At 69.4% G+C, this 55,198-nt stretch carries 59 protein-coding genes and 1 tRNA gene (2 of these 60 only partly in view); 28 read left to right on the top strand and 32 right to left on the bottom strand.

All coding sequences use genetic code 11. The features are described 5' to 3' along the window. Both FH608_RS06565 and FH608_RS06575 read left to right on the top strand, forming a co-directional pair. Positions 1 to 146, top strand: partial view of a ParA family protein gene (locus FH608_RS06565; protein ID WP_317135550.1) — the 3' end only. It extends 772 nt beyond the left edge of the window; the window shows 146 of its 918 coding nt (coding positions 773–918); the start codon falls outside the window, past its left edge; it ends in the stop codon at positions 144 to 146. A gap of 1,581 nt (positions 147 to 1,727) precedes the next feature. Next, positions 1,728 to 2,690 carry a ParB/RepB/Spo0J family partition protein gene (locus FH608_RS06575; protein ID WP_139629428.1) on the top strand — a complete coding sequence of 321 codons (963 nt, stop codon included), beginning with the start codon at positions 1,728 to 1,730 and terminating at the stop codon, positions 2,688 to 2,690. Positions 2,691 to 2,898: 208 nt separating this feature from the next. Here FH608_RS06575 and FH608_RS06580 read toward each other — a convergent pair whose 3' ends face one another. From FH608_RS06580 to FH608_RS06590, 3 genes are all read right to left on the bottom strand, one after another. Then, the gene (locus FH608_RS06580; protein WP_139629431.1) at positions 2,899 to 3,945 is read right to left on the bottom strand and encodes a threonine aldolase family protein; all 1,047 of its coding nucleotides are present in this window, start codon (positions 3,943 to 3,945) and stop codon (positions 2,899 to 2,901) included. 466 nt (positions 3,946 to 4,411) lie between these two features. Further along, entirely contained in the window at positions 4,412 to 5,368 is a 957-nt protein-coding gene (locus tag FH608_RS06585) for a D-alanine--D-alanine ligase family protein (protein WP_139629432.1), read from the bottom strand. 205 nt (positions 5,369 to 5,573) lie between these two features. Further along, on the bottom strand, positions 5,574 to 6,899 hold the full coding sequence (locus FH608_RS06590) for an aminotransferase-like domain-containing protein (RefSeq protein ID WP_394367653.1): 1,326 nt from the start codon (positions 6,897 to 6,899) through the stop codon (positions 5,574 to 5,576). 176 nt (positions 6,900 to 7,075) lie between these two features. Between FH608_RS06590 and FH608_RS06595 the strand changes: the two genes are divergently transcribed. Then, the gene (locus FH608_RS06595; protein WP_139629436.1) at positions 7,076 to 7,693 is read left to right on the top strand and encodes a GNAT family N-acetyltransferase; all 618 of its coding nucleotides are present in this window, start codon (positions 7,076 to 7,078) and stop codon (positions 7,691 to 7,693) included. A gap of 96 nt (positions 7,694 to 7,789) precedes the next feature. On the opposite strand, the gene trxA is transcribed toward FH608_RS06595, so the two are convergent. The 8 genes from trxA to FH608_RS06635 all read right to left on the bottom strand — a co-directional run bounded on the left by trxA (position 7,790) and on the right by FH608_RS06635 (position 16,755). Then, a complete protein-coding gene (gene trxA, locus FH608_RS06600; protein ID WP_139629439.1) occupies positions 7,790 to 8,104 on the bottom strand; it encodes a thioredoxin in 315 nt (104 codons plus the stop codon). Between the two features lie 13 nt (positions 8,105 to 8,117). Next, entirely contained in the window at positions 8,118 to 9,050 is a 933-nt protein-coding gene (gene trxB / locus FH608_RS06605) for a thioredoxin-disulfide reductase (RefSeq protein ID WP_139629441.1), read from the bottom strand. Between the two features lie 200 nt (positions 9,051 to 9,250). Then, positions 9,251 to 10,159, bottom strand: coding sequence for an anti-sigma factor family protein (locus tag FH608_RS06610; protein ID WP_139629444.1), 909 nt, complete (start codon positions 10,157 to 10,159; stop codon positions 9,251 to 9,253). After that, entirely contained in the window at positions 10,149 to 10,784 is a 636-nt protein-coding gene (gene sigM / locus FH608_RS06615) for an RNA polymerase sigma factor SigM (protein WP_139629446.1), read from the bottom strand. Before sigM ends, FH608_RS06610 begins: the two co-directional genes overlap by 11 nt. A gap of 15 nt (positions 10,785 to 10,799) precedes the next feature. Beyond that, positions 10,800 to 12,311: a protein kinase family protein gene (locus tag FH608_RS06620; protein WP_139629449.1), complete on the bottom strand. Its 1,512-nt coding sequence runs from the start codon at positions 12,309 to 12,311 to the stop codon at positions 10,800 to 10,802. A 165-nt stretch (positions 12,312 to 12,476) separates the two neighbouring features. Then, complete coding sequence (murJ, locus tag FH608_RS06625; protein ID WP_226899068.1) at positions 12,477 to 14,081, bottom strand: murein biosynthesis integral membrane protein MurJ; 1,605 nt, start codon at positions 14,079 to 14,081, stop codon at positions 12,477 to 12,479. After that, on the bottom strand, positions 14,078 to 16,192 hold the full coding sequence (locus FH608_RS06630; RefSeq protein WP_139629451.1) for a DUF6049 family protein: 2,115 nt from the start codon (positions 16,190 to 16,192) through the stop codon (positions 14,078 to 14,080). The genes murJ and FH608_RS06630 overlap by 4 nt, the downstream gene beginning before the upstream one ends. 44 nt (positions 16,193 to 16,236) lie before the next feature. Further along, on the bottom strand, positions 16,237 to 16,755 hold the full coding sequence (locus tag FH608_RS06635; RefSeq protein ID WP_139629453.1) for an aminoacyl-tRNA deacylase: 519 nt from the start codon (positions 16,753 to 16,755) through the stop codon (positions 16,237 to 16,239). A gap of 151 nt (positions 16,756 to 16,906) precedes the next feature. Between FH608_RS06635 and FH608_RS06640 the strand changes: the two genes are divergently transcribed. Next, positions 16,907 to 18,307: a CCA tRNA nucleotidyltransferase gene (locus tag FH608_RS06640; protein WP_226899185.1), complete on the top strand. Its 1,401-nt coding sequence runs from the start codon at positions 16,907 to 16,909 to the stop codon at positions 18,305 to 18,307. Here the strand turns inward: FH608_RS06640 and FH608_RS06645 are convergent. Next, complete coding sequence (locus FH608_RS06645; RefSeq protein WP_139629458.1) at positions 18,258 to 19,562, bottom strand: MFS transporter; 1,305 nt, start codon at positions 19,560 to 19,562, stop codon at positions 18,258 to 18,260. The two genes, FH608_RS06640 and FH608_RS06645, sit on opposite strands and share 50 nt — an antisense overlap. Before the next feature lie 97 nt (positions 19,563 to 19,659). On the opposite strand from FH608_RS06645, the gene idi reads away from it, so the two are divergent. Continuing rightward, entirely contained in the window at positions 19,660 to 20,244 is a 585-nt protein-coding gene (gene idi, locus FH608_RS06650) for an isopentenyl-diphosphate Delta-isomerase (RefSeq protein WP_139629460.1), read from the top strand. Between the two features lie 33 nt (positions 20,245 to 20,277). On the opposite strand, the gene FH608_RS06655 is transcribed toward idi, so the two are convergent. Beyond that, positions 20,278 to 21,357 (bottom strand): inositol-3-phosphate synthase, encoded by a 1,080-nt coding sequence (locus FH608_RS06655; RefSeq protein ID WP_139629463.1) that lies wholly within the window; start codon positions 21,355 to 21,357, stop codon positions 20,278 to 20,280. A gap of 13 nt (positions 21,358 to 21,370) precedes the next feature. After that, on the bottom strand, positions 21,371 to 21,961 hold the full coding sequence (locus tag FH608_RS06660; protein ID WP_139629466.1) for a PadR family transcriptional regulator: 591 nt from the start codon (positions 21,959 to 21,961) through the stop codon (positions 21,371 to 21,373). 133 nt (positions 21,962 to 22,094) lie between these two features. Here FH608_RS06660 and FH608_RS06665 point away from each other — a divergent pair, with 133 nt between their 5' ends. From FH608_RS06665 to FH608_RS06680, 4 genes are all read left to right on the top strand, one after another. Next, the gene (locus FH608_RS06665) at positions 22,095 to 22,481 is read left to right on the top strand and encodes a DUF5318 family protein (RefSeq protein ID WP_139629468.1); all 387 of its coding nucleotides are present in this window, start codon (positions 22,095 to 22,097) and stop codon (positions 22,479 to 22,481) included. Positions 22,482 to 22,616: 135 nt separating this feature from the next. Beyond that, a complete protein-coding gene (locus FH608_RS06670) occupies positions 22,617 to 25,178 on the top strand; it encodes a transglycosylase domain-containing protein (RefSeq protein ID WP_139629471.1) in 2,562 nt (853 codons plus the stop codon). A 26-nt stretch (positions 25,179 to 25,204) separates the two neighbouring features. Continuing rightward, positions 25,205 to 26,497 carry a glycosyltransferase family 87 protein gene (locus FH608_RS06675; RefSeq protein ID WP_226899186.1) on the top strand — a complete coding sequence of 431 codons (1,293 nt, stop codon included), beginning with the start codon at positions 25,205 to 25,207 and terminating at the stop codon, positions 26,495 to 26,497. Then, positions 26,494 to 27,558, top strand: a complete 1,065-nt coding sequence (locus FH608_RS06680; RefSeq protein ID WP_139629474.1) for a mannosyltransferase family protein — start codon at positions 26,494 to 26,496, stop codon at positions 27,556 to 27,558. Before FH608_RS06675 ends, FH608_RS06680 begins: the two co-directional genes overlap by 4 nt. 60 nt (positions 27,559 to 27,618) lie before the next feature. On the opposite strand, the gene FH608_RS06685 is transcribed toward FH608_RS06680, so the two are convergent. Continuing rightward, complete coding sequence (locus tag FH608_RS06685) at positions 27,619 to 28,365, bottom strand: deoxyribonuclease IV (protein WP_193318266.1); 747 nt, start codon at positions 28,363 to 28,365, stop codon at positions 27,619 to 27,621. Positions 28,366 to 28,462: 97 nt separating this feature from the next. Between FH608_RS06685 and FH608_RS06690 the strand changes: the two genes are divergently transcribed. Then, entirely contained in the window at positions 28,463 to 28,642 is a 180-nt protein-coding gene (locus FH608_RS06690) for a hypothetical protein (protein WP_139629476.1), read from the top strand. A gap of 61 nt (positions 28,643 to 28,703) precedes the next feature. On the opposite strand, the gene FH608_RS06695 is transcribed toward FH608_RS06690, so the two are convergent. Beyond that, positions 28,704 to 29,021 (bottom strand): hypothetical protein, encoded by a 318-nt coding sequence (locus FH608_RS06695; protein WP_226899069.1) that lies wholly within the window; start codon positions 29,019 to 29,021, stop codon positions 28,704 to 28,706. Between the two features lie 191 nt (positions 29,022 to 29,212). On the opposite strand from FH608_RS06695, the gene rpsF reads away from it, so the two are divergent. The 7 genes from rpsF to FH608_RS06730 all read left to right on the top strand — a co-directional run bounded on the left by rpsF (position 29,213) and on the right by FH608_RS06730 (position 33,801). Further along, complete coding sequence (gene rpsF, locus FH608_RS06700) at positions 29,213 to 29,503, top strand: 30S ribosomal protein S6 (protein ID WP_026214314.1); 291 nt, start codon at positions 29,213 to 29,215, stop codon at positions 29,501 to 29,503. Positions 29,504 to 29,581: 78 nt separating this feature from the next. Next, positions 29,582 to 30,139 carry a single-stranded DNA-binding protein gene (locus FH608_RS06705; protein ID WP_139629478.1) on the top strand — a complete coding sequence of 186 codons (558 nt, stop codon included), beginning with the start codon at positions 29,582 to 29,584 and terminating at the stop codon, positions 30,137 to 30,139. A gap of 63 nt (positions 30,140 to 30,202) precedes the next feature. Further along, positions 30,203 to 30,439, top strand: coding sequence for a 30S ribosomal protein S18 (gene rpsR, locus FH608_RS06710; protein WP_020543048.1), 237 nt, complete (start codon positions 30,203 to 30,205; stop codon positions 30,437 to 30,439). 14 nt (positions 30,440 to 30,453) lie between these two features. Further along, positions 30,454 to 30,900, top strand: a complete 447-nt coding sequence (gene rplI, locus FH608_RS06715; protein WP_139629480.1) for a 50S ribosomal protein L9 — start codon at positions 30,454 to 30,456, stop codon at positions 30,898 to 30,900. Positions 30,901 to 31,325: 425 nt separating this feature from the next. Continuing rightward, complete coding sequence (locus FH608_RS06720) at positions 31,326 to 32,177, top strand: ABC transporter substrate-binding protein (protein ID WP_139629481.1); 852 nt, start codon at positions 31,326 to 31,328, stop codon at positions 32,175 to 32,177. After that, positions 32,174 to 33,040: an amino acid ABC transporter permease gene (locus FH608_RS06725; protein ID WP_139629483.1), complete on the top strand. Its 867-nt coding sequence runs from the start codon at positions 32,174 to 32,176 to the stop codon at positions 33,038 to 33,040. Before FH608_RS06720 ends, FH608_RS06725 begins: the two co-directional genes overlap by 4 nt. After that, positions 33,037 to 33,801: an amino acid ABC transporter ATP-binding protein gene (locus FH608_RS06730; RefSeq protein WP_139629485.1), complete on the top strand. Its 765-nt coding sequence runs from the start codon at positions 33,037 to 33,039 to the stop codon at positions 33,799 to 33,801. The genes FH608_RS06725 and FH608_RS06730 overlap by 4 nt, the downstream gene beginning before the upstream one ends. A 26-nt stretch (positions 33,802 to 33,827) precedes the next feature. Here the strand turns inward: FH608_RS06730 and FH608_RS06735 are convergent, their stop codons facing one another. Further along, positions 33,828 to 35,129 carry an MATE family efflux transporter gene (locus tag FH608_RS06735; RefSeq protein ID WP_139629487.1) on the bottom strand — a complete coding sequence of 434 codons (1,302 nt, stop codon included), beginning with the start codon at positions 35,127 to 35,129 and terminating at the stop codon, positions 33,828 to 33,830. 373 nt (positions 35,130 to 35,502) lie between these two features. On the opposite strand from FH608_RS06735, the gene dnaB reads away from it, so the two are divergent. Continuing rightward, positions 35,503 to 37,980 carry a replicative DNA helicase gene (dnaB, locus tag FH608_RS06740; protein WP_394367661.1) on the top strand — a complete coding sequence of 826 codons (2,478 nt, stop codon included), beginning with the start codon at positions 35,503 to 35,505 and terminating at the stop codon, positions 37,978 to 37,980. 79 nt (positions 37,981 to 38,059) lie between these two features. Next, positions 38,060 to 38,560, top strand: coding sequence for a GNAT family N-acetyltransferase (locus FH608_RS06745; protein WP_139629491.1), 501 nt, complete (start codon positions 38,060 to 38,062; stop codon positions 38,558 to 38,560). Between the two features lie 19 nt (positions 38,561 to 38,579). Here FH608_RS06745 and FH608_RS06750 read toward each other — a convergent pair whose 3' ends face one another. Further along, positions 38,580 to 39,416, bottom strand: a complete 837-nt coding sequence (locus FH608_RS06750; RefSeq protein ID WP_226899073.1) for an SDR family oxidoreductase — start codon at positions 39,414 to 39,416, stop codon at positions 38,580 to 38,582. A 58-nt stretch (positions 39,417 to 39,474) separates the two neighbouring features. Between FH608_RS06750 and FH608_RS06755 the strand changes: the two genes are divergently transcribed. Next, positions 39,475 to 39,960, top strand: coding sequence for a MarR family winged helix-turn-helix transcriptional regulator (locus tag FH608_RS06755; RefSeq protein ID WP_226899075.1), 486 nt, complete (start codon positions 39,475 to 39,477; stop codon positions 39,958 to 39,960). On the opposite strand, the gene dnaN is transcribed toward FH608_RS06755, so the two are convergent. The 3 genes from dnaN to FH608_RS06770 form a co-directional block, all read right to left on the bottom strand. Next, positions 39,938 to 41,035: a DNA polymerase III subunit beta gene (dnaN, locus tag FH608_RS06760; protein ID WP_139629493.1), complete on the bottom strand. Its 1,098-nt coding sequence runs from the start codon at positions 41,033 to 41,035 to the stop codon at positions 39,938 to 39,940. The genes FH608_RS06755 and dnaN overlap by 23 nt on opposite strands. A 126-nt stretch (positions 41,036 to 41,161) precedes the next feature. Continuing rightward, on the bottom strand, positions 41,162 to 41,815 hold the full coding sequence (locus FH608_RS06765) for a response regulator transcription factor (protein WP_193318268.1): 654 nt from the start codon (positions 41,813 to 41,815) through the stop codon (positions 41,162 to 41,164). Then, the gene (locus tag FH608_RS06770) at positions 41,815 to 43,242 is read right to left on the bottom strand and encodes a sensor histidine kinase (protein ID WP_139629495.1); all 1,428 of its coding nucleotides are present in this window, start codon (positions 43,240 to 43,242) and stop codon (positions 41,815 to 41,817) included. The genes FH608_RS06765 and FH608_RS06770 overlap by 1 nt, the downstream gene beginning before the upstream one ends. A gap of 110 nt (positions 43,243 to 43,352) precedes the next feature. Between FH608_RS06770 and FH608_RS06775 the strand changes: the two genes are divergently transcribed. Continuing rightward, complete coding sequence (locus tag FH608_RS06775; RefSeq protein WP_139629497.1) at positions 43,353 to 44,258, top strand: ABC transporter ATP-binding protein; 906 nt, start codon at positions 43,353 to 43,355, stop codon at positions 44,256 to 44,258. Next, a complete protein-coding gene (locus FH608_RS06780) occupies positions 44,255 to 44,983 on the top strand; it encodes an ABC transporter permease (protein WP_139629499.1) in 729 nt (242 codons plus the stop codon). Before FH608_RS06775 ends, FH608_RS06780 begins: the two co-directional genes overlap by 4 nt. A 2-nt stretch (positions 44,984 to 44,985) precedes the next feature. Here the strand turns inward: FH608_RS06780 and FH608_RS06785 are convergent, their stop codons facing one another. Next, entirely contained in the window at positions 44,986 to 45,900 is a 915-nt protein-coding gene (locus FH608_RS06785) for an SMP-30/gluconolactonase/LRE family protein (protein WP_139629501.1), read from the bottom strand. A 56-nt stretch (positions 45,901 to 45,956) separates the two neighbouring features. Between FH608_RS06785 and FH608_RS06790 the strand changes: the two genes are divergently transcribed. Both FH608_RS06790 and soxR read left to right on the top strand, forming a co-directional pair. Then, complete coding sequence (locus FH608_RS06790; RefSeq protein ID WP_226899077.1) at positions 45,957 to 46,388, top strand: Lrp/AsnC family transcriptional regulator; 432 nt, start codon at positions 45,957 to 45,959, stop codon at positions 46,386 to 46,388. A 9-nt stretch (positions 46,389 to 46,397) separates the two neighbouring features. Next, on the top strand, positions 46,398 to 46,946 hold the full coding sequence (soxR, locus tag FH608_RS06795) for a redox-sensitive transcriptional activator SoxR (RefSeq protein ID WP_139629503.1): 549 nt from the start codon (positions 46,398 to 46,400) through the stop codon (positions 46,944 to 46,946). Positions 46,947 to 47,045: 99 nt separating this feature from the next. On the opposite strand, the gene FH608_RS06800 is transcribed toward soxR, so the two are convergent. The 6 genes from FH608_RS06800 to upp form a co-directional block, all read right to left on the bottom strand. Further along, a complete protein-coding gene (locus FH608_RS06800) occupies positions 47,046 to 47,498 on the bottom strand; it encodes a universal stress protein (RefSeq protein ID WP_139629505.1) in 453 nt (150 codons plus the stop codon). A 106-nt stretch (positions 47,499 to 47,604) separates the two neighbouring features. Next, a complete protein-coding gene (locus FH608_RS06805) occupies positions 47,605 to 48,279 on the bottom strand; it encodes a FadR/GntR family transcriptional regulator (protein WP_139629507.1) in 675 nt (224 codons plus the stop codon). Positions 48,280 to 48,379: 100 nt separating this feature from the next. Next, positions 48,380 to 49,714: a helix-turn-helix domain-containing protein gene (locus tag FH608_RS06810; protein WP_139629509.1), complete on the bottom strand. Its 1,335-nt coding sequence runs from the start codon at positions 49,712 to 49,714 to the stop codon at positions 48,380 to 48,382. Positions 49,715 to 49,810: 96 nt separating this feature from the next. Beyond that, positions 49,811 to 50,344: a PH domain-containing protein gene (locus tag FH608_RS06815; RefSeq protein ID WP_139629511.1), complete on the bottom strand. Its 534-nt coding sequence runs from the start codon at positions 50,342 to 50,344 to the stop codon at positions 49,811 to 49,813. A 250-nt stretch (positions 50,345 to 50,594) separates the two neighbouring features. Then, complete coding sequence (locus tag FH608_RS06820) at positions 50,595 to 50,870, bottom strand: hypothetical protein (RefSeq protein WP_394367654.1); 276 nt, start codon at positions 50,868 to 50,870, stop codon at positions 50,595 to 50,597. A gap of 113 nt (positions 50,871 to 50,983) precedes the next feature. Next, positions 50,984 to 51,622, bottom strand: coding sequence for a uracil phosphoribosyltransferase (upp, locus tag FH608_RS06825; RefSeq protein WP_139629513.1), 639 nt, complete (start codon positions 51,620 to 51,622; stop codon positions 50,984 to 50,986). 163 nt (positions 51,623 to 51,785) lie between these two features. Between upp and FH608_RS06830 the strand changes: the two genes are divergently transcribed. From FH608_RS06830 to FH608_RS06845, 4 genes are all read left to right on the top strand, one after another. After that, positions 51,786 to 52,301 carry a tRNA adenosine deaminase-associated protein gene (locus FH608_RS06830; RefSeq protein ID WP_394367655.1) on the top strand — a complete coding sequence of 172 codons (516 nt, stop codon included), beginning with the start codon at positions 51,786 to 51,788 and terminating at the stop codon, positions 52,299 to 52,301. 18 nt (positions 52,302 to 52,319) lie between these two features. Continuing rightward, positions 52,320 to 52,796 carry a tRNA adenosine deaminase-associated protein gene (locus FH608_RS06835; protein WP_139629517.1) on the top strand — a complete coding sequence of 159 codons (477 nt, stop codon included), beginning with the start codon at positions 52,320 to 52,322 and terminating at the stop codon, positions 52,794 to 52,796. A 13-nt stretch (positions 52,797 to 52,809) separates the two neighbouring features. Further along, positions 52,810 to 53,265, top strand: coding sequence for a tRNA adenosine(34) deaminase TadA (gene tadA / locus FH608_RS06840; RefSeq protein WP_226899079.1), 456 nt, complete (start codon positions 52,810 to 52,812; stop codon positions 53,263 to 53,265). 10 nt (positions 53,266 to 53,275) lie between these two features. Further along, positions 53,276 to 53,362 (top strand) — tRNA-Ser (locus tag FH608_RS06845). A 36-nt stretch (positions 53,363 to 53,398) separates the two neighbouring features. Here the strand turns inward: FH608_RS06845 and FH608_RS06850 are convergent. From FH608_RS06850 to ypfJ, 4 genes are all read right to left on the bottom strand, one after another. Further along, a complete protein-coding gene (locus FH608_RS06850; protein ID WP_226899187.1) occupies positions 53,399 to 53,938 on the bottom strand; it encodes a helix-turn-helix domain-containing protein in 540 nt (179 codons plus the stop codon). Positions 53,939 to 54,134: 196 nt separating this feature from the next. Continuing rightward, positions 54,135 to 54,434: an SbtR family transcriptional regulator gene (locus tag FH608_RS06855; RefSeq protein ID WP_139629519.1), complete on the bottom strand. Its 300-nt coding sequence runs from the start codon at positions 54,432 to 54,434 to the stop codon at positions 54,135 to 54,137. Between the two features lie 68 nt (positions 54,435 to 54,502). Then, positions 54,503 to 54,799, bottom strand: coding sequence for a type II toxin-antitoxin system VapB family antitoxin (locus tag FH608_RS06860; RefSeq protein WP_139629520.1), 297 nt, complete (start codon positions 54,797 to 54,799; stop codon positions 54,503 to 54,505). Positions 54,800 to 54,847: 48 nt separating this feature from the next. Next, a protein-coding gene (gene ypfJ / locus FH608_RS06865; RefSeq protein ID WP_139629521.1) for a KPN_02809 family neutral zinc metallopeptidase crosses the window boundary here: on the bottom strand, positions 54,848 to 55,198 show its 3' end. 483 nt of this gene lie beyond the right edge of the window; the window shows 351 of its 834 coding nt (coding positions 484–834); the start codon falls outside the window, past its right edge — the gene reads right to left on this strand; the stop codon is at positions 54,848 to 54,850.

Raw genomic sequence — 55,198 nt, forward strand, 5'->3', positions numbered from 1 at the left:
TCAACACGGTGATCCCGCGCAGCGTCCGCCTCTCCGAGGCGCCCAGCTATGGGCAGTCGGTGATGACGTACGATCCGGGGTCGAGCGGGGCTATGGCGTACATGGACGCGGCTCGCGAGATCGCCCACCGCGCCACGGTGTCCTGACCCCATGAGCCCGGGGTGGGAGAACCGCACGCCCGCACTCGGCTGACGCCCCAGCCTCGTTCCGGTGGGCGGATGCGGCGACCTTTCGCACGCGTGCAGGGCCGGCCAGATCGGCACCGGCCTCCGCCGCGGCACCGAGCACGCCCGGCACGTGCCGAGCCCGCCGCATGCCCGTCCCTGCCATGCGCCGGGTGCCCACCCGCCGCCCCGGTGTAGTCGCGAGCCAGGCAGACGGCGCAGCCGCCGCACGCGCCGTGCCACCCGCATGCGTTGGCGCCAATACGACCGGTGTTATATGCCGTGCGCGTGGCATAGCGGCGTTCGGCGCAGGCTGTTCCTGGCGCACACCGCACGCGCCGCACACCGTGCCGCTTGCAAGCCGTGGCTGCCCATACAGCGGCTGCCATACGCCGCGCGTGCGGAACGGCGCCGGCGCGGGCCGCGCCCGGCGCACACCTCAGACGCCGCACATTGCACGCTGTCCCCCCGCATGCCGTGGCTGCCCATACGGCACGTGCCATATGCCGCGCGCATGGTGGAACGGCGCTCGGCGGCCGCCGTATCCGCCTTACACTGCGCCCGACGCCCGACGCCCGACGCCCGACGCCCGACGCCCGACGCCCGACGCCCGACGCCCGACGCCCGACGCCCGACGCCCGACGCCCGACGCCCGACGCCCGACGCCCGACGAGTGGCGGAACGGCGCCCGACGCAGGCCGTGCCCGGCGCACACCTCAGGGGCCGCGCACCGCAGGCGCCGCACGTTGTGTCGCCCAAATGCCGTGGCTGGCCATACGGCGCGCGCCATATGCCGCGGGCGTGGCATTGCGGCGCCACGGCGCACGCCGCGCCCACCAGTGCCCGCCACGCACTGTGCCAGACGCAGCCGCATGCCGCATGGCGCATGGTGCACGCCGCATGGTGCACGCCGCGCATGCTGCACGCCGCGCATGCTGCACGCCGCGCATGCTGCACGCCGCGCATGCTGCACGCCGCGCATGCTGCACGCCGCGCATGCTGCACGCCGCGCATGCTGCACGCCGCGCATGCTGCACGCCGCACCGCGCATGCTGCACGCCGCACCGCGCATGCTGCGTGGCGCACCGTGCACGGCGCACGGGGAACGGGGAACGCCGCACGCCGCGTGGATGTTGCATGCGGCGCGCCGCAAGGCGCACCGCTTTCCGCGTGCAGCGTCGCCACAGATGGCGGATGTCGTGCCAGTCGTCTCACCGTAGCCGCCACACGCTCTCGCCGCAGCGCGGTGGGCGCCACCGCGCTCGTCATGCGCCGCGCCTGGCGTAGTCGTGTGGGCGGCAATCGGCGGGCCCGCACACCTCGGTGCTCGGCGGGCCCGCCCCCCGACCGCTCGGCGCGGTTGCGTGCGGCGCGGGAGTCGCCAGCAGAGGCGGTGGGCGATCTGCGAGCGGGATGAGGGGGCGGGGCGACGGTTGGGGTGGTTTGTGGCCGTGTTGGCGTAAATACCGCGGGTCGGTGTGTGGCGAGGGGGCACCGGGCGGGGCATGCGACGGTAACCTCTCCTGGAGTGACCGGAATCGACCGGGTGGATGAGGAGACGCAGTGAGTCAGCAGCGGCGGGGATTGGGCAAGGGGCTCGGGGCGCTCATCCCGACCGGTCCCATCGTTGACGGTTCGGGGACGGTGGCCGCCCCGGTGAACGGGTCAACGGAGGAGACGGGCCCGAGGCCGATCGCCGGGGCGTACTTCAAGGAGGTTGCCCTCAAGGCGATCGTCCCCAACCCGCGGCAGCCGCGTGAGGTCTTCGACGAGGAGCGTCTTGAGGAGTTGGCCGCGTCCATCCGGGAGGTCGGCCTGCTGCAGCCGATCGTGGTCCGATCGGTGGGAGGTGGCCGGTACGAGCTCATCATGGGGGAGCGGCGCTGGCGGGCGTGCCAGCAGGTCGGTTTGGACCCGGTGCCGGCGATCGTCCGCAACACGCAGGACACCGATCTGCTCCGTGATGCGCTCATCGAGAACCTTCAGCGTGAGCAGCTGAACGCTCTCGAAGAGGCGGCGGCCTACCAGCAGCTCCTCGACGACTTCCAGGCCACGCACGAGCAGCTGGCGCAGAAGGTCGGTCGTTCCCGCTCCCACATCACCAACACCCTCCGCCTGCTGAACCTGCCGCCCGAAGTCCAGCGGAAGGTGGCCGCCGGCGTCATCAGCGCGGGCCACGCCCGGGCGCTCCTCGGTCTCGACAGCCCCGAGGAGCAGATTCAACTGGCCAAGCGGATCGCGGCGGAGCTGCTGTCGGTCCGGGCGGTGGAGGAGATCGTCGCCATGGGGAGCGCCAAGGCGGCCACGAAGCCCGCCCGCGATCGTACGGCGCCCAAGCCCACGGCACCCGGGCTGACCCACCTCGCCGACCGGCTCTCGGACCACTTCGAGACCAAGGTGAAGGTGGACTTGGGGCGGCGCAAGGGGCGCATCGTCGTCGAGTTCGCCACGATCGACGATCTTGAGCGCATCATCGGCACCATGGCGCCGGACGCGGTCCGCGCGATGCGGGAGGCCGAAGCCTGAGGCGGTGTTTCACGTGAAACGATGTCGAGGAGTCAGCCCCGATTGATGTTTCACGTGAAACGAGGGTTGGTCGTGGGTCGCGGGAGTACGAACGTTGCGCCTTCCGGTGCGCCTCTCCTGGGAGGAGCAGGGCCGCTGTTTCACGTGAAACATGCGGCCTAGTTCTCTTCGGGCGGTGTTTCACGTGAAACGGTGACCCGGGTACGCCCTACGCGATGGCGGCCTTGCGGATGTCGTCGAGGAAGTCGTCCACATGCTCGGGCGTCGTGTCGAACGCCGTCATCCATCGGACGACGCCCGCCGGCTCGTCCCAGTAGTGGAAGAGGTAGCGGCTCTTGAGAGTCTCCGCGACGGCATGCGGGAGCGCGACGAAGACGGCGTTGGACTGGACGGGGTAGGCGAGGGAAGCGCCGGGCACATCGGCGATGCCGGCCGCCAGTCGGGCGGCCATCCGGTTGGCGTGTGAGGCGCTCTTGCGCCACAGGTCATCTGTCAGCAGCGCCGAGAGCTGAGCCGAGACGAACCGCATCTTCGAGGCGAGCTGGAGTGACTGGCGGCGGAGATACTGGAGGCTGGTGGCGAGCGACGCGTCGAGGATGACCACCGCCTCCGCCGCCAGGGCGCCGTTCTTGGTGCCACCGAAGCTGAACACGTCCACCCCGGCGTCCGTCGTGATGGCCTTCAGATCGCAGTCGAGGTAGGCGGCGGCGTTGGCGAGCCTGGCGCCGTCCATGTGGAGCCATAGTTTCGCCTCGTGCGCGGCCTCAGCGAGGCCGGCGATCTCCTCATGGGTGTAGCAGGTGCCGACCTCGGTGACTTGGGAGATGGAGACGACGGTGGGCTGAGGCGCATGCGGATTGCCGACCACGCTGAGGCTGGATCTGATGTCGTCGGGTCGGAGCTTGCCGTCCTCGGTGGGGATCGTCACCAGCTTGACGCCCAGCAGGCGCTCGGACGCGCCGGTCTCGCCGGTGGCGATGTGGGCGCCGTCGGCGCACAGGATGGAGTTGTGGCGGCCGACGGTCGGGGCAAGACCGACCAGGTTGGCGCCCGCCCCGTTCAGCACCGCGAATCCCTGGGCCGCCGGGCCGAAGACTTCCTTGATCTTGTCCTCGAACGCCGCCGTCCAGCTGTCGTCGCCGTAGGCGGGCGCGTCTCCGTGGTTGGCGGCGGCGATGGCTTCCAGGATGACCGGGTGCACACCTGCGTGGTTGTCACTGGCGAAGCTCTTGGGGTACATCGAATCGATCAGCACAGGGTAAGGCTACTTACTTGCATCTGGCGGCCCATCACGCCGTCCCATGGAGGAGGGGGAGGGGGATGAGGCACTGCCGCTGCCCAGACTCTGAAGTCGCCGCTGTCCGGTCAGCCGCGAGTCTCTGCTCCTCGTGCTGCATGTGCGGCCGTGCGCGCTGTCTCGGTGCGCGTCCCTGAGGGACGTTGGCCTGCCGGGGCGGCGAACGTTGGTGCACCCGGGTGATGCGACGAGGCGCCTGAGGCGGGCCGGTCCGTACGGGGGAGCGGTGAACGAGGAAGGTGGGGCAGCGAAAGGGAGTGAGGGGTGAGGTTCGGTGTGTACGGCGGCGTTTGGAGGATCGCAGGGGCGTCCTCGGCCGTCGGCGGTGGGGGAGAGGGCAAGGCCGGTGGTGGCGTTCCGGAGGGGAGCGGGTGCTCGCTACCCATGCAACCGGGGGAGGGCCGGTGCTCTCGGCTGCGGAAGGTCAGGCGTGGGAGCGGCTGGCGGCGTTCCGGAGGAGGGCGTGGCAGAGGTCGCCCAGGTCCTGGCCGGCGGCCTCGGCGGCCATCGGCAGGAGCGAGGTCTCCGTCATCCCCGGCGCCACGTTGACCTCCAGGAAGTACGGCGTGCCCGTCGCGTCGACGATCAGGTCGGTACGGGAGATGTCGCGGAGCCCGAGCGCCGTGTGCGCCGTCACCGCGGTCTCCGCACAGGCCGCGGCCGCCTGGGCGGAGAGGCGTGCGGGGGCGAAGAACTCCGTGTGCCCGGCCGTGTAGCGCGCCGCGTAGTCGTAGACGCCCTCGTCGGGCACGATCTCGACAGCAGGCAGGGCCACCGGGCCGTTGCCCACGTCGACGACGGAGACCGCCACCTCGACCCCGTCCACGTACCGCTCGATCAGCGCCGTGTCGCCGTACGCGAAGCAGCCGACCATCGCGGCGGGGAGTTCCTCGGCCGTGCGGACGATGGAGGCGCCCAGCGCGGACCCGCCACGGGCAGGCTTGACGAAGAGTGGCAGGCCGAGGTGCTCCACGATGCGGCCCAGGACCACCGTGGCGCCGAGGTCGTGGAACGTCTCCTTCGGCAGCGTGACCGACTCGGGGGTGCGCAGGCCGACCGAGCGCACGACGGCCTTGGCGGTGGGCTTGTCGAAGGCGACCCGGCACGCGTCCGGGTCGGCGCCGACGTACGGGACGTTGAGGAGCTCCAGGACGGACCGGATGGCGCCGTCCTCGCCCGCGCCGCCGTGCAGGGTGACGAACACGGCGTCCGGCGGGTCGGCGAGGATGGACGGGACGAGGGACGCGTCGGTGTCGCGGGCCTCCACGTCGATGCCCGTGGCACGCAGCACCTCGCTGACCCGGCGACCGGAGCGGAGGGACACCTCCCGCTCGTAGGAGAGACCTCCGGCCAGCACGAGCACGTGGCCCAGATCGCTCATCACATCTCCTCCGCTGATCGCACGCGCGCTGTCCAACCGTACCGCCATGCCGTCGTCGTCCGGCACGGGCGCTACGGCCCCGGCGCGCCTGCCGGCACATGGCGCGGAATCTGACAATTCGGCGTGTCCGTCGACGGCAGGCAGGGCTGCGGAGGGGCGGGGCCGCCGTGTCGGGCGGCCCCGCCGGGGACCCCGGCAGGAAGCGCTAGGCCAGGTCTGGGCCGGGAGTGTCGACGCCCTGATGGTCGCGGACCGAGCCGGTGCCGAACGTGTCTCGCAGCTGCATCTCCTGCTCGATCACCCCCGCCAGCCGACGCACGCCTTCCCTGATGCGGTCAGGCTCGGGATAGCAGTACGACAGGCGCATGTGCCGCGCCCCGCTGCCGTCCGAGTAGAAGCCGGTGCCGGGCACGAACGCGACCCGCTCGGCCACCGCCCGCGGCAGGATGGCCTTGGAGTCAAGCCCGTCCGGCAGGGTCGCCCAGACGAAGAAGCCGCCGCCCGGGCGGGTCCAGGTGACCTCGGGCGGCATGAGCGAGTCGAGCGCGTCCAGGAGCGCGTCGCGGCGCTCGCGATAGAGCTCCCTGAACGTCTTGATCTGCTCCCGCCACGGCTGCGTGGCGAGGTACTGGCCGACGGCGAGCTGCGTGAAGGAGGAGTGCGACAGCACGGCCGACTCCATGGCGAGCACGAGCTTGTCGCGGACGGCGTGCGGGGCGAGGGCCCAGCCGACGCGGAAGCCGGGTGCGAGCGTCTTGGAGAACGACCCGAGGTAGACCACGCCGTCCGGATTGTCGGCGCGCAGGGCGCGCATGGGCTCCCCGTCGAACCCGAGCAGTCCGTACGGGTTGTCCTCGATGATCAGGACTCCGGCCCGCTGGCAGATGTCGAGCACCTGCTGGCGGCGGGCGATGTTCAGGGTGACGCCGCCGGGGTTGTGGAAGGTCGGGATCGTGTAGAGGAACTTGATGGGGGCGCCGGCGGTCTCCAGCGCGTAGATGGTCTGGGCCAGGGACTCGGGCACGATGCCCTGATCATCCATGGCGATATGGACCACTTTGGCCTGGTAGGCGGCGAAAGTGCCCAGCGCGCCCACGTACGAGGGACCCTCGGCGAGCACCACGTCGCCCGGGTCGATGAAGATGCGGGTGATCAGGTCGAGTGCCTGCTGCGAACCGACGGTGACGACCACGTCGTTCGCCCCGGCGTTGATCCCCTCCAGCCGCATGACGTCGCAGATCTGCTCGCGCAGGTGCGGGTCGCCCTGGCCGGAGCCGTACTGCAGCGCGACGGGGCCGCGCCTGGTGACGAGCTCGGAGACCAGCTCGCCGACCATGTCGAGGGGAAGAGCCGTGACGTACGGCATGCCGCCGGCGAGCGAGACCACCTCGGGCCTCGACGCGACGGCGAAAAGAGCTCGGATCTCGGAGGCGACCATCCCGGTAGCTCGCGCGGCGTACCGATCGACGTAGGCGTCGATGCGCGACCCTTGGGTCGCGGGTGTCTGACCGTGATCCAGCTCTTCTGTCACGGCCCACCTCCTAGGTGTCATATCGGACTGAAATACCAGATTACGCTAACCGGACATGTCGCCCGTGACGGGCTCGGCCGTCGTGGTGTCCGCTGGCTGCATCTCTACTGGGCTACGATGCCACCTGTGGACGCGGTTTTCGCGGGCTTTTCCGGGTCAACGACAGGGGGCTGTAGTTGTCGCGCCGGCTGGTCAACATAACCCTGGACAATCTCGATGATCTGCCACGCCGTTGCCGGCGGTGCGTGTTCTGGGAGCTCGATCCGGTCAGCGGGGAGCGGGCGCTGGACTCCGGCGACCCGGGGCTGGAGAAGGAGGCGTGGATCTCCGGCACTCTCCTCGAATGGGGCAGCTGCGGGAAAATCGTGTACGTCGACGGGGTGCCGGCCGGGTTCGTGCTCTACAGCCCGCCGCTCTACAGCCCGCGGTCGGTGGCCTTCCCCACCTCGCCGGTCAGCGCCGACGCGGTGCTGCTCATGACGGCGCACATCATTCCGGAGTTCTCGGGCGGTGGGCTGGGCCGAATGCTCATCCAGGGCGTGGCCAAAGATCTGACACGGCGTGGGGTGAAAGCCATTGAAGCTTTTGGCGACCTCAAGTGGGAAGAACCTAGTTGCGTAGTTCCAGCGGAATACTTGCTTTCTGTTGGTTTTAAGACTGTTCGTCCGCATTTGCGATTCCCGCGGCTGCGGCTGGAACTCAAGACCGCCGTCTCGTGGCGTGAGGACGTCGAGGTGGCGCTGGAACGCCTCCTGGGCTCCATGAGTCCGGAACGCGCACTACGTCCCGTCTGACGGCTTCTCAGCAGCCCACAAGCACCTTCGACCCATGGACATGAGACGGCCCTCGCCGGTACGACCGGCGAGGGCCCTGGCAACCGCCCCGCAGGGCTAGATGATGCCGTCGAGCTCGCGCAGCAGCATGGCCTTCGGCTTGGCGCCGATGATCTGCTTCACGACCTCTCCGTTCTTGTAGACGTTCATCGTCGGGATCTGGAGCACACCGTACTGGCGCGGAACCTCCGGATTCTCGTCGATGTTGAGCTTGACGACCTCGAGCTTGTCGCCGTGCTCGCTGGCGATCTCCTGGAGGATGGGCGAGACCTGACGGCACGGGCCGCACCACTCGGCCCAGAAATCGACCAGCACAGGCTTGTCGCTCTTGAGGACGTCGGCTTCGAACGAGGCGTCGGTGACAGCCTTCACGGTGCGCTCCTTCTTACTTCTCGTTGTTGGCCAGCCAGCGCTCTGAGTCGAGCGAGGCGGCGCAGCCGGTGCCGGCCGCGGTGATGGCCTGGCGGTAGGTGTGGTCGACCACGTCTCCCGCCGCGAAGACGCCGTCGATGTTGGTCGCCGTGGATGGCGAGGCCACCTTGACGTAGCCGTTCTCGTCAAGGTCGATCTGCCCCCTGACCAGATCGGTACGCGGGTCGTGCCCGATGGCCAGGAACAACGCGTCGGTGGCCAGCTCGCATTCCTCGCCCGTCTTGACGTTGCGCAGCTTCACCGCCTCGACGCGGTTCTCGCCGAGCACGTCGACCACCTCGGAGTCCCAGACGAAGCGGATCTTGTCGTTGCCGAGCGCCCGCTCCTGCATGATCTTGCTGGCCCGCAGCGTGTCGCGGCGGTGCACCACCGTCACCATGCGGCCGAACCTGGTCAGGAACGTGGCCTCCTCCATCGCCGTGTCGCCGCCGCCGACGACCACGATGTCCTTGTTGCGGAAGAAGAAGCCGTCACAGGTCGCGCACCAGGACACGCCGTGCCCCGACAGGCGCTTCTCGTTGTCCAGGCCGAGCTCGCGGTAGCCGGAGCCCATGGCCAGGATGACCGACTTGGCGTAGTAGGTCTCGGTGTGGGTCTTGACGACCTTGGGGTTGGCCTTGAGGTCGACCTCGACCACGTCGTCGGCCACCAGCTCGGCGCCGAACCGCTCGGCCTGCTTGCGCAGGTTGTCCATGAGGTCGGGGCCCATGATGCCGTCGGGGAACCCGGGGAAGTTCTCCACGTCTGTGGTGTTCATGAGCGCGCCACCCGCGGTGACGGAGCCCTCGAAGACCAACGGCTTGAGCTCGGCGCGCGCGGAGTAGACGGCCGCGGTGTAGCCAGCTGGGCCGGATCCAATGATGATCACGTTACGAACGTCGCTCAACGCTGCACGCCTTCCTCGTCTGCTGTTGCACCGGCGTCAACAGATCCTAGGCCGACCTGATTCCCCGCCCTAAACGGGACGCGCTGACCGCCCCGACTTGCCGGCTGACGAAGGGGTCCGCAAGCGAAGGCGCGCCGACGAACGGTCCGGCCGCAAACGAAAGAGCCCGCCGGTGGGCGGGCTCTGACGCGCGTCTGCTCCTACCAGTGGCCCAAGGCGGGCTTACGCAGGTTCTTGCAGTTGAACGGGTCGACGACGTCGATGCGCAACCTCTTGGCGGCCTTGTTCTTCCAGGACGCCACGATGAGGGCCTCCTGTCCGTTGTACTGCCCCTGGTCCACCGCGTACGTCGCCAGCTTCGAGCGGCTCGCCACCCGGCTCACGCACTTGTCGACCTTGCCGGCGTCGGCGGAGTTGTCGATCGCCTGCCGGAAGCCGAACAGGCCCTCGATCGGCCGGCGCAGGTCCTGCTCGCTGTAGTTGTGACCGCTGTCGGTCAGCGAGTAGGACTTGGCCCGCTTGTGGTCCTTCGGCGGGGACGTCGCGGGGGACGCGGGAGGTGAGGAGGCGGACTTCGCCACGACGTCACCACCGCCGCTCGTCCCGCTCGTGCCGCCGCCGCTCGCCAGCAGGCTGGTCGAGGCCAAGGCCGTGCCGACCACGACGGCCGCCGCCGCGGCCGCCACGGCGGGCATCGCCCATCGGCGCCGCCGCGCGACCGTACGCCTGGCCGGGACGATCGTGCCGTCGTCGGAGACCACCCCGAGCCGCACCGGCTCAGGAGCCGACTCGGTGGAGACCGGCTGCTCCCACGGGGCGTCCCGCATGAGCTCGTCCCAGTCGGGTGTCTCCGCCAGCCCGACACCTCCCCGCCGGGACTCCGCCTCGGCGGCCAGTGCCTTGTCGATGCGCAGTGCGACGCCCATCGGCATGGCCGGTGTGGGGGTCGCCGCGAGCACCTCGCGAACCGCCGCCAGGTCGGCCAGTAGCTCCCCGCAGGGGTCGCAGACCGCGAGATGCTCGCGGACCCGGCGCGCCGTGTCGACGTCCAGGAGACCCTCGGCCAGCTCGGCCAGGATTTCCAGATCGTAGTGCGTATCACCCGTCACGAAGTTCTGCTCCCTTCGCGGATGAGACGCGATCGAGGTCCGTTCGGTTCCGCAGATGCGAAAGAATTGGGGCAAGTTTCGCGCGTCCCCGAGCGCACCGGCTCTTCACCGTGCCACTGGGCACTTGGAGCACCTGAGCTGCGTCTTCTACCGAATAACCCATCATGTCAACCAGCACCAGGGCCGCCCGCTGATCGCTGGGCAGCAGCTTCAGCGCGGCCGAGACCTCCATCGAGACCTCGCGCTCGACGGTCTGGTCAGGGAGCGGCGTCTCGCGCTCGGCGGCCTCGATCAGCTCGTCGTCGGCGACGGGCCTGACCGATTTACGGCGCATCCGGTCGAGGCAGGCGTTGACCACGATCCGGTGCAGCCAGGTCGTGACGGCCGCCTCGCCGCGGAACGTGGCGGCCTTGCGGTAGGCGGAGACGAAGGCGTCCTGCACGGCGTCGGCGGCCTCGTCGGGGTCACCGAGCGTGCGCAGGGCGACCGCCCACATGCGATCGCGGTGCCTCTTGACGATTTCGCTGAAGGCGTGTGGATCCCCGTTGATGTGCGCGGCCAGCAGCTCGGCGTCTGTGACAGCCGGCCGCTCCGCTGGTGAGGGTGGCTCGGGTGGGGAGTTCACAAGAGCGATTCCTGATTATGCCGATCCGGGAGAGTGCACCACTACTTCATAGATGGTGCCATGAAAGTTCCCCGCATCCGCCGGAACACGAGTAAACCAGATCAAAACGTACTGACCGGTTGCCGCTTGATCAGGGGTCAGCGTGGTCTTGCCGGCCGCGTTCTTCTGGGTCGCCACCGTCTTCAGGGCGGACAGCTCCGGGGAGTCGCCCACCTTGAGCTCCACCGTCGCGCCAGGGACATCCGACAGCGTAGCCACCACGTCGCTGATCTGCACGGACTTGCCCATGTCGAGGAGCAGGCCGACGCCCTTCTTGAGGTTGCCGAGGTCGGCGCTGGTGTAGCGCTCGGTCTTCCACAGGGTGCCGGGCTTGCCGTCGATGGCCAGGTCGGCGATCTCGGACTTCTCGTCGCGGTCGCCGAGCGGGTCGAAGCCCTGGGCCTTCTTCGGCTTGACGACCTGCGTGGGGACCGAGGCGGCCGTGGTCGTGCCGGGGCTGGTGCCCTTGGTCTCGGGCGTGGTCGGGCTGCCCAGGCTGCGGCCGATCGTCCAGGCGCCGACGCCGACGGCGGCGATGACGAGCAGCACGACCAGCGTCATCAGCACCCGGTTGAGCGTGCTGCCGCCGCCGCTCGGCGGCCGGCGCGGTGTGGGGGGCAGCGGCTGGACCGGGAGCTGCTGGCGGTGCGCGACGTCCAGCCCCTCGGTGTGGGAGGCGGAGGCGATCGCGGGGGTCGAGGGGTAGGCGATCGGGATGGGCATGGGCCTGGCCACGTCGGCCAGCGCCTCGGCGACCTCGGCCGGACTGGCCAGCGCGCCCTGGCCCTTGCGGGACTCCGGCAGGCACGCCCGCACGGTGACGGTGTCGAGGTAGCTCGGCACGCCGGCGGTGACCTGGCGGGGCGTGCAGAAGTGGTCGTCGGTCATCGGGGCGGCGGGCAGCCCGCCCTCTTCCTCGTCGCCCGGCCAGTGACCGGTCAGCCCGGCGTACAGCAGCCGCCCGAGGCCCTCGGCGTCGTCGAGCGCCGGCTGGTCGGTGGTCAGCCCGGACAGCGCCGCGTCGACGGCCACGCCGAGCACCTTGACCGTGTTTCCCGTCGTCCACACCAGGTGGGCGGGGCGCAGGCACAGGTGGTAGAGCTGCGCCTCGTGGGCGTGCGCCAGCGCCTCGGCGGCCTCGGCCACCAGACCGGCCGCGCGCTCGGGCTCCAGCGGGCCGGAGGCGAGCAGGTCGGTCAGCGACTCGCCGGTGACCCACTCGCTGACGACATAGGCGGCCTTGTCGTCCTCGGCCGCGTCGAACACCTGCGTCAGCCGCGGGTCGGTCAGCCTGCTGGCCGCGCGGGCGGCCGTGACGACCTCGTGGACGCGGGGAAAGTCCGGCCCGAAGGTGTGGACGGCAACGGGCCGCGCGAGGATCTCGTCGATGGCCTTCCACAGGGTGGCGCCGTCGGACTCGCTGACGCGGTCCTCCAGCCGGAAGCGCTCGGCAAGACGGGTGCCGGGTTCGACGGCCGACGTGCTCACAAACTCACTCCGCTCGGCCGATAGGGCGTGCTCATGATTCGACTCACCTGCGTGGTGGTGTCCCACGAAGGCGCGCTATGCCGGGTGGATCCGCCCACGCCCCTCCTGCTTCCATTCGCGCGTGTCGCGTCCATGGTAGTGCCGAGTGGATTCGACCCGCGTTCTTTACCGACCTACCCGCCCCGCGACCATCCCAACGAGTGAATTGACCTCGGGGATGCGCATCCTGTGGGCGACGCCGAAATAAATCAGCAACCCCAGGCCACCTCCGACGGCCAGCACGATCAGCGAGTTGACGAACGCGAGCCCGGAGAACACCCCCGTGACCACCCATACCGCCGCGAGCGCCACCACGGCGGTGGGCAGGGACGCGAGATACATCCTGGTCAACGCCATGCCGATGGTCCAGCCGCCGAGCCCGCTGACGCGCCGGCTGGCCAGCCACCACGCGCAGAGCGCGCCCAGCGCGTACGCGATGCCGTACGCGAGCGCCAGCCCCATCACGGCGTAACGCGGCGGCAGGACCGCGAAGAAGGCCAGCATGAGCAGCGCCTGGACGGCGGTCGTGCCCGCGCCGACGAACACCGGCGTGCGGGTGTCGCCGAAGCTGTAGAAGACCCGGAGCAGCAGCTGGAACAGCGCGAACGGCACCAGCGCGAGCCCGTAGACCTGCAGCACGTTGCCGATGTAGACGGCGTCGGCGACGCTGTTGGCGCCGTGGCCGTAGATGGGCACGGTGATCGCCGGCCCGAGCACCATGAGCAGCAGCGACATCGGCACCATGAGCGAGCAGATCAGCCGCACGCTCGACCCGAACTCGGTGCGCACGTCGTGAAGGCGCCCCTCGCCGACGGCCCGGCTCATCCTCGGCAGCATGGCGGTGATCACCGAGACGCCGATGACGCCGTACGGGAGCTGGAAAAGCTGGAACGCCAGCGTGTACGGGCTGATGCCGTGGCCCTTCACCGCGTCGCCCGCCGAGCTGGCGAGGTTGGTGGTCAGCATGAAGCCGAGCTGGGTGACGACCGCGTAGCCGATGGTCCAGACGCCGGCCTTGCCCATCTCGCCCAGCCGGGCGTTGCGCAGGTCGAAGCGGGGCACGAAGCGGAACCCGACCCGCTTGAGCGCCACGATGAGGATGGCCGCCTGGGCCACGATGCCCGCCGTGGTGCCCAGGCCGAGCAGGGCGAGGTCGCCGGTGCCGACCCCGCCGATGTCGTCACCGGAGCCGACCGCGGCGTAGGCGAGGAACACGCCGATGACGACCAGGTTGTTGACCACCGGCGCCCACATGGGGGCGCCGTAGCGGTCGCGGGTGTTGAGGATGGCGCCGGCCACCGCGCCCACGCCGAAGAACGCCAGCTGCGGCAGGATGAACTGGGCCAGCGTGACCGCGACCTCGTATTCGCGGCTGCGCGAGCCCCAGACGGTGTAGAGGTCGATCAGCAGCGGCGCGGCCAGCACCGCCAGCGCCGCCACCACGATCAGCGCCACCGCGGAGATCGTCAGCAGCCGCTGCTCGTACGCCCGCCCGCCGTCGGGGTCGTGCTGCTGAGCCCGGACGATCATCGGCACGACGACGCTGCTCAGCACGCCGAGCAGCAGCAGGTCGAGGATGCTGTACGGGATCGCGTACGCCGCGTTGTAGGAGTCGCCCAGCGCCTTCGTGCCGATGGCGTAGGCCAGCACCATGGTCCGCACGAACCCCGTGGCCCTGGACACCATGGTGCCCGCCGCCATGATGGCGCTGGCCCGAAGCATGCGGCTCATACGGACTCACTTTCCCGGGTCTTGGCTGCGCGCGCGAGCTTCCGTTCGGACCTGCGCCGCAGCACCCGCGTCACCACCGCGGCCAGCATCACGGTCAGCGCGGCGCCCACGATCACCGAGGCGATCCCGGTGTAGCCGGTCGTGCGGATGGTCAGCCGTTGCGGCTTGCCGTACGGCTTGTGGTCGGCGGTCTGGAGCTGCACGGTCACCGTCGCGTCGCCGCTGGTGCCGGGGACGGCGTTCATCGTCACCTGCACCGTGCCGCTCTGCCCGCCGCCGATCACCAGCGGCTTCGTCTTCAGCTCGGAGTCGTCGACCCGCAGCAGTTCCTGGTCGTTGGACTTGACGTCGATGTAGAGGGTGATGGGCACGGTCAGGGAGTTCTTCACGCTGATCGGGACCGCGCCGCTGCTGCCCGCCAGCGTGCGCGGCCCGTCGGAGAACGTGATCTTCTCGATCCGTTCGGTCACCGCCGCGCTGACCAGCTTGGTCGCCGCCCGGCCCGCGCGGGTGTGGTTGCGCCAGGCCGACGAGGTGAGCCTGAGCACCGCCGCGTCGAAGCTCGACGGCGTCTTGGCGGACGTGATGCTGGAGGTGAGCTCGGCCTTCGCCGCGACCTCCTTGACCGGGGCGAGGTATTTCTTGCTCAGCTCGTCCTTGCGGTCCTGCTCGGTGTAGGTGAGCCCGGCGCGCGGCACGGCCAGCTTGGTCGGCCTGATGGACTCCAGCGGGGTCAGCTGCAGCCACGGCAGCTTGCCCGCGGTCCGCAGCAGCGCGGTGACGAGCGTCGGGTTGGGGTTCCAGCGGCGCGACGGCGCGACGAGCAGCGACCGCGGCGAGGTCTGGCCGGGCTCCGCCGCGATCATCGCGGTCTCGGCGATGAGCCGCCGCGTGCTGAGCAGCACGGAGGTGCTGGTCTCCGGCTCGAACAGGGCGCTCAGCCCGGGGTCGGCGACCAGCGCGGTGACCGGCCCGTTCACCGAGTCGAGCCTGGCGGCGGCGTCGGGCGTGAACGGCACGGGCGGCTGCGGCGGCAGGTTGCCGGAGTCGAGCAGGACCGTGTCGACCCTGTCCTCGCTCACGGAGAGCAGGTCGAGCGCGTCGGCGTCGAGCCGCCCCGCGGGCGGCCAGTTGACGTTGGTCCTGACCTCGCGGCCGAGCAGCGACGTCGCCTTCTGCCTGCCCAGCGCGAGCGCGCGGCCGGGCTGCGCGTCCAGCCCCTGGTGGGCGAGCGCCGTCACGTCGGGATCGGCGTACGGGACCGCGAACACCGGGGAGGCGGCGAGCGCGGTGCGCATGGTCGTCAGCCAGGTGCCGGCCTCGGCGCTGGCCGGCTTCTGCTCCACGCCGTCCTTGGTCTTGACCTGGTAGTTCGATTTCATCGCGGTGAGGTCGTCGAGCAGGGACGGCTCGACGAACCAGCTGACGCTCTTGGGCGCCGTCTGCGCGACGCGCGCCAGATCGGCGAGCCGGCCCTTGCCGCTGATCGACTCGCTCAGCTCGTCGTCGACGAACAGCGAGCCGTCGGTGGCCCGGTGCGGTTGGTCGATGACGGGCAGGGCGACGGCCAGCTTGTTGCGCGGCAGCTTGGGCGTGTTGGGCGGCGTCGGCGGCGCGTAGGTGAGGTACGTGCGCTGCGACGTGAGCGGCACGCCGTACTGGGCCACGTCCACGGCGATCGGGTAGGCGCCGAAGGATCGGTAGTTGAGCTGCACCGGCGTCGCGGTGAACTCCCACCGCGCCTGGGCGCCCGCCGCCAGCGCCGGGATGTCCATGCCCGAGGAGGCCGAGACGTTGTAGGGCAGCGTCGCGTTGTTCTGGTCGTCCTGGTAGGCGGCCATGGTGGCGCGGTCGGTGAACTTCTGCGGCGTGTAGCGCAGGCGTACGCGCAGGGCGGACTGCGGCGCGCCGGTGTTGTTGCGGACAGTGCCGGTGAACTTGATCACATCGGTCGGCGAGGTCGGCACCTCAGGCGAGATGGACGAGATCGACACGTCCAGGGTCTGCCTGATCGCCTGCACGGTGCTGGTGGCAGCCGCGCCGGGCGCGGTCGCCACGACAGGGAAGGCGAGCAACGCGGCGATCAGCGTGGCCTTGACGATCACGCGCATGCCCGGGCAGGAGTACGACGACGCACGCCCGCAATGGTACGGGTTCAGTGCCGCCGCGCGACCGCCACACGTGATCCTTTAGCCCTGAGGTCGACCATCTTGCCTGGTAGGAGCGCCATCAGGTCGAGCGCGCGCAGGGTGAGGGCGGTGTGACGTTCGCCGGTGGCGGTGTAGACCGGCTCGTCGTCGATGAGCAGCAGCCGGTCGTCGATGAACATGGGCAGCGACCGCGGCAGCAGCAGCGGGCAGACCAGCCCGCTGGCGTAGTCGGTGGCCGAGTTGACCACGTGGGCGGGGGCCGGCCGGACCCGGCGCACCCCCAGTAGCCCGCCGATGGCTCCGAGCGGCGGCGACGCCGAGACGGGGCAGGTGGCGGCGATGACGACCTCGCGGCCGACCCTGGTGGTGACTTCCAGCACCGTGACCTTCAGGCACCTGTCGGGCGCCGCCGAGACCGCTTCGGGCAGATCTTCCGCGCAAGTCATGGGACGCGGAAGGCGTACGATCTCATGATGGACCTGGTGTGCGAGGAGCCAGCGGTGGATCGCGAGGGCGTCCTTCATATAGTCCTCCTTGCCTTGTTCCATGGCCCCCGACGGTCCCAAGACCGACGGTAACCCGGGACCGGTGTGGCTCGGGGGATATGTTTCGGCAGCACAAGAAGGACCTATCCGCTTGTCCGACACGACTCTGACTGACAGCCAGCGCCGCGCCATGACGGACCTGTTCCGCAAGATCGCGCCGGTGGCCGACGAGCTCGGCCGCCTCTTCGCCGCGCACGGCCACGAGCTCGCCCTGGTCGGCGGCCCCGTACGCGACCTGCTGCTCGGCCGCATCGGCAACGACCTCGACCTGACCACCGACGCCCGCCCCGAGCGGGTGCTGGAGATCATCAGGGACTGGGCCGACTCGGTGTGGACGATCGGCATCGACTTCGGGACCGTGGGCCTGCGCAAGGGCGACTCCCTGATCGAGATCACGACGTACCGCAGCGAGTCGTACGATCCGAAGTCGCGCAAGCCCGAGGTCATGTACGGCGAGACGCTCGACGAGGACCTGGAGCGGCGCGACTTCGCGGTCAACGCGATGGCCGTGCGGCTGCCCGGCCACGAGTTCGTCGACCCCTACGGCGGGCTCGACGACCTGCGGGCCAAGGTGCTGCGCACGCCGGGCACCCCCGAGCAGTCCTTCGGCGACGACCCCCTGCGCATGCTGCGGGCCGCCAGGTTCGCCTCGCAGCTCGGCTTCGCCGTCGACCGGGAGGCCGTGGCGGCGATGACCGCGATGGCCGAGCGCATCGAGATCGTCTCGGCCGAGCGCATCCGCGACGAGCTCGACAAGCTCGTCCGCGGCGGCGACCCGCGCGAGGGCCTGCGGCTGCTGGTCGAGACGGGGCTGGCCGCGCACGTGCTGCCCGAGCTGCCCAGGCTGCGCCTGGAGATCGACGAGCACCACCGGCACAAGGACGTCTACGAGCACACCCTGACCGTGCTCGACCAGGCCATCGCGCAGGAGGAGGACGGCAAGCCCGACCGGATCCTGCGCTGGGCGGCGCTCATGCACGACATCGGCAAGCCGAAGACGCGCCGCCACGAGCCGGGCGGGCGGGTCTCGTTCCACCACCACGAGGTGGTCGGCGCGCAGCTGACGAAGAAGCGGCTCACCGAGCTGAAGTTCCCCAAGGACGTGGTGGCGGACGTCGCGCGGCTGGTGGAGCTGCACCTGCGCTTCCACGGCTACGGCACGGGGGAGTGGACCGACAGCGCCGTGCGCCGCTACGTCCGCGACGCCGGTCATCTGCTGGACCGGCTGCACAAGCTGACCAGGGCCGACTGCACGACGCGCAACAAGCGCAAGGCCGCGGCCCTGTCACGCACCTACGACCACCTCGAGGAGCGCATCGCCAGGCTCGCCGAGGAGGAGGAGCTGGCCAAGATCCGGCCCGAGCTCGACGGCAACGAGATCCAGGCGATCCTCGGCGTCGGCCCTGGGCCGGTGGTGGGTCGGGCCTACCGGTTCCTGCTCGACCTCAGGCTCGACAAGGGCATGATCGGCAAGGAGGCGGCTACTGAGGCGTTGCTGGAGTGGGCGAGGTCGCACGAGTCTGGCGGGTGACCATCCGGTAGGCGAGTGCCGCCACGGGGTAGCCGACCGAGACGATCACGACGGCGAGGTAGGACTTGCCGTTGGCCGGCAGGATCATCGCCGACACGGCCGCCGCCAGCACGTACATGCCGTTGAACAGCATGTCGTAGATGGAGAACGCGCGGCCGAGGTAGATGTCCTCGACGTCGCGCTGGACGGTGGTGTCGGCGCAGATCTTGACGCTCTGCCCGGCCACCCCCAGCACGAACCCGGTCACGGGCAGCCCCCACTCCTGGAACGGCAGCGTCAGCGCGGCCGTCAGCACCCCGGCCGCCGACAGCGCGATCGGCACCCAGCGCTCGATCGTGAACCGCTCGGTCGCGTACGGGGTGATGATCACGGCGAGGAAGTAGCCGACGCCGGACGTGGCCACCACCAGGCTGACCCCGCGCAGGGCGGCGTCGGGGTCGCCGTCGGTGAAGTAGTAGCGGTAGAGGATGATGCCGAGGGCGGTCGCCATGCCGTAGAGGAACCGGTGGCCGGCCAGCGCGCCCATGGTGGCGGCGGCCATCCGGTGCCCGGCCAGGTGCCTGGCGCCGTCGACCAGGCCCACCAGCACGTTGCGCATGGCCTCGCGGGCCTGCGGCCGGTTCGGGTCGGCCTCGGGGCCGAGCAGGTCGCGCCCCATCGTCCGCGCCACCAGCGCGCTCAGCCCGAACACCACGCCGGAGGTCACCAGCAGCAGCGCGACGCCCGGGTCGTCGCCGCCGAACAGCTCCCGCAGCAGGAACCCCACGCCCGCCCCCACGAACGTCACCACGGTGCCCGAGGTGGGGGTGACCGCGTTGGCCGCCATCAGCCGGTCGGGCGTCACCACGTGCGGCAGCGCGGCGCTGAGCGCGGACAGGAAGAACCGGTTGACCGCCAGCACGCAGAGCGCCGCCGCGTAGAACGCCGCGTCGGGCGCGTCGGCGGCGACCAGAGCGGCCGCGGCCAGCAGGAACACGCCGCGCACGACGGGCGCCACCACCAGGATCTGCCGCCGCGACCAGCGGTCGATGAACACGCCGACGAAGGGCCCGAGCACGCTGTACGGCAGCAGCAGCACGGCGAGCCCGGCGGCCACCTGGAGCGCGGTCGTCTGGCTCTCGGGGCTGAAGAAGGCGAAGCCCGTCACACCGAACTGGAAGATCCCGTCGGAGAACTGGGAGACGAGCCGGGTGCTGAACAGCCGCCGGAAGTCATGGCTGCGCAGGACCACGCGAAGGTCGGCGACAAACGACACTCGGCAAGCCTAGCCCTCCGCCGCCCGGCCGTAGGATGCCAGGGGTTCGTGCCCAATGGGTTCCTAGTGGTGGCCGTGGTCTCGTACGCTTCATAGCGTGACGACTGAGGAACACGTTGTGCTGGTCGACCGTGACGGCCAGGCACTCGGCACCGCGCCCAAGTCAGAGGTGCACGGCCGTGAGACCCCCCTGCATCTGGCGTTCTCCAGCTACGTCTTCGATCACGAGGGCCGTGTGCTGCTCACCAGGCGTGCCGACCACAAGGTCACGTGGCCGGGCGTCTGGACCAACAGCTGCTGCGGCCACCCGCTGCCGGGCGAGCCGTTGGCCGAGGCAGTCGGGCGCCGCCTCTCCTACGAGCTGGGGCTCACGGTGGAGCGCGTCGACCTGATGCTGCCGACGTTCGCCTACCGCGCGGTCATGGCCAACGGGATCGTCGAGCACGAGCTCTGCCCGGTCTACCGGGCCACGGTCTCCACGCCCGTCGCGCCCAACCCCGAGGAGGTGGGGGAAACGCGGTGGATGCCCTGGAAGGAGTTCGCGGAAGGGGTGTGCAGCGGGCTGCTGGCGATCTCGCCGTGGTGCCGGGAGCAGGTGCCGCTGCTGGTCGAGCTCGGCGCCGACCCGATGGCCTGGCATCCCGCCTCGCCCGCCGCCCTCCCGCCGGCGGCCCGCCCGTAGCCGGTCACGGGCAGGCCGCCGGTCAGCAGGAGGTCAGCGCTCGACCTCGCCCCTGATGAACTTCTCGACGTAGTCGCGGGCCTCGTCGTCGGAGTACTGCTCGGGCGGCGACTTCATGAAGTAGGAGGAAGCCGACAGGACGGGGCCGCCGATTCCCCGGTCGAGGGCGATCTTCGCGGCGCGCACCGCGTCGATGATGATGCCCGCCGAGTTGGGCGAGTCCCAGACCTCCAGCTTGTACTCGAGGTTGAGCGGCGTGTCGCCGAACGAGCGCCCTTCCAGCCGCACGTACGCGAGCTTGCGGTCGTCCAGCCACGGCACGTGGTCCGACGGCCCGATGTGCACGTCGGCCTTGCTCATCTCGTGCGGGATCTGCGAGGTGACCGCCTGCGTCTTGGAAATCTTCTTCGACTGGAGTCGCTTGCGCTCCAGCATGTTCATGAAGTCCATGTTGCCGCCGACGTTGAGCTGGTACGTGCGCAGCAGCTCCACCCCGCGGTCCTCGAACAGCTTGGCCAGCACCCGGTGCGTGATCGTGGCGCCTACCTGCGACTTGATGTCGTCGCCGACGATCGGCACCCCGGCCTCGGTGAACTTCTGCGCCCACACCGGGTCGGAGGCGATGAAGACCGGCAGCGCGTTGACGAAGGCCACGCCGGCGTCGATGGCGCACTGCGCGTAGAAGCGGTCCGCATCCTCCGAGCCGACCGGCAGGTAGGACACCAGGACGTCGACCTGGTTGTCACGGAGCACCTGGACCACGTCGACGGGCGACTCGTCGGACTCCTCGATGATCTCCCGGTAGTACTCGCCCAGGCCGTCGAAGGTGTGGCCCCGCTGGACCGTCACCCCTGTCGGCGGCACGTCGCAGATCTTGATGGTGTTGTTCTCGCTGGCGACGATCGCCTCCGAGAGGTCGCGGCCGACCTTCTTGGCGTCCACGTCGAAGGCCGCGACGAACTCGACGTCGCCGACGTGGTAATCGCCGAACTTCACGTGCATCAGGCCAGGGACCCGTGTGTCCGGGTCGGCGTCCCGGTAATAGTGAACGCCCTGGACCAGCGACGACGCGCAGTTGCCGACACCGACAATGGCCACGCGAACCGAACCCATCGCACTCGCTCCCTTACTCATCATGTGACGTGGTATCTCCTTCGGGCCTCTCCTCTGAGGAGGCCCGACGCTCCGTTGCGATCAGCTCGTTCAACCAGCGCACCTCGCGCTCGACGGACTCGAGCCCGTGGCGCTGCAGCTCGAGCGTGTAACTGTCGAGGCGTTCCCTGGTGCGCGCCAGCGCCGTGCGCACCGCGTCGAGGCGCTCCTCCAGCCGGCTGCGGCGGCCCTCGAGAATGCGCAGGCGCACCTCGGCCTCGGTGTGGCGGAAGAACGCGAAGTGCACGCCGAAGCTTTCGTCCTCCCACGCGGAAGGACCGGCCTGCGTCAGCAACTCCTGCAGGCGTTCCTTGCCCTCGGCGGTCAGCTTGTAAACGATCTTCGATCGGCCGCCGACGATCGTGGCGGGAGCCGGCTGCTCCTCCGCGATGAGGCCCTGGGCGAGCAGCGATCGCAGGCACGGGTACAGCGACCCGTAGGAGAACGCGCGGAACATCCCCAGCAGGGCGTTGAGCCGTTTGCGCAGCTCATAGCCGTGCAGTGGCGTCTCGTGCAGCGACCCGAGCACGGCCAGCTCCAAGACCCTGCCCTGTCCGCCGGCCACCGGAACCGCCCCCTCTCGCGTCGATGTATCGAGCCGATACATCCCGAGGATACGTCGCACCGCTATATGCCTGCAATCTGCGAATCCGCCAAGCCGTTGGGATGAGGCCGAAAAACGCCGTAGTCTGGCGCTCATGTGGTCTCAGCGAAGGGTGGTGGATTACGGCCTGGCCAAGCGGGCGGTGGTCCGCTCCCTGCACGCGGGGCAAGCCTCGCGCGGCGACGTCTGTGACGCACAGCCCTACCTCCTTCGCGCGGCGCGCTATTTCGGCCAGCCGACCGAACGCCTCTGCCCGGTGTGCGAAAAGGAGAACGTGACCAACGTGACCTATGTCTACGGGGATTCCCTCGGACGGCATGCCGGCCAGGCAAAGGTCGCGTCAGAACTCGCCGCAATGGCCCATGATTACGATGAGTTCCGGGTGTACGTGGTCGAGGTCTGCCAAGGTTGTTCCTGGAACCACCTGACGGTTTCGTACGTACTCGGCAACGGTCCGCCTGACCTCGCTGGCCAAGCGTGAAAACCGAGGGCGGCGAGGACCTCACGCCCGACCGCCGTTTATGTTCCGACGACGATGCGAGGACGCGTGAGTAACAGCATGAATGAGGGGACGGCTCGCCCAGGGAGGCGCCGTCGCTCAAGCTCATCCCGTTCTTTGCCCTACGCCGCCGCACCGCAAACCGGCGAGCCGGGCTGGGGCGAGGCGCAGCCGCAGCGCCGTCCCGAAGCCGCCTACGAGCAGACCGGCGCCATGGCCGCGCAGCCGTACGACGACCCCCCTCCAAGCGGCGACCGGCCGGGGCCGCGCACGCGCGCCCGGCAGGAGGCGCGCGGGCTGAGCCGCGAGGAGACGATGGTCAGCGACGCGCCGAGGCGCTCGCGCAGGCGAAGCGACGGCGGGCCGCCGGAGCCCCCCGAACCGCCGGTCAAGAAGGGCGGCGGCGGCAGGGGCGGCTGGCGCAGGTTCGTGCCGAGCTGGAAGATCGTGGTGGCCGGGTTCGTGGTGCTCGCGGCCGGCATCTTCGGCATGATCATGGTCGCGTACGCCAACACGCCGGTGCCGAGCGAGGCCCAGGCCGACGCGCTCGCGCAGCAGAGCACCATCTACTACCGGGACGGCAAGACCGAGATCGCCCGGATCGGCAAGAAGCGCGAGAGCGTCGACATCTCGAAGATCTCCAAGACCGTCCAGGACGCCGCGGTGGCCATCGAGAACGACACGTTCTACGAGGACTCCGGCATCTCGATCCCCGGCATGGTCCGCTCGGTGTGGATGACGGCGACCGGGCAGCAGCGTCAGGGCGCCTCGACGATCACCCAGCAGATGGCCCGCGCCTACTACGACGGGCTCAGCCAGGAGGTCTCGATCAAGCGCAAGGTCATGGAGATCTTCGTCGCGGTCAAGCTCGACGAGACCATGACCAAAGACCAGATCATGCAGACCTACCTGAACACCATCAACTTCGGCCGCGCCTGGGGCGTCGAGGCCGCCTCGAAGGCGTACTTCGGCGACAAGGTCACCGCCGCCAAGCTGACGCCCGCGCAGGCCGCCTACCTCGCCGCGCGCATCCAGCAGCCCAACTGGGCGGACGACTCTCCCGCGCTCAAGGAGCGCTTCAACACCGTCATCCAGTACATGGCCAGGCAGTGGCCCGACAAGTACGGCCAGCTCCCGCAGACGGCGAAGTTCCCCAAGGTCGTCAGGAACGCCAGCGAGAACGAGCTCGGCGGCATCAGGGGCTACATGGTGGTGCAGGTGCTGGAGGAGCTGAAGGAGCGCGGCCTCACCCCTGACGAGGTCAGGAGCGGCGGCTACCACATCATCTCCACCTTCGACAGGAAGCTCATGCGGGCCGCGAAGGAGGCGGTGAAGAGCACCACCAGTTCCATGAGCAGGGAGTACCACGCGGGGCTGGCCGCGGTTGATCCGCGCAACGGCCGCGTCCTGGCCTTCTACGGCGGTGACAACTACGTCAAGGACTCCTTCAACGAGCCCTTCGACGCCGCCAAGCAGGCCGCGTCCGCATTCAAGCCGTACGTGCTGGCCGCCTGGCTGCAGGCCGGCTACTCGCTCAAGAGCTACGTGCCGGGCAACGAGACGGTGCCGAAGGAGATACCCGGCATCCAGAAGGAAGGCATCAGGAACAGCCACAACGTCGGCCCCGTCAACGTGATCGAGGCGACCGCCGAGTCGGTCAACACCGCGTTCGTGTCGATGGCGTACGCGCTGCCGGGCCAGCTCGACGACGTGAAGAACCTCGTGGAGTCGGCCGGGTTCAACCAGAAGCGCATGGAAGCCGACGTCAAGGAGCACAGCTACCAGTTCTCGATCGGCAGCGCCCCGGTGACGCCGGTCGAGCAGGCCGCCGGCTACTCCATCTTCGCCAACGGCGGCAAGTACACCAAGTACCACGTGGTGCAGGAGGTCAAGCAGAACGGCCAGGTCGTCTACGGCGAGCAGCGCGCCTCCAAGCAGGTCATCGACCCCGGGGTCGCCGCCGACGCCACGGTCGCCCTGGAGGAGGTGCTGAGGAGCGGCACCGCGCGGGGCCAGGGCCTGGGCAACCGGCCCGCGGCCGGCAAGACCGGTACGAACAACGACGAGAAGGAAGCCTGGTTCGTCGGGTTCACGCCGCAGATCTCCACCGCGGTCGGGTTCTACCGCGAGGAGTGCAGGACGAAGGGGGGCAAGGTCGTCCAGCCCATCAACGCCAGCTGCCCGGTGACGCCCGGCGGCAAGCCGAGCAAGAGGTACAGCGGCGAGAAGCCCTACAGCTCGGCCTTCGAGGTCTCCCTCGGCTTCGAGGGCGCCGGCGCGCCCACGGCCACCTGGCGGAAGTTCATGCTGGCGGCCCACGAGGGCCTGCCGGTCGAGCAGTTCCCCAAGAAGGCCGACATCGGGGTGGCCCAGAACATCGTGCCGAGCCCGACGCCCACGCCGACGAAGACGCCCGACAACCCGTTCGACAGCGGCGACAACCCGTTCGGCGACCAGGACGGCGGCGACCGCGACTGTCTCGTCGGCCCGTGTGACGACACCCTGCCCGACGGCAACGTCACCACCGACGACGGCGGCGGCGACTGGGGTGGCGACGGTGGCGACGGTGGCGACGGCTTCCCGCAGACCGCCGACGGCGACGGTATCGGCGGCGGCCGCGCGCCCGACCCGCGGCCGTCCGGTGGATGGCTGCCGATGACGAGACCTGAGAACCGGTGACGACCACGGAGGCGCGCGTGCCGCTGATGGCACGCGCCGTGCCGTACCTCCCCCTGGGGCTGATCGCGGCCCTGGGGGCGTCCCTCGCGTACGTGGTGCGCCTGCCGTGCCGCACCGGCGGCTGGAACGAACAGATCTCGACGTACACGAACTTCTGCTACACCGACATCTACCCGCTGTACTTCGACAGGTCGCTGGCCACCCAGAACCCCTACTTCGCCGACGTGCCGTTCGACAAGCAGGTCGAGTACCCGGTGGTGCTGGGCGAGGTCATGCAGGTGATCAGCTGGATCGCCCGCGCGATCTCGCCCGACCAGGGCGTGCAGGCGGCGAAGTTCTACGACCTGACGGTCGTCCTGCTCGGCTTCAGCCTGGTCGCCGGCGTCCTGCTGATGGCCGCGGTGGCCGGGCCGACGCGGCGGTGGGACGCGCTCTGGTACGCCGTCGCGCCCGCCGTGGTGCTGGCCGCCTACATCAACTGGGACCTGGTCGCGGGCGCGCTGTCGATGGGCATGCTGCTGGCCTGGGCGCGGCACCGGCAGGTGCTGGCCGGGGTGCTGCTCGGGCTGGCCATCGCCACCAAGTTCTACCCGCTGATGTTCGTGGGCGCGTTGTTCCTGCTCGCCTGGCGCACCGGGCGATGGCGACCCTTCCTGGTCACGTTCGGCTCGGCCGTGGGCGCGTGGATCGTGGTCAACGCGCCGTTCATGCTCTTCGCCTGGGACGGCTGGCGCCGGTTCTACGTCTTCTCCCAGGAGCGCGGGGTCGACTGGGGTTCGCCGTGGCTGTTCTTCCAGAGCAAGGGCTGGGCCGTGCTCGGCGAGACCGACGTGAGCACGCTCGGCATGGCCTCGCTGGCCGTCCTGTGCCTGGGCATCGCCGTGCTCACCCTGTCGGCGCCGCGCCGGCCGAGGCTGGCGCAGATCTGCTTCCTCGCGCTGGCCGCGTTCATGATGACGAACAAGGTGTGGTCCCCGCAGTTCGTGCTCTGGCTGGTGCCGTTCGCCGTGCTGGCCAGGCCCAACTGGAAGCCGATCGTGCTGTGGCAGCTCGCCGAGATCTGGTACTTCCTCGCCATCTGGCTCTACCTGCTCGCGCAGCCCCCGCTCAGCAGGGCGGACCTGGGCATCGGTGACAACACCTACTTCACCGCCGTGTGGGCGCGGGCCATCACGATCGCGATCATGATGGCGTTCGTCGTCCGCGACATCCTGCGGCCCGAGAAGGACGTGGTGCGCCAGGGCGGCGTCGACGACCAGGTGGGCGGTGCCTTCGACGAGGCTCCCGACCGGTTCACGCTGGCGCCGGCCGTACGATGATCACCCGGTCGGCCGCCCGCGACGCGCTGTTGTTGTGGCTCGGCTCCCGGGCCGGGCTGCTGGTGGCGACGCTGCTCGGCACGGCGCTCGGGGCGTACGCCGACAAGTGGCGCAAGTGGGATGCCGGGCTGTTCATCACGATCGCCCAGTACGGCTACGACGGCGAGCCCGGCAGGCCGGTGGACGACGGGCTGCCCGCGTTCTTCCCCGGCCTGCCCGCGGTGCTGCGGATCGTCCACGTCCTGGTGCCGGACTGGTCGGCGGCCGGGCTGCTGGTCTCGCTGGCCGCCGGGGCGGTCGCCATGGTGGCGCTGGCCCGGCTGGCCGAGCTCGAAGGCGCGACCGGCTGGATGGCGGTGCTCGCGCTGCTGCTCTTCCCCATGGCGGTGTTCCTGGCGGCCGGCTACAGCGAGTCGCTCTTCCTGGCCTTCGCGATCCCGGCGTGGCTGGCGGCCCGGCTGGGGAGCTGGCCCGCCGCCGCGGCGCTCGCCGCCGGGGCCTCCTGCGTGCGGATCACGGGGTTGTTCCTGGCGATCGCGCTGGTGGTGGAGTTCGTCAGGAGCAGGGAGTCCGTCCGGCGGGCCGGATGGCTGGCGGTGCCGTTCCTGCCGCTGGTGGCGTATTCGTACTACCACTACAGCCGGTCGGGCGACTGGCTGGCCTGGAAGCACGCGCAGGAGGCCGGGTGGGGGCGCGACTTCGCCTGGCCGTGGGAGTCGTGGAAGACGACGTGGCGCTCGGCCATGGGCTCCGACGACTTCGCCGTGGCCTTCAGGATGGAGATCGTCGGCGCGGTGGTGGCGGTCGCCGTGCTGGTCTGGCTGCTCGTGCTGCGCCGGTGGAGCGAGCTGGCCTACACGGGGCTGCAGGCGGCGGCGCTGATGACCTCGGCGTACTACCTGTCGATCCCGCGCTCGCTGCTGCTGTGGTTTCCGCTGTGGGTGCTGGTCGCGAAGGTCTCGACCAGGAGACCGTGGGTGATCGCCGCGTACGCGCTGGTCTGCGGGCCGCTCATGCTGGTCAACGCGGGACGGTTCCTGAGCGGCGCGTGGGCGGGCTGAAACCTCTACCCGCTTTTCGGTCTCGGTAATCCAGGGAAGTTATCCACAGGCTGTGTGTATTCACTGGAGGTTCTTCCGCAGGAAGGCGATGTCCTCCGCCTGACCCTCTCCGGGCGTCTCCACGACGATCGGCGCCCCGGCCGCCCGGCAGACCGCCAGGATCAGCTCCGGGTCCATCTTCCCCTTGCCCAGATTGGCGTGGCGGTCGGCGCCCGAGTCGAAGTCGTCGCGCGAGTCGTTGCAGTGGACGAGGTCGATCCGGCCGGTGATGGCCTTGACCCGCTCCACCAGGCCGACCAGCTCCTCGCCGCCCGCGTGCGCGTGGCAGGTGTCGAGGCAGAAGCCCACGTCGAACCCGTCGAGCGCCTCCCACAGCCGCGCGATGCGCTCCAGCTTGCGCGCCATCGCGTTGCCGCCGCCCGCGGTGTTCTCGATCAGCACGGGGATCGGGCACTCCATGCGCTCGAACACCTTGCGCCAGTTGTCGAAACCGGCCTGCGGGTCGTCGTTCTTGTTGACGTGGCCGCCGTGCACGACCAGGCCCTTGGCGCCGAGGCCGGCGGCCGCCTTGAGGTGCTGCTCCAGCAGCTTGCGGCTGGGGATCCTGATGCGGTTGTTGGTGGTGGCCACGTTGATCAGGTAGGGGGCGTGGATGTAGATGTCGACGCCCTCGACCGGGCTGGCGGGCAGCACCGGCTTGTCGTAGCCCTGGGGATCGCCGAGGAAGAACTGCACCACCTCGGCCCCCACCTCCCGCGCGTGGGCGGCGGGGTCGTCCTGACCGACATGAGCTCCGATGCGCACCATGCTTCCCGAGCTTACGTCCTGCGTGAGCCCTGGAACGCGGTTTGCGGGAGGCACGTCAGGGCAGTCGGCTGTCGCCCCCTACGCGAGGAGAAGCGACATGGCACGCTGGCGCTGGCGAGCGCTGATCTTATTAGTTTACGTAGTGATCGGGATCTACGTGGCGTGGGTCTACGACTACATCACCCCCGGACTGCTCAAGGACGTCGCGGAGGCGTTGCTGGCCGTCTTCCTCTGGTTCCTGGTCCTGCTCGGCATAGACCTGCACATCGGCGGGTGAGTCACATATCGCACGGCCCCGGGGGACGCGCGCCGGGGCCGTACCCATGGGCGGGCGCAGTTTATGGGTGAGGGAGGAAACCGCCGTGCGCGATGCCGAGCGCGGCCCCCACGAACGCCCCCACCATGCCGATGATGTTGAGCGAGCGCTGCGGCGTGGTGGCCGAGACGTACTGCGAATAGAGGCCGATGCCGAAACCCGCCGTGCCGGCCCAGGCCGAGATCACGTGCGCGGAGACCCAGAACGTCGAGACGAAGGCCGTCAGACCGCACACCAGCGTCGCCACGGCCAGGGCGTTCTCCATCGGGTGAGATTTTCCGTCGGTGTTGAGCGTGAGCCTGAACCGCTCCCGTTGGGAGGGCTGAAGCACGTGTGGCACTGCCACCACCCCCTAGGTTTTCTAAAGGCCTTCCCACGTACTCCCAGCTGATAACCTGGACCACGCTGCGTTGTGATGGAAGATCCATCGCCCCGGCGGGCCGAAAGGGGCACCCGGGCACAGACGTCAGCGTCCTCCTGTCACGGCAGAGTGTCGTGACCGCAAGAGTCCAGAGGAGGTTGGAGTCCCGTATGCGTCGTTACGAAGTAATGGTCATTCTGGACCCTTCGCTCGATGAGCGCACCGTCGCGCCGTCCCTCGACCAGTTCCTGACCGTCGTCCGCAACGACGGCGGCACCGTGGAGAAGGTCGACGTGTGGGGCCGCCGTCGTCTCGCCTACGACATCGACAAGAAGTCCGAAGGCATCTACGCCGTCATCGACCTGTCCGCGGAGCCCGCGACGGTCAAGGAGCTCGACCGGCAGATGAACCTCAACGAGGGCATCCTGCGCACCAAGGTCCTCCGTCCCGACGTGCACTAAGCCCCGGCTTTTGTCGGGGAAGCCCCGTACTCTGAGCCGTAACCCAAGCGAAGGCGTGCAGGAAGGCGAGCGCTAGCCATGGCAGCAGGCGACACCGTAATCACCATTGTCGGCAACCTCGTCGACGACCCGGAGCTGCGCTTCACCCCGACGGGGCAAGCGGTGGCTCGATTCCGCATCGCATCCACTCCGCGGTTCATGGATCGCCAGACCAACGAGTGGAAGGATGGCGAGAGCCTCTTTCTGACCTGCAACGTGTGGCGGCAGGCGGCGGAGAACGCCGCCGAGAGCCTGCAGCGCGGCATGCGGGTCATCGTGCAGGGGCGGCTCAAGCAGCGGTCCTACGAGACCAAGGAAGGCGAGAAGCGCACCGTTTACGAGGTCGAGGTCGACGAGGTCGGCCCGTCCCTGCGTAACGCCACCGCCAAGGTCAACCGCACCTCCCGTCAGGGCGGTGGCGGCGGCTTCGGCGGCGGCCCGGCCGACGACCCGTGGGCCTCCGCGACCCCGGCCCCGCCCCAGGGCGGCGGCTTCCAGGGTGGTGGCGGCGGCGGTTACGGCGGCGGAGGCGGCGGCCAGCAGGGTGGCGGCTTCGGCGGCGGTGGCGGCGACTTCAGCGACGAGCCGCCTTTCTAACACCTGTCCACAAGCCCGAGTCCATTCCCGCCCGAAAAGCGGGGCTCTGAAAGGAGCACCACGATGGCTAAGCCGGCACTGCGCAAGCCGAAGAAGAAGGTTTGCCTGTTCTGCCACGACAAGATCTCCTACGTCGACTACAAGGACACGGCCCTGCTGCGGAAGTTCATCTCCGACCGCGGCAAGATCCGTGCCCGCCGGGTGACGGGCAACTGCACCCAGCACCAGCGCGACGTGGCGACCGCGATCAAGAACGCCCGTGAGGTGGCCCTGCTGCCTTACACGAGCACCGCGCGCTAAGGAGGTCTGTCGACATGAAGCTCATCCTCACCAACGAGGTCTCCGGCCTCGGCGCCCCTGGCGACGTCGTCGAGGTCAAGGACGGCTACGGCCGTAACTACCTCATCCCGCGCGGCTACGCCATGCGCTGGACGCGCGGCGCCGAGAAGCAGATCGAGACCATCAGGAAGGCTCGCGACGCCCGCGAGATCCGCGACCTCGGCACCGCCAAGGAGGTCGCCGGCCAGCTCGGCGCGCTGCGGGTCCGCCTGACGACGCGGGCCGGCGAGTCCGGCCGCCTGTTCGGCTCGATCACCACGGGCGACATCGCCGACGCCGTCAAGGCCGCCGGCGGCCCGCTGCTCGACCGCCGCCGCATCGAGATCGTCAACCCGATCAAGAGCGTCGGCTCCCACCGCGTCTCGGTCAAGCTGCACCCCGAGGTGTCCGCGTCCGTGGACGTCGAGGTCGTCGCGGCCTGATCCCGACCGAGCCCCCTCTTTCTGAGGGGGCTCTGTCGTTTTTCCTGGTTACGGCCCCGGTCCAGCCGCTCGCCGCGCTTCGGCGTCTGCCATGGTCCCATCCGTTACGGCTGCGCCCGGTTCTGCCACTCGCCGTACTTCGGCTGAGGACCTTCCAGGAAACGCCCTCTGACCCTTCACCGGCGGGCCGCCGCTACGCGAGCCCACCTTGACCGGCCACCATGGTCGCCATGAACGGCCGGCCACGGGTCCAGTGTGGCCGAGCAACCGCGGTCCAGCTGACAGGCCGGCCGCTTCCGCTTGATCGACAGGTGTGGTCAGCTTGGTCGAATGCCGTGGTCAGGGGCACCCGTGGGCGGTTTGCACCAATCGGGCGGCGTAGAATGCCGTCGTTCTTTCGCGTGTTCCCCCTGGAGGCATTGGCCATGGCCCGTCCCCTCATGCTGCTCGCGCTGGCCGTGGCGCTCGTCGCCTGCGCGCCGGTCGACAACACGGCGAGCACGGCCAGCCCGGCCGCGTCCACCGCGTGCACCAAGGACCAGCTCAAGCTCGCCACCCCGGGCAAGCTCACCATCGGCACCGACAAGCCCGCCTACGAGCCGTGGTTCAAGGACGACGACCCGAGCAACGGGCAGGGGTTCGAGAGCGCGGTGGCGTTCGCCGTCGCGGGGGAGCTCGGCTTCGACCGCACTGAGGTGCAGTGGAGCACGGTCAAGTTCGACTCGGCGTTCGCGCCCGGCGAGAAGCAGTTCGACTTCGACGTCAACCAGGTCTCCATCACGCCCGACCGCGCCAAGGCGGTCGACTTCAGCCACGGCTACTACACCGTCAAGCAGGCCGTCGTCGCCATCGACGGGAGCAAGTTCGCCGCCGCGAAGAGCCTGGCCGAGCTGAAGGACGCGAAGATCGGCGTACAGGTGGGCACCACCTCGCTCGACGCGGTCAAGACGGTCATCCAGCCGGCCGACGACCCCAACGTCTACAACGAGCAGATCGACGCGGTGAACGCGTTGAAGAACAAGCAGGTGGACGCGCTGGTGGTGGACCTGCCGACGGCGTTCTACGTGACGGCGGCGCAGGTCGAGAAGTCCAAGATCGTGGGCCAGTTCAGCTCGACGGGCGGCACGCCCGAGGAGTTCGGGCTGGTCATGGAGAAGGGCAGCGCGCTCAAGCCGTGCGTCGACAAGGCCGTGGACGCGCTGAAGTCGAAGGGCGAGCTGGCCAAGATCGAGCAGGAGTGGCTGGGCTCCGCGGCGGGCGCGCCCGAGCTGCGATGAGCGACCTCGCCGAGCGGCCCGCGGCGGGCGAGTGGGTCAAGTCCGAGCGGCAGCACCAGCGGGAGCGGGTGCGCAGGTCGCGCGCCCGCCGGTCGGCCTCGATCGCGACGGCTTCGACGATCGTCTTCCTGGTGCTGGTCGTCTGGGTGGTCACGAGCTCGCCCGGCTGGCCGCGCGTGCGCGAGACGTTCTTCGACGGCGGGCAGTTCGCCGCCGCGCTGCCCGACGTGCTGAGCGGCTTCCTGCTGAACATCAAGATCTTCCTGATCGCCGAGCCGCTGATTCTCGTCGTCGGGCTGCTGGTGGCGCTGGCCAGGGGGATCAAAACTCCGGCGTTCTTCCCGATCCGGGCACTGGCCACGCTCTACACCGATGTCTTCCGCGGCGTGCCGACGATCCTGGTGATCTACCTGATCGGGTTCGGGCTGCCCGCGCTGCGGCTGCAGGGCATCCCGACCGACCTGGCGACCCTCGGCATCATCGCGCTGACGCTTTCGTACGGCGCCTACGTGGCGGAGGTGTTCCGCTCCGGCATCGAGTCCATCCACCCGAGCCAGGTCATGGCGGCCCGCTCGCTGGGGCTGAGCCACGCGAAGACCATGCGGTTCGTGGTGCTGCCGCAGGCCACCCGCAGGGTCGTGCCGCCGCTGCTGAACGACTTCGTCTCGCTGCAGAAGGACACCGCGCTGGTGGCCACGATCGGGCCGCTGGAGGCGCTCAGGCAGGCGCAGATCCACGCCGCCAGCACGTTCAACTACACGCCCTATCTGGTCTCCGCGCTGCTGTTCATCCTGCTCACCATCCCGCTGGCCAGGTTGACCGACCACCTGGCGGCCCGTACGCGGAGGAGGCGCGGAGCATGAGCGAGGCGGCGACCGGGGCCGGACTGCTGACGATCGACGGGGTGTGGAAGAACTTCCACGGCCACAGCGTGCTGCGCGGGGTCGACCTGGAGGTGCGGCCGCACGAGGTGGTGAGCCTGATCGGGGCCTCCGGCTCGGGCAAGTCGACGCTCCTGCGCTGCGTCAACCTGCTGGAGACCGTGGACGACGGGGCGATCTTCCTCGACGGCCAGGAGATCACCGACCCGCAGGTGGACGTGGACGGCGTGCGCAAGCGGCTGGGCATCGTCTTCCAGGCGTTCAACCTGTTCCCGCACATGACCGTGCTGGACAACATCACGCTCGCGCCGCGCCAGGTGCACAAGGTGGCCAGGGAGCGGGCCGAGGAGCAGGCGCACGAGCTGCTGACCAGGTTCGGGCTGGCCGACAAGGCCAGGGCCTACCCCGACCAGCTGTCCGGCGGCCAGCAGCAGCGGGTGGCCATCATCAGGGCGCTGGCCACGCAGCCCAGGCTGATGCTGCTGGACGAGGTGACCTCCGCGCTCGACCCCGAGCTGGTGATGGAGGTGCTGGGGATCATCAGGGAGCTCAAGGAGTCGGGGATGACCATGATCCTCACGACCCACGAAATGGGCTTCTGCCGCGACATCTCTGACACGGTGTGCTTCCTGCACGGCGGCGTGCTCCTGGAGAAGGGCCCGGCCGACAAGATCTTCACGGCGCCCGAGCACCCGCGTACCAGGGAGTTCCTGCGCGGCGCGCTGGAGTCCGGCCGGTTCTAGCGCGGGTCTGGAGGGCCGACACGGGGTCAGGCGCCGGTCACCAGCCAGGCGGTGCCGGCGGCCCGGCGTACGAGGGTGAGCAGGCGCGCGAGCATCCACACCCCGAGCGCGCACCAGAGGGCGACCACCCCCAGTCCGGAGGCGAGCAGGGCGGCGGGCAGGTACGCCAGCGTCGTCCACACCCCCGCCCACGCCAGGTAGCGCTGGTCGCCCGCGCCGATCAGCACCCCGTCGAGCACGAACACGACCCCGCACACCGGCTGGAACGCCGCCACCGGCCACAGCACGGCCAGCAGCAGCTCCGTGACCGCCGGATCAGCGTCGAACAGACCCGGCAGCACCGGCCTGGCGGCGATCACGAGGACGCCGAGCAGCACCCCCGACCAGACGCCCCACTGCGTCATGCGCCGGGTGGCGGCCCTGGTGGCGTCCACGTCCCCGGCGCCGAGGGAGCGCCCCGTGATGGCCTGCCCGGCGATGGCGATGGCGTCCAGCGCGAAGGCGAGCAGCGTCCACACCTGGGTGGCGATGGCGTACGCGGCCAGCTCCGCCTCACCCATCCTGGTGGCGATCACGGTGGCCGCGAGCAGCACCACCCGCAGGCACGCCGTACGGACGAGCAGCGCGAACCCGGCCGTACCGGCCTGCTTGACGCCCTTCAGGCCGGGGAGGAGCGGCGTGCCCAGCCTGAGGGCGCCCCTGGCCACCACGGCGAGGTAGACGGCCGCTCCGAGCGTCTGCGCCAGCACCGTTCCCCAGGCCGACCCGGCGATGCCCCATCCCAGCCCGAGCACGAACCAGGCGTTCAGCGCGGCGTTCAGCATGAACGAGCCGATGGCCACCACCAGCGGCGTGACGGTGTCCTGCAGCCCGCGCAGCACGCCGGTCCCGGCCAGCACGACCAGCATGCCGGGCGCGCCCAGCAGGCTGATGCGCAGGTACGTGACCGCCTGCGCGGCCTGCTCCCCGCCCGCCCCGAACAGCTGCACGACGGCCGGCGCCAGCGGCCAGCACACGGCGATGAGGACCACGCCGATGGCCAGCGCCAGCCAGATCCCGTCCACGCCGCTGCGCATGGCCCGCGCGTGGTTCCCGGCGCCCGTCTGGCGCGCCACGGAGGCCGTGGTGCCGTACGCGAGGAAGACGCACAGGTTCACCAGGGTCGACAGGACGGTGCCCGCCACGCCCAGCGCGCCCACCGCCGTGGTGCCCAGTCCGTGGCCCACGATGGCGTAGTCGGCGAGCAGGAAGAGAGGCTCGGCCACCAGCGCGCCGAACGCCGGCACGGCCAGCCGGAGAATCTCCCGATCCCTGGACGTAATGAGCATTTGTCCATTATGGCCATTACGCCGCTTGTTGGGGAAACTTTCTTTTCTCCACAGCCGGTGGATAGCGTTTCCCCAGGTAGAAGGCGGTTCGGTGGATATCCGAGAGGGTTATCCACAGGCTGTGTCCACAGGCCGTTCACACCCTGGGCGCAGTAGTCCACAGGTTGTGCACAGGATTATCCACAGGTCGCGTTGCCAGCTGATGCACGTCTCCGCGAAACTGTCAGACCGGTCGGCTACAAGTGGGGGTGGTGCGACCGCCTGCAAGGTTCGAGGGGGCGCGGTGAGCATTGACGAGGAGACGGGCGCCGGGCCTGGTTTCGAGCGCACCCCGCCCAACAACATCGAGGCGGAGCAGTCGGTCCTGGGCGGCATGCTGCTGTCGAAAGACGCCATCGCCGACGTCGTCGAGATCCTGCGCTCCGACGACTTCTACCGCCCCGCCCACCAGATGGTCTACGACGTCATCACCGACCTCTACGGCCGGGGAGAGCCGGCCGACGCGGTCACCGTCTTCGACGAGCTGCAGAAGCGCGGCGAGATGGCCAGGGTGGGCGGCGCCGCCTACCTCCACACCCTCACGGCCGTGGTCCCCACCGCCGCCAACGCCGGCTACTACGCCAAGATCGTCAGAGAGCAGGCCATCCTCCGCCGCCTCATCGAGGCCGGCACCCGCATCGTCTCCTTCGGCTACGGCGGGCAGAACGAAGAGGTCGACGAGCTCGTGGACCGCGCCCAGGCGGAGATCTACCAGGTCACCGAGCGCCGCACCTCCGAGGACTACGCGCCGCTGGCCGACATCATGCCCGGCGCCCTCGACGAGCTGGAGGCCATCGGCAGCCGCGGCGGCCAGATGGTGGGGGTGCCCACCGGCTTCCAGGACCTCGACCAGCTCACCAACGGCCTCCACCCGGGCCAGATGATCGTCGTGGCCGCACGGCCCGCCATCGGTAAGGCGCTGGCGCTCGACACGCCGCTGCCCACGCCGACCGGCTGGACCACGATGGGGGAGGTCCAGGTTGGTGATCAGCTGATCGGTGCGGACGGTAGGCCGACCCGTGTGGTCGCGGCTACCCAGGTGATGTACGACAGGCCTTGCTACGAGGTGGAGTTCAGCGACGGCACCGTAATCGTTGCTGACGCCGATCATCAGTGGGTCACCTGGGACAACAAGGTGCGAAAGGCATACGACTATCATCGCCGTACCGGTGATCCGGCCTACCCCAATGACTGGCCCACCTGGACATCATCTTCCGCGTCTCGGATCAAATATGGTTACGGCGAGAGGGAGCGAATGCGTACGCTGCGTGCGCAGGGCCTGACATCTGCGGAGGTCGGGGGGTTGCTAGGACGTACGGCCACCGCTGTGCAACTCCAATGGAATCGGCCGGAGCCGGGCAATCGTTGCGAAACAGCGGTGAGGCCGCGCACCACGCGGGAAATCAGTGAGACCTTGAAAGCCCGAGGACAGCACAATCATGCTGTTCCGGTTGCCCGAGCTCTTGACACGATGCGCCGCGACCTGCCCATCGATCCCTACGTTCTCGGGTATCTCCTAGGAGATGGGGACACTGCGGGCAGTGGGCGTGTCGCGTGCGATCCCCAGGATCGAGAGTGGCTGCTCGACGAGTTTCGGTCGGCGGGCTACGACGCGGTGGAGTACACGAGTCCGGGCCACTTCGGCGTGCGAGGTTTGCGGGAGACGTGGCGTCGTCTGGGCCTGGACAAGGGCAAACATGTTCCCAGGGCCTACCTCCGCGCATCCATGTCGCAGCGGCTTGCCCTCGTCCAAGGACTGATCGACTCGGATGGATACGTGGACGGGCATGGCGCCTACCGATTCAGCAATACCAATGACCAGTTGGTGGAGGATTTCCTGGAACTCGTCCGGAGCCTTGGCTGCGGACCCCAGGTTCACCGCCGCGTCGGCCGCACTCGCGCAGGACGCACGTCACGTGATTCGTGGGAGGTCATCGTCCCGGCATCCATGCCGTTGGCGAAGCTTTCTCGAAAGGCGCAGCGCGCTCGGCATGAGTGGGGCCGAGAGCAGGTTTCCCGCTACATAACAGCCGTGCGACCGATTGAAAGCGTTCCTGTCCGCTGTGTGCAGGTCGACAACTCGGCGCACCTCTACCTGGCAGGGCATTCGTGGATCCCGACGCACAACAGCACGCTTGGACTGGACTTCGCTCGCTCGGCGGCCATCAGGCACGGGATGACCACGGTCATCTTCTCGCTGGAGATGTCGCGCAACGAGATCACCATGCGCCTGCTGTCCGCCGAGGCCCGCGTCGCGCTCCACACCATGCGCTCGGGCATGATGGGCGACGACGACTGGACGCGGCTGGCGCGGCGGATGAGCGAGGTCGCGGAGGCGCCGCTGTTCATCGACGACTCGCCCAACATGTCGATGATGGAGATCAGGGCCAAGTGCCGGCGGCTCAAGCAGCGTAACGACCTGAGGTTCGTCGTCATCGACTACCTCCAGCTGATGAGCTCGCCGAAGAAGACCGAGAGCCGGCAGAACGAGGTGTCGGAGATCTCCCGGGCGATCAAGCTGCTGGCCAAGGAGCTGGAGGTCCCGGTCATCGCGATCTCCCAGCTCAACCGCGGCCCCGAGCAGCGAACGGACAAACGCCCCCAAGTGAGCGATCTGCGCGAATCCGGAAGTATCGAGCAGGATGCCGACATGGTCATCCTGCTCCATCGCGAGGACGCCTACGAGCGTGAGTCGCCGCGGGCAGGCGAGGCGGACCTCATCGTGGCCAAGCACCGTAACGGACCCACGGCCACGGTCACGGTGGCGTTCCAGGGCCACTACAGCCGCTTCGTGGACATGGCTCAGCACTAGAGAGGCAGCCGGTAGTTCGGGCTCGGCCTGGGCCACTTCGCGATGCGAAACTCGGTTGCGGCCCTCATCTGGTTGGCCCATGCTGGCGGCCATGCTGATCAGAGAGGCGATGCCGGACGATTGGCCCAGCATGTGGGCGTTCATGGAGGGCATCGTGCGGGCCGGTGAGACGTTCTCGTGGGATCGTGGCACCTCCGAATCTCAGGCAAGGCAGATGTGGTTCCCCAAGCCGCCGGGCCGCACGTTCGTCGCCGTGGAGGCGGACGGAACCGTCCTGGGCACTGCCAACAGCGTCCGCAACCACGCCGGCGGCGCCGCACACATCTCCAGCGCGAGCTTCATGGTCGATCCGAGCCACTCCGGCCGGGGAGTCGGCCGGGCGCTCGGCGAGCATGTCCTGGAGCAGGCACGCAAGGACGACTTTCGAGCGATGCAGTTCAACGCGGTTGTGGAGACGAACACCCGGGCGGTGGCGCTGTGGAGGTCACTCGGCTTCGAAGTGATGACCACCCTCCCCGAAGGCTTCCACCATCCGGTGCACGGCTACGTCGGACTGCACATCATGTACCGCCGGCTTTGAGGCACCCCGCGGGACGGGGTCAGGGGCGGAGTTGGGTGGCGTGGTCGCGGGCGAAGTCGGTGAAGGAGCGGGCCGGGCGGCCCATGACCTTCTCGAAGTCCGGCGTCGTGTAGTCGCCCCACCCGCCCGAGTATGCGATCAGATACTCACGGTTGACCGCCGCCATCCACGGCGACAGCCCCGCCTCCAGCATCGAGCGGTGGGCGTCGTCCGGCGTGATCGGCTGGTAGGCGATCGGCGTGCCGTACACCTGGCCGAGGTCGGCGGCGGCGTCCCGCAGTGAGATGCTGGCCGGGCCCGTGAGAGTGTAGGTCCTGCCCTTGTGCGGTGCGGGCGCGCGCAGGACGGTGGCGGCGAAGTCGCCGATGTCGCGCACGTCGATCAGGCCGATCCTGCCCTCGCCCGTGGCGCCGTACAAGGTGTCGCCGTTCACCGAGCCGAGAAGGTTCTGCATGAAGAAGGCCGGGCGGATGATGGTCCAGTCGAGGCCGGACGCGGCGAGCTCGACGTCCGAGAGGGCGTGCAGGCGGCCGTTGCGGGTCGGCGCGTCGTGGGCGGCGCCGATCGCCGACATGCGCACGACGTGGCGCACCCCCGCCTTCCGAGCCGCCCAGACGGCGTTCATGCTGGCGTACGGCGCCTGCGGGCCCATGGCGGTCAGCAGCCACAGCGTCTCCACGCCCGCGAAGGCACGGTCGAGGCTGGCCGGGTCGTCCAGGTCGCCGACCACGACGTCGGCGTCCGACGGGGCCTTGGCCGGGTCACGCACCATGACGCGCACGCCGGCGGTGCCGGACAGGGAGCGGATGACGGAGCTGGAAACGGTGCCGTTGGCACCGGTGATCAGGATGCTCATGCGGTCCAGAATATAGTAAGAATCAGTGACTATCAAGATTGATGACTAAATGGAGGGCGTGACCGTGCGCAGGAGCAGGCGCAAGCAGGACGAGCCAGATCTCGGCATCCTGTCGAGCAGGACCCTTTTCGGCCTGCAGCGCGAGCTGTTCGGGAGGCTGGCAGAGCAGGGGCATCCCGGGCTCAGGCCGCGGCACGGGGCGGTGCTGGCGTACCTGGACGAGGAGGGCAGCAGGGCCACCGACCTGGCCGCGCAGTCGGGGCAGCACAAGCAGGTGATCGGCACGCTGGTGGACGAGCTGGTCGAGCTCGGCTACGTCGAGCGGCAGCCGGACCCGGCCGACCGGCGGGCCAAGCTGATCGTGCCCACCGAGAAGGGGCGCGACCACATGGCCAAGTCGGACGCCATCCTCGCCGCCATGGAGGCGGAGCACGCCAGGGCCGTGGGGGAGCAGGCGTACGCGGAGTTCAAGAGGGTGTTCAGGCTCGTCACCGAGCGCCAGGCGGCGACCGGCGCTCAGCTCAGGTCTGGCGAAGGGACATGACGAGGTAGCGGAAGGCCGGCTGGGCGTCGCCCGGAACGTCCTGGATGAGGGCCGGCCTGGTCGGCGACTCCATGTTGATCCTGGCCAGCTCGCTCTCGATCCCGGTCAGCCCGTCGAGCAGGAACTGCGACTGGAAGGAGATCTGGATGTCGTCGCCGCGCAGCTCGCACCCGACGACCTCGGCGCCCCGCCCGATGTCGCCGCCGCCCGCCTGGATGAGCACCTGCCCCTGGCTGAACGACAGCCGGATCGCCGTGTTGCGCTCGGCCACCAGGGCGACCCGCTTGATCGCGTTGACGAACGGCGCCACCGGCACGTCGGCCCTGATCGACCAGTCGGAGGCCAGCCGGGCACGGTAGTCGATGAACTGCTCGTCGAGCAGCCGCACGGTCGTGCTGCGTCCCACGCTCTCGAACCCGGCCACCCCGTCGCCCATTGCGACGGACACCTCGCCGCCGCGCAGCGACCTGGCCACCTCGACCAGCACCCGGGCCGGGACCATGGCCGAGACGGCGAGGTCAGGGCTGACCGGGCGCCAGCTGAAGTCGCGGGCGGCGATGCGGTAGCGGTCGGTGGCGGCCATCGCCACGGACTCGCCCTCGACGTCGACCCTGATGCCGGTGAGCATGGGGAGCGTGTCGTCGCGGCTGGCCGCGGGCGCGACCTGGCCGACGGCCGAGGCGAACACGCCGCCGCCGATGGCGCCGATGCTCGGCGGCATGGTGGGCATGGTCGGGAAGTCCTCGACCGGCATGGTGATGAGGCCGAACTCGGCGCTGCCGCAGGTCAGCACCGCCTCAGGGCCCTCGGTGACGATCTCGACGTCGTCGGCGGGCAGGCTCCTGCTGATCTCGGCCAGCAGCCGGCCGGGCACGAGCACGCGGCCCTCCTCCGCCACGTCGGCGTCGACCGCCGCCTTCGCGGAGACGTCGTAGTCGAACGCGGACAGGGTCAGCTCGTCGCCCGCCTCCAGCAGCAAACCGGACAGGACGGGCACCACGGGCCGGCTGGGCAGAACTCGGGCAGCCCACGCCACCGCGTCCGCAAGAACATCGCGGTTAACCCGGATTTTCACCTGTTACCACCCCTTCGTCGCGCCGTGCCTCTATGAAAATAGCCGGTACGACCGACAAGTCATGGCGGATGAGACGGAGAGGGCGGTTGCCCCCGGTTCGTGGGGCCCAGCAGGCGTTCGCAGGGCTCAGCGGCTGTTGAGGTAGGCGAGTACGGCGAGCACGCGCCGGTTGTCGTCGTCCGACGGCGCGAGCCCCAGCTTGGCGAAGATGGACGCCGTGTGCTTGGCCACGGCGCTCTCGCTCAGGTAGAGCCGCTGGCAGATGGCGGTGTTGGAGCGCCCCTCCGCCATGGCCTCCAGCACCTCCCGCTCGCGCGGCGTGAGCGCGGCCAGCGGCTCGTTCCTCGCGTTGCTGGCCAGCAGCTTGGCGATCACCTCGGGGTCCATCGCCGTGCCGCCCTCCGCGACCCTGCGGACGGCGTCGATGAACTGCTCGGCGTTGAAGACCCGGTCCTTGAGCAGGTAGCCGATCGCGCCCGAGCCGTCGGCCAGCAACTCCCGCGCGTACAGCTGCTCGACGTGCTGCGACAGCACGAGGATCGGCAGCCCCGGCAGCTGTTTCCTGGCCGCGAGGGCCGCCTGCAGCCCCTCGTCCGTGAACGTGGGCGGGAGCCGTACGTCCACGATGGAGACGTCGGGGCGCAGCTCCAGCAGGCCCTTCAGCAGCTCGGGGCCGCTCTCCACGGCCGCCACGACGGAGTAGCCGTGGGCCTGGAGGAGGTGCACGAGCCCGTCTCTGAGCAGGTAGAGGTCTTCGGCGATGAGTACGCGGTTCTTCATCAGCACCATAGTCTCGCTGGTGACGCGGCTTCGAGCCAGCGGTCCCGGTCGTGGGTGGAGGACAGCCAGATGGCCAGGCCGTGCATGGCCACACCCAGGGTGATCATGCCGATGATGCCCGGCCACTGCCAGGCCGGTGGCAGGTACAGCGCGAGGAACCAGGACTTCTCGTCGAAGCCGATGATCTTGAAGACGGCCGCCACGAACCCCTGCGGGAACGTCGGGCACCAGGCCGTGGCCAGGAGGGCGATGACGGTGAACGTCTTCCAGCGCGGCAGCCTCGACGGCTTGCGCGCCCCGTTCCCCGGCAGCGCCCAGGGCAGGTCCATCGTCACGGTGGTGGGGCCGCCCGGCGGGCTGTTGAGCGCGAGCACCCCGTCGAAGGCGCCCAGCCGGCGCTCGATGCCGGACAGGCCGCTGCCCTTGGCCGGGTCGGCGCCGCCCAGGCCGTCGTCGGTGACCGTGACGCGCAGGTTGGGGCCGGCGGCGCTGATGTCGACCGTCGCCGTGCTCGCGTCTCCGTGCCGGGCGGCGTTGGACAGGAGCTCGCTGACCGCGAAGTACACCGCGGCCTCCACCGGCGCCTCCAGCCGGTTCGGCAGGTCGACGTCCACCGTGACCCGCATCGAGCTGTCCATGGCCAGCGCGCGCACGGCGTCGGCCAGGCCCCGCTCGGCCAGCACGGGAGGATGGATGCCGCGGATCACCCTGCGCAGCTCGGTCAGCGTCTCGGAGGAGGCGTCCCTGGCCTTGGCCAGCAGCGCCTTGGCGGCGGCGGGGTCCTGGTCGACGAGCTGCTCGACCGCACCCAGCGTCATGCCGATCGCGACCAGCCTGGCCTGCGTGCCGTCGTGCAGGTCGCGCTCGATCCTGCGCATCTCGGCCGCCTGCGAGTCGGCCGCCAGGTTGCGCGTCCGCCTCAGATGGCTCACCTGGCTGGCCAGGCGGCTGGCGGCGGTGGCACCGAGCAGGAGCCGGCTCCAGAGGGCGTAGATCCGCAGCCCGCGTACGGGCACCAGGACGAGCACCGGCACCAGCACGATCTTGACCGTCGGATCGGTCACCAGCCAGATCAGGTCGCGCCACGTCGCGGGGTCGCTGATCAGCCACTTCCACCGGTTGTTCCAGGCCGGCATGCGCGGCGTCCGGTAGAGGGTCCGGTCCGAGCGGTACATCCCGTCCGCCTGCGGCACCGGCGGCGGAGGCGGGGGCAGGTACGGGGGCGCGATCTCGACGCCGGTCCAGCCGAGCACCAGCCGCCGGTTGAGCGCGGCCACCCGCCTGACCAGCATGGTCTGCCACGGGAACAGGAACACCAGGCCCATCGTGAACGACAGCACCAGCATGGGCACGCTCAGCACGATCACCGCCACCTCGACGACGAGGAGCGCGAGCAGCGCGGCGATGTGGGCGTACCTCCTGAGCATGCCTCTTAGTCTGCGGCATGAGGGTGTGGGGGGCTACTGCACCTAGGTACACCCTTGCCCGGCATCCAGCCGGATTCCCCGAGAAGTACGTCGTTTCTAGCGTCTATGCCATGAAAGTCATCGAAGTCAGGAACCTGCGCAAGCAGTACCCGAACCACCTGGCGGTCGCCGACGTGTCGTTCGAAGTGGCAGAGGGGGAGATCTTCGGCATCCTGGGGCCGAACGGCGCCGGCAAGACCACCACGGTGGAGTGCGTCGCCGGCCTGCGCAAACGAGACGGCGGCACCGTACGGGTGGCCGGGCTGGACCCGCAGCTGAACAGGGGCGAGCTGCGGCAGGTGCTCGGCATGCAACTGCAGAGCGCCGCCCTCCCGGAGAAGATCAAGGTGTGGGAGGCCATGGACCTGTACGCCTCCTTCTACCCCGACCCCGCCGACTGGCAGGAACTGCTGGACCGGGTGGGGCTGACCGGCAAGCGCGACACGGCGTTCAAGAAGCTCTCGGGCGGGCAGCGCCAGCGGCTCTCCGTCGCACTCGCCTTGGTGGGCCGGCCGCGCGTGGCGGTGCTGGACGAGCTGACCACCGGCCTCGACCCGCAGGCCCGCAGGGACACCTGGGAGCTGGTCGAGCAGGTACGCGAGTCGGGCGTGACGATCGTGCTGGTCACCCACTTCATGGAGGAGGCCGAGCGGCTCTGCGACCGGCTCGCCCTCATCGACGGCGGCTCGGTCGTCGCCACGGACACGCCCGCCGGGCTCGTCGCGCAGGTGGGCGCCGACCAGCGGCTGCGGTTCCGGCCGTCGGCGCCCGTCGACGACGCCGTGCTGCTGGCCGTACCCGAGGTGCGCGAGGTCACCAGGAGCGGCGAGCAGATCGTGGTGAGCGGCACGGGCAACCTGGCCCCGGCCGTCACCCTCGCCCTGGCCCAGCACCAGATCGTGCCAGGGGACCTGCGGATCGAGCAGGCCACGCTGGACGACGCGTTCCTCGCACTGACCGGAAGGAAGCTGTCATGAAGATGCTCCTCATGGAGACCAAGCTGCACCTGCGCGAATGGCCCTTTATGATCTTCACGATCGCGCTGCCCGTCGGCCTGCTGGTGGCGCTGGGCCTCGGCATCCCCGGCATGACCGAGCGGGGCGAGTCGGGGGAGAGGTTCGTCGACACGCAGATGCCGAGCATGATGACGGTGCTCGCACTGATGACGCTGGCCTGCAGCGTGGTGCCGGGGGTCCTGACCACGTACCGCGAGCAGGGGGTGCTCAGACGGTTGTCCACCACCCCGGTGCACCCGGGGAAGCTGCTGGCCACGCAGTTGGTGATCAATCTGGCGGTCGGGACGTTGTCCACGATCCTGCTGATCGTGACCGGAGCGCTCGTGTTCGGGTCGTCGGCGCCGCGGCAGTGGGCGGGGTTCGTGCTGGTCTTCCTGCTCGGCACCGCCACGCTGCTGGCCATGGGCCTGGTGATCGCCGCGGTGTCGCCCAACGGCAAGGTCGCGCCGGGGATCGGGAGCGCCGTGATGTTCCCGCTGCTGTTCCTGGCGGGGCTGTGGGTGCCGCGCGACGTCATGCCGGACGCGCTGCGCACGGTCAGCGACTATTCCGTCGTGGGGCCGTTCGCCCAGGCGCTCAAGGACACCTGGGCGGGGCACGCGCCGCAGACCGCGCACCTCGTGGTGGTGGCCGTCGGGCTGGTGATCTTCAGTGGCCTGGCCGTACGGCTGTTCCGGTGGGAGTGAGGTCAGCGCCCGGCCCACACCGGGCGCGCACCGGTGACCTTGCCCATGAGGGAGTAGACGGAGGACGTGGCCGTGATGAACAGCCGGTTGCGCTTGCGCCCGCCGAACACCAGGTTGGACGTGGGCTCCGGCAGCTTCAGCCGGCCGAGCAGCGTGCCGTCGGGGTCGTAGACCAGCACCGCGCTGCCCGCCGCCGCCCAGACCCGGCCGGTGTCGTCGAGGCGCAGGCCGTCGTAGGTCTCGCGGGGCGTCCCCTCGGCGAAGACCTTGCCGCCCGACAGCGTGCCGTCCTCGCCCACGTCGAACACGCGCAGGTGCCTGGCTTGCGTGTCGGCGACGTAGAGGCGGCTCTCGTCGAGCGAGAACGCCAGCCCGTTGGGACGCGAGAAGTCGTCGGCCACGATCCGGACCTCGCCCGTCACCGGGTCGGCGCGATAGACGTGGCAGCCGTCGATCTCCTGCTCGGCGGCCCAGCCCTCGTAGTTGCTGAGGATGCCGTACGGCGGGTCGGTGAACCAGACGGACCCGTCGGAACGCACCACGACGTCGTTGGGGCTGTTGAACCGCTTGCCCTGCCACCGGTCGGCGATCACCGTGACGGAGCCGTCGTGCTCGGTGCGGGTGACGCGGCGGTTGCCGTGCTCGCAGGAGATCAACCGGCCCTCGCGGTCGAGCGTGTTGCCGTTGACGTAGCCGGACGGCTGCCGGAACGGCCCGACCGTGCCGGTCATCTCGTCCCAGCGCAGCATGCGGTCGTTGGGGATGTCGCTCCAGACCAGGAACCGGCCGGCGGCGAAGTAAACGGGGCCCTCGGCCCAGCGGCAGCCGGTGGCGAGGCGTTCGACGTAGTGATCGCCGCCGATCGCGGCGGCGCGCTCGTCGAGCGCCTCGAACTCAGTGGGGATCGTGTCCGTCATGCCGCCTACCATACGCCGTTCGGTGTACATGGAAAATCACGAGATATCATCTCTTTGTGGATGACATCGACAGGATGCTGATCGGTCTGCTGATGGAGGACGCGACGCGGTCGTACGCGGTGCTCGGCAAGGCGGTGGGGCTGTCCAGCGGCGCCGCGCACGAACGGGTGCGCAAGCTGCGCGAGCGCGGGGTGATCAGGCGCACCACCATCGAGGTGGACCAGGCGGCGCTCGGGCGGGCGGTGACGGCGTACGTGATGGTGGACGGCGGCACGTGGATGGGCGACAGCGCGGACGCCCTGGCGGCGATCCCGGAGGTCGAGGAGGCCCACGTCATCGCGGGGCCCGCGTCGGTGCTGCTCAAGGTGCGCACCGAGGGGCCGCGGGAGCTGCAGGACGTGTTGCGGCGGGTCTTCGAGGTGGACGGTGTCACGGGGACGAAGACGATCGTGGTCCTGGAGACGTTCTTCGAGCGAACCCTTAAGTAATCTCTAGGTATGACGAAGGTCGCCTGGAACACCAAGGAGCTGTCGGTCGGCCAGCTCGCCGAGCGCAGCGGGGTCGCCGTGTCGGCCCTGCACTTCTACGAGGCCAAGGGCCTGATCAGCAGCCGCCGTACGGCGGGCAACCAGCGCCGGTACACGCGCGACACGCTGCGCAGGGTCGCGTTCATCAGGCTGGCCCAGCGCATCGGCATCCCGCTCAAGACCATCAGGGAGGCGCTGTCCGAGCTGCCGGACGAGCGTACCCCCAACCGCGACGACTGGGCCCGGCTGTCGGCCGCCTGGCGCGGGGAGCTGGACGACCGGATCGAGCAGCTCCAGCGGCTGCGCGACGACCTCACCGACTGCATCGGGTGCGGCTGCCTGTCGCTGGACCGGTGCCCGGTGGCCAACCCGCACGACCGGCTGGGGGACGAGGGGCCGGGCGCGCGCCGTATCGACACCCGGCTCTGCCCCCCGCCGTCCTCCTGCACCACCACCCCGGCCCCCGAATGCGCCCCTGCCGCCTGCCCTCCGTCCACCACCCTCCCGGCCGCCTCCTGACCTCCAGGACGGCCGCCGCCGCACCCGAGCTCCCTTTCCACACGGAAAGACCCCACCCGAAGTACGGCGTGGACCGTACTTCGGGTGGGGTCCCCCTGATCAGCGAGAAGTCTGAGCCGGCGGCACGATGAGCGTGGGCCGGTGCGCGTGGTGCAGCACGTGGTTCGACACGCTTCCCAGCAACACCGACCGGACCCCGGCCAGCCCCCGCGACCCGGTGACGATCAGCGAGGCGTCGATCTCGTCGGCCACGTCCACGATCGTCTTCCAGATCGACTCGTTGTCGGCCACCGCCCGATAGGTGACGTCGGTGAGCCCGGAGGCGAGCGCCAGCTCGGCCCCCTCCCGGGCGTGCGCCTCGGCCTGGCCGTGCGCCTCGTCCTCGGTGCCCGGGTCGATGGTGCTGAGAGCCAGCGGGTACTTCTTGAACTGCACGAGCAGCGGCTCCCACACCGTGATGACGACGGTGGGCTCGGCCGCGAGATGCTTGGCGGCGAACTCGATCGCGGCGCGCGCGTCGGCGGACCCGTCGTAGGCGATGAGGACGGTCATGGCGTTTTCCCTTCGCTCTTCACTCGTCCTCTAGAGCACTGGAGCGATCAGGTGCCATTCCTCGAGCGGTTGTCTGCTTGGTCACACCCCGGCCCGGGGCCGGAGGTCAGGACTCGGTGAGGGCGATGAGGATGTGCTCCATGCACGCGTGTCCCGCCCGCTCGGCCGCCGTCGCGTCCCCCGAGGCGATGGCGCGGGCGATGGCGTCGTGGGGGATGTAGCTCTTGTTCAGCGAGGTCCCCGCGGCCGTGATGCTGGCCCGCAGCGCGGCCGAGAAGTCCTCGTACAGGTCGATCAGCACGAGGTTGTGCGTCGCGTGCGCGACGGCCATGTGGAAGGCCAGGTCGGCCTCCACGAAGAAGTCGGGGTCGTCCAGCTCCCAGGCGCGCTCGCGCTCGGCCAGCGCCGCCTCGATGCGGACGATGTCCTCGTCGTTGCGCCGGGTGGCGGCAAGGCGGGCCGACTCCACCTCGAGCGCGCGGCGTACCTCGAGGATCTCCAGCTGCTCGGCCTGCCGGAGCCGTCGCAGCATGGCGCCGGACAGCTCGCTGGTCGCACGGACGTAAGTGCCGTCCCCCTGACGGCACTCGAGCAGCCCGGCGTGCGTGAGCGCGCGTACGGCCTCCCGAACGGTGTTGCGGCCCACTCCGAGCTGCTCGGCGAGCACGGTCTCGGTCGGGATCTTGCCGTTCATCGGCCACGACCCTGAGGTGATCTGCTCCTTGAGCTGATCGATCACCTGGTCGACCAGCGAAGCCCGCTGCGCCGTACGCAGACTCACAGTCCGCCTCCTCCGGGGAAACCAATCATCCTATGAGTCAATGACTGGTAGACCCTAATTATTCCAGACTCTGAACGCCAAATCTGGAGCTCCGGGAGGTTCAGCGGGAAACCGTGGCGTCAGCCGTCACCCCCGCCAGCGCTGATCTGACTCCGGCGGCTTCGAGAGCCTTACGATATGCCGCTGTCTGCTGCATCGTGGACCCGGCCCTGCCGTAGAGGTCGCCCAGCTCGCGCCAGCACCGGGCGGCCTGCCGGTCGGAGCCGAACACCGGCCGGTCCAGCGCGTCGAGCGCCTGGTGCGCGTCGCGCAGATGCGCGGACGCGTCGCCCTCCTGGTCGATCGCGACGGTGGCCAGCACGAGGTGGGCCTCGGCGGGCGTCGTGCCGGTGCCGCTGTCAAGGGCCGCCCGCGCCAGCTCGGCCGCGCCCGCCGGGTCGCCGGCGCGCAGCCGGACCCGGGCGTGCACGATCAGGCTCTCGCCGTGCTCGCCCGCGGTGGCGGGGGAGGCGGCGAACGCCTTGGACGCGGCGGAGACCAGCCGCTCGGCCTCGTCGTTGGGGGCCCTTCCCAGCCTGGCCCAGTGCATGGCGGTCCTGGCGAGCCGCAGTGCCAGGCGGGCCTGCCGACCGGCCGTGATCGCGTCGTCGGCCAGGCGCACGGCCAGCGCGGAGTCCTCGCCGGCAGCGGCGGCGGCGCTCGCGTGCCACAGCCCGTGGATCTCCTCGGAACGGTCCACAACCTCAGGAACGCCTGCCAGGCCCAGCACGCGCCGGACGTAGCTCAGCTCGGGGGAGTCGCCGCTCGGGCCGCTGTACGCCTCGACGAGGGCGGCGGCCAGGTCGGCGGCGAGCTCGCCCTGCGTGATGGCCAGCCGCTCGGCCTGCTCCAGCGCGGCGCCGGCCAGGTCGCGGGCGCGCAGCCGGTCGCCGGCCCGCTGGTAGCAGCGGCTCAGCGCGATCGTGATCGGGAGGTCGGCCAGCCGCTCGGGATGGGCCGCGGCCTCCCTGCGCAGGCGCTCGAACGCCTCCACCGCCTGACCGAGCCGGCCCTGGGCCTCCAGGGCGCGGGCCCTGCCGAACCGCGCCTGCGCGGTCAGCATGGCGTTCTCCTCGTCGGCCGCCTTCACGATCTCCGTGAAGCGGTCGGCGGCGACGGCGGGGTCGCCGTGCTGCAGCTCCAGCTCGGCGTGGCGCAGCCCGAGCTCGGTGTCGATGCGCTGCCGAGGCTCGATCCCGTGAAGGAGGAACTCGGTCGTGCACCCCAGCCGCTCGGCCAGGAGCCGCGCCACGACCGGGGTCGGGGTGCGCTTGCCTGACTCAATGAGCGAGACATAACTGTCAGACAGGTCGGGTCCGGCCAGCTGGGCCTGGGACATCCGCCTGTTCAGCCGCAATCCGCGGACGCGGTCACCGATGGTTCCCTGACTCGGCATCTCATCTCTCAAGGCGGGGAAGGGTCAACAACACGCAATGATTGCATGAAGTAGCCGAATCGGGTATCCCTGCGTGAAGAATTCCCCGCCGGGAGATTAATCGTCGCTCTCGTCGCCGCTGGGAAAAAGCATGCCGCAGACCTCGAGGTACAGGGTCTCCGGATACGGAATGTACTCGACCGTGGACAGAGCCTGATCCTGACCGGCTGACTCGAGGATGAACTCACCGTAACCGAGCATGCGCCCAAGCAGAGATCTTTGGAAGCTCATGTCGGTGACCTTCCCCAAAGGCATCATCGCGACCTTGCGCGTGATGAGCCCGGTGGTCAGCAACATGCGCTTGGAAGTCACCACAAAGTAATCGACCGACCACTCGGCGACTTTCCATACGAAACGGACGAGCAGGAGCAGCCAGAGCCACCACACGACCACGAGGGCCGTGCCGCCCTGATCGCTGCCGCCGAAGAACTTGCTGAGCAGTCCGGCGACGATCAGCCCCGCGAGCACCTCGGCGACCGGGCGCAGCAGGATGGCCGGGTGTCGCCGGACCATGATGAACTGTTGTTCCTGGGGGAGGAGGTAGCGGTTGACCGACGACGGAGCGGAGTCCCCGTGGGTCACCAGTCTCATGAGAGGCTGTTCACAAATTGAGCCAGCGAGTCGGCCGCGTTGAACACCGTGTCGAACGCTCCTCTCACCGCGTCCGCGGCGTCAGATGGTCGTGCGAAGAGGTAGTACGCGACAAATGCGATACCACCGTATGAGAGGACTTTTTTGACCTGCACCGTCGCCTCCGTGCCTTACCCACTCCACCCGCCCTCTACATTACCCACCCGGATGCCCGGGTAAAGGTGAGTTGGCAGGTTAGATCTGATCTTGGTTAGCCTCGTTCACTGGCCACCAGAGCCAGGACGTGAAGGTGCTTGCGCGCGATGCGCTCCACAAGACTCGGGTGGGCGTAGCCGGTGACCTCCAGCGCGCCGTAGTGCGCGGCCTCGACGCACCGGGTTACGGTGGTCGTGGAATGGATGCCGGCGAACTCGTCGCACAGCACCGACTCCACCTCCGCGTACGGAGTCGGGTCCGCCTCGGTGTGATCGGTCATCATGCTCCCCACGCGCATGCGGAAGTTGCCTTCCTGTCTCTTCGTACCCATCTAACAACAGTATGTAACGAAGCGATGACGTTGCGTGATGAGACGCGGGCTTTTCAGGGCGCGTCGCGGAGCCGGATCCGCGCCATGCCGCCGAGGCCGGATTTCGGTGCGTGTCAGACGACGCCGTAGAGGCGGTCGCCCGCGTCGCCGAGGCCCGGCACGATGTAGCCGTTCTCGTTGAGCCGCTCGTCGAGCGCGGCGGTCACGACGCGGACGGGCTTGCCGGAGCCGGCGAACACCTTGTCCATATAAGCCAGCCCCTCGGGGGCGGCCAGCAGGCAGATCGCCGTGACGTCCACGGCACCCCGGTCGAACAGGAACCGCACGGCCGCCGCCAGCGTGCCGCCGGTGGCCAGCATGGGGTCGACGACGAAGCACTGGCGCCCCGACAGGTCGTCGGGCAGCCGCGTGGCGTACGTCTCGGCCTGGAGGGTGGACTCGTTCCTGATCATGCCGAGGAACCCGACCTCGGCCGTGGGCAGCAGCCGCGTCATGCCGTCGAGCATGCCGAGGCCCGCGCGCAGGATGGGCACCACGAGCGGGTGCGGCTTGGCCAGCCGTACGCCGTGGGCGGGCGCGACGGGCGTCTCGACGGTGACGTCGGTGATGCGCACGTCGCGGGTGGCCTCGTACGCGAGCAGCGTCACCAGCTCGTCCGCCAGCCTGCGGAACGTCGGCGAGTCGGTGCGGACATCGCGCAGCGCGGTCAGCTTGTGCGCCACGAGCGGATGATCGACGACGAGGGTCTCCATGGGCCACCACGCTATCTGGTGCCGTACCTGGATGCCGAGCCCCCTCCTCGCACCTCAGGTCATCGGTTTTGATCACAATTTGGTCGGAGAGCCACACGGGCGGTGCCCGGTTCTGGAACGATTGGGTGCTGGTGATATCTGTCGTGTCAGAGGTCGGGTGGGGATGGCGATGACAGACGAAGACGCGCTCGACTTCGCCATCGTGGTCTATCGCGAGGACGAGCGCTGGGACGCCGAGCTGCTGCCTGTCACGCTCACGTCGGACCTGAAGGGGCTGATCCACGCCCTGCGCCAGCAGCCGAGCGAGAGCAGCACGATCGGCCTCGTCGCGGTGGGCGACGAGTTCTTCGTGGCGCTACGGGTCTTCGGCGAGCGGGTCGACGTCTTCCTGTCCGACATCGCCGCCTCGTGGGACTTCCCGCTGGCGCGCCAGGTGCTCGACTATCTCGACGTGCCCGTGCCGGACGAGGAGGAGCTCGACGAGATCCTCCAGGACGAGGAGACCGTGCTCCCCGCCGGAGATCTGTCCATCTTCGCCGATCTCGGATTGGACGAGATGGAGCTGGGCATCCTTTCCGGCGACATCGATCTGCTGCCCGAAGACGTGTTGTCCAGCATCGCCGCGCGGCTCGGCTTCTCCGAGCCGTTCGAGCGAGCCATCGAATCGGTCTTCAACTGATCCCCCTGGAGCAAGGACATGGCGTCCAACACCTTCTCCGCGGCCTTCGTCAGGACCTCCGACGGCTGGAACGGGGCCGAGGTCGACCTGACCGAGGCCGAGATCGTCGACGACTTCGGCGACGCGGTCATGGAGACGCTGGGGCTCACCGGTGACGAGCTGGCCCTGCTCTGCGTCGAGGTGGAGGACGAGTGGTTCGCCATCGTCCGTTACCGGGGCGCGGACGAGCCGCGGGTCTTCCTGTCCGACGTGCACGCGGTGCTCTCCGACAGCCTGGGTGAGTTGTTCGCCGAGTTCGCGGGCGTGGCGCCCGACAAGGAGGGCAACGGCCTCGGCGTGCGCCCGGCCGGTGACTTCGAGCTGCTCGGCGACCTGGGGGTGAGCTCCGAGGAGCTGCTGGAGCTGAGCATGGAGGAGGGCATGCTGCCGGCCGACATCCTGTCGGTGATCGCCGAGCGGCTGTCCTTCGCCGACGAGCTCGACCGGCTGCGGTGACCCGGCGCGCGCCGTGACCCACGAGGAGGCCATGCGCCTGGCGCTGGCGGAGGCCGTCACGGCGGGCGCCAGGGGCGAGATCCCCGTGGGCGCGGTGGTGCTCGGCCCGCTCGGCGAGGTCCTGTCCGCGGCGGGCAACGACCGCGAGTCCTCCGCCGACCCGACGGCGCACGCCGAGGTGCTCGCGCTCAGGCAGGCGGCCATGGGGCGGGGGCAGTGGCGGCTGGGCGGCTGCACGCTCGTGGTCACTTTGGAGCCGTGCACGATGTGCGCGGGCGCGGCGGTGCAGGCCAGGGTCGACCGGATCGTGTACGGCGCCGTGGACGAGAAGGGCGGGGCCGTGGGCTCGCTCTGGGACGTCGTACGCGATCGCCGGCTCAACCATCGGCCCGAGGTCGTCATGGGGGTGCTGGAGGGCGAGTGCTCGTCCGTACTAAAGCGGTTCTTCGCCACTCGCAGGATCCGGTAAGCTCGTGCGCGGTGGTGTCGCCTAGTGGCCGAGGGCGCACGCCTCGAAAGCGTGTGATGGGGCAACTCATCCGTGGGTTCAAATCCCACCACCACCGCCGTGTGATGTCCCAGGGCATCGGAAACCCTCGAACCTACGGGTTCGGGGGTTTCGTCGTTTCCGGCTTTTCCTGAGGCTGGTAGTCGCGGGTGGGGTCGATGGTCAGCTCGCGGAGGAGTTCTCCGGTGACGGCGTCGACGACGCGGACGTGCAGGTCGTCGACCAGGAGGATGACGTGGGTTCGGGCGTGGGTTCGTCCGATGCCGATGTGGTGGAGCCGGCCGCCCAGGCGCAAGGTGACCACGCCGGAGGGGTCGATGCGGTCATGGCGCACCCGGGTGTGGGTGTCGGCGTCGCGGCTGCCGGCGGGAAGGGCCTTGGGCAGGGCGTGGTCCTTGCGGAGCCGGACGATCAGCTCGACGGTGTCGGCGTCGATCGCGTTCGGTGAGCTCCGCGGCCGTCGCGACCTTGGCTCGAACGCCGCTTCCCCCTCGGCCCGGTAGCGGGCCACCAGCTTGGACACCCAGCCTTTGGACACCCCGTAGGAGCGGGCAACCTCCGCCTGGGACCGTCCCTCGACGACAACGGCGGTGATGACAACTCTGGCCTTGGACACACCGCCCAGGCTCTTGATCGCGACAGTTTCCTATGTCTCGAGACACACCCCACCGAAGTTTCCTATGTCTTGCGACATGGGTTTCCTATGTCTTGGACCAGCACACCACCACCGCCGCCGTGTGATGTCCCAGGGCATCGGAGACCCTCGAACCTACGGGTTCGGGGGTCTCGTCTTTCCGGGGGTGGCCTGAGGCTGGAGAGGAAACGCCCTCTCAGCATTCCCGCATCGCGGCGCGGGCCTGCTCGGTGGACATGGGAGGGGCCGGCAGGGGTTGGGCCGCGGTGGCGCGCAAGCCGTCCAGGGCCAGGGCGAGGTGCCGCCGCCAGGCTCCCGGCGCCACCTTGTGGGTGGCTCTGACGGTCGCCGCCACTCCCCAGACCACGAAGGCCATGTCGGGGAGCGTGACGTCGGCCCGCAACTTCCCGGCTCGCTGGGCGTGTTCGAGGATCTCCCGCATCATGCCGTACCCGCGATCCCCGTCCACCCCGGCCGTGCGTGCGGCGTGAACCAAAGGTCAACCAGACTCTCCAGATGGTTCAGAGGCACCTCTTTCTGAGAGAGGGCTTTCGCCATCTCCGGTCAGCCGGGCAGCTCCAGGACCCTGGCGTGCAGGATCGAGCGCTGGTGCAGGGCCGCGCGCAACGCGCGGTGCAGGCCGTCCTCCAGATAGAGCTCGCCCTGCCACTGCACCACGTGCGGAAAGAGATCGCCGTAGAACGTGGAGTCGGCCGCGAGCAACGAATGCAGGTCCAGCATGGCCTTCGTGGTGATCAAAGAGTCGAGCCGGACCTGCCGTGGCGGTATCTGCGCCCACTCGCGGTGGCTCAGACCGTGGTCGGGATAAGGACGTCCGTCGCCGACAAGCTTGAAGATCACCCCCCTGATTTTAGGAGAGAATCCGATTCCTTGCGTTGTCGTGGCGCGTCAGCGCAGCTCAGCCGTCGCGCAGTCGTTCGGGCGGCCGTTTTCGTAGCCGCGTCGGAAGGCGTTCACGCGTTGTTCGGAGCTGCCGTGCGTGAACGATTCAGGATCGATTCTGCCGGTGGTCCGTCGCTGGATTCTGTCGTCTCCGACCGCCGCCGCCGCGTCCAGTGCCTCGGATATTTCCGCCGGCGTGAAGGGCTTGTCGTAGAAACCGGTCCTGACCGCGTTGTGCGCCCAGACGCCCGCGTAACAGTCGGCCTGGAGTTCGACGGGGACCGAGGAGCCGCCCTGGCCGCCGAGCGCGCCGAGCACGTCCTGCACGTGGTGGCCGTACTCGTGGGCGATCACGTA

Source organism: Nonomuraea phyllanthi (assembly GCF_006334985.2).
Taxonomy (GTDB): Bacteria; Actinomycetota; Actinomycetes; order Streptosporangiales; family Streptosporangiaceae; genus Nonomuraea; species Nonomuraea phyllanthi.

Bases quoted from the DNA above. Each gene is read 5' to 3' on its own strand.
- FH608_RS06810 (WP_139629509.1), bottom strand. From the start codon at position 49,714: ATGCCGAGTCAGGGAACCATCGGTGACCGCGTCCGCGGATTGCGGCTG.
- FH608_RS06750 (WP_226899073.1), bottom strand. From the start codon at position 39,416: ATGAGCATCCTGATCACCGGTGCCAACGGCACCGTTTCCAGCTCCGTC.
- FH608_RS06665 (WP_139629468.1), top strand. From the start codon at position 22,095: ATGTGGTCTCAGCGAAGGGTGGTGGATTACGGCCTGGCCAAGCGGGCG.
- FH608_RS06725 (WP_139629483.1), top strand. From the start codon at position 32,174: ATGAGCGACCTCGCCGAGCGGCCCGCGGCGGGCGAGTGGGTCAAGTCC.
- FH608_RS06585 (WP_139629432.1), bottom strand. From the start codon at position 5,368: ATGAGCGATCTGGGCCACGTGCTCGTGCTGGCCGGAGGTCTCTCCTAC.
- FH608_RS06770 (WP_139629495.1), bottom strand. From the start codon at position 43,242: ATGCTCAGGAGGTACGCCCACATCGCCGCGCTGCTCGCGCTCCTCGTC.
- FH608_RS06745 (WP_139629491.1), top strand. From the start codon at position 38,060: ATGCTGGCGGCCATGCTGATCAGAGAGGCGATGCCGGACGATTGGCCC.
- rpsR (WP_020543048.1), top strand. From the start codon at position 30,203: ATGGCTAAGCCGGCACTGCGCAAGCCGAAGAAGAAGGTTTGCCTGTTC.
- rplI (WP_139629480.1), top strand. From the start codon at position 30,454: ATGAAGCTCATCCTCACCAACGAGGTCTCCGGCCTCGGCGCCCCTGGC.
- soxR (WP_139629503.1), top strand. From the start codon at position 46,398: ATGACGAAGGTCGCCTGGAACACCAAGGAGCTGTCGGTCGGCCAGCTC.
- FH608_RS06680 (WP_139629474.1), top strand. From the start codon at position 26,494: ATGATCACCCGGTCGGCCGCCCGCGACGCGCTGTTGTTGTGGCTCGGC.
- FH608_RS06815 (WP_139629511.1), bottom strand. From the start codon at position 50,344: ATGAGACTGGTGACCCACGGGGACTCCGCTCCGTCGTCGGTCAACCGC.
- FH608_RS06630 (WP_139629451.1), bottom strand. From the start codon at position 16,192: ATGCGCGTGATCGTCAAGGCCACGCTGATCGCCGCGTTGCTCGCCTTC.
- FH608_RS06720 (WP_139629481.1), top strand. From the start codon at position 31,326: ATGGCCCGTCCCCTCATGCTGCTCGCGCTGGCCGTGGCGCTCGTCGCC.
- FH608_RS06785 (WP_139629501.1), bottom strand. From the start codon at position 45,900: ATGACGGACACGATCCCCACTGAGTTCGAGGCGCTCGACGAGCGCGCC.
- rpsF (WP_026214314.1), top strand. From the start codon at position 29,213: ATGCGTCGTTACGAAGTAATGGTCATTCTGGACCCTTCGCTCGATGAG.
- FH608_RS06685 (WP_193318266.1), bottom strand. From the start codon at position 28,365: ATGGTGCGCATCGGAGCTCATGTCGGTCAGGACGACCCCGCCGCCCAC.
- FH608_RS06820 (WP_394367654.1), bottom strand. From the start codon at position 50,870: ATGGGTACGAAGAGACAGGAAGGCAACTTCCGCATGCGCGTGGGGAGC.
- FH608_RS06830 (WP_394367655.1), top strand. From the start codon at position 51,786: ATGGCGATGACAGACGAAGACGCGCTCGACTTCGCCATCGTGGTCTAT.
- FH608_RS06735 (WP_139629487.1), bottom strand. From the start codon at position 35,129: ATGCTCATTACGTCCAGGGATCGGGAGATTCTCCGGCTGGCCGTGCCG.
- FH608_RS06780 (WP_139629499.1), top strand. From the start codon at position 44,255: ATGAAGATGCTCCTCATGGAGACCAAGCTGCACCTGCGCGAATGGCCC.
- FH608_RS06675 (WP_226899186.1), top strand. From the start codon at position 25,205: ATGGCACGCGCCGTGCCGTACCTCCCCCTGGGGCTGATCGCGGCCCTG.
- dnaB (WP_394367661.1), top strand. From the start codon at position 35,503: ATGCTGCTGTCGAAAGACGCCATCGCCGACGTCGTCGAGATCCTGCGC.
- FH608_RS06635 (WP_139629453.1), bottom strand. From the start codon at position 16,755: ATGAAGGACGCCCTCGCGATCCACCGCTGGCTCCTCGCACACCAGGTC.
- FH608_RS06765 (WP_193318268.1), bottom strand. From the start codon at position 41,815: ATGAAGAACCGCGTACTCATCGCCGAAGACCTCTACCTGCTCAGAGAC.
- murJ (WP_226899068.1), bottom strand. From the start codon at position 14,081: ATGAGCCGCATGCTTCGGGCCAGCGCCATCATGGCGGCGGGCACCATG.
- upp (WP_139629513.1), bottom strand. From the start codon at position 51,622: ATGGAGACCCTCGTCGTCGATCATCCGCTCGTGGCGCACAAGCTGACC.
- FH608_RS06800 (WP_139629505.1), bottom strand. From the start codon at position 47,498: ATGACCGTCCTCATCGCCTACGACGGGTCCGCCGACGCGCGCGCCGCG.
- FH608_RS06655 (WP_139629463.1), bottom strand. From the start codon at position 21,357: ATGGGTTCGGTTCGCGTGGCCATTGTCGGTGTCGGCAACTGCGCGTCG.
- FH608_RS06775 (WP_139629497.1), top strand. From the start codon at position 43,353: ATGAAAGTCATCGAAGTCAGGAACCTGCGCAAGCAGTACCCGAACCAC.
- FH608_RS06690 (WP_139629476.1), top strand. From the start codon at position 28,463: ATGGCACGCTGGCGCTGGCGAGCGCTGATCTTATTAGTTTACGTAGTG.
- FH608_RS06705 (WP_139629478.1), top strand. From the start codon at position 29,582: ATGGCAGCAGGCGACACCGTAATCACCATTGTCGGCAACCTCGTCGAC.
- FH608_RS06730 (WP_139629485.1), top strand. From the start codon at position 33,037: ATGAGCGAGGCGGCGACCGGGGCCGGACTGCTGACGATCGACGGGGTG.
- FH608_RS06835 (WP_139629517.1), top strand. From the start codon at position 52,320: ATGGCGTCCAACACCTTCTCCGCGGCCTTCGTCAGGACCTCCGACGGC.
- FH608_RS06640 (WP_226899185.1), top strand. From the start codon at position 16,907: ATGACGGACCTGTTCCGCAAGATCGCGCCGGTGGCCGACGAGCTCGGC.